The sequence below is a fragment of the Streptomyces sp. NPDC047061 genome, from assembly GCF_040643955.1.
Classification (GTDB): domain Bacteria; phylum Actinomycetota; class Actinomycetes; order Streptomycetales; family Streptomycetaceae; genus Streptomyces.
Genome location: NZ_JBEYVI010000030.1, coordinates 1 through 57,671, shown reverse-complemented (window position 1 = coordinate 57,671; position 57,671 = coordinate 1). Strand labels below are relative to the sequence as shown.

44 protein-coding genes, 1 tRNA gene and 1 pseudogene (1 of these 46 running past the window's edge) are annotated in these 57,671 nt (G+C 70.7%); 16 read left to right on the top strand and 30 right to left on the bottom strand.

Annotated features, from left to right (window positions below):
* The 5 genes from ABZ887_RS34135 to ABZ887_RS34115 form a co-directional block, all read right to left on the bottom strand.
* On the bottom strand, nucleotides 1-430 hold the beginning of the coding sequence (locus ABZ887_RS34135) for a substrate-binding domain-containing protein (RefSeq protein WP_361298046.1). It extends 830 nt beyond the left edge of the window; 430 of the gene's 1,260 nt are visible here — the first part of the coding sequence; its start codon is at nucleotides 428-430; its stop codon lies beyond the left edge, outside the window.
* Nucleotides 427-1,521 carry an ABC transporter permease gene (locus ABZ887_RS34130; protein ID WP_361298043.1) on the bottom strand — a complete coding sequence of 365 codons (1,095 nt, stop codon included), beginning with the start codon at nucleotides 1,519-1,521 and terminating at the stop codon, nucleotides 427-429. The genes ABZ887_RS34135 and ABZ887_RS34130 overlap by 4 nt, the downstream gene beginning before the upstream one ends.
* Nucleotides 1,518-3,083, bottom strand: coding sequence for a sugar ABC transporter ATP-binding protein (locus ABZ887_RS34125; RefSeq protein ID WP_361298040.1), 1,566 nt, complete (start codon nucleotides 3,081-3,083; stop codon nucleotides 1,518-1,520). Before ABZ887_RS34125 ends, ABZ887_RS34130 begins: the two co-directional genes overlap by 4 nt.
* 142 nt (nucleotides 3,084-3,225) lie before the next feature.
* Nucleotides 3,226-6,240, bottom strand: a complete 3,015-nt coding sequence (locus ABZ887_RS34120; RefSeq protein WP_361298037.1) for a SpoIIE family protein phosphatase — start codon at nucleotides 6,238-6,240, stop codon at nucleotides 3,226-3,228.
* A gap of 105 nt (nucleotides 6,241-6,345) precedes the next feature.
* The gene (locus ABZ887_RS34115; RefSeq protein WP_361298034.1) at nucleotides 6,346-7,314 is read right to left on the bottom strand and encodes a cyclase family protein; all 969 of its coding nucleotides are present in this window, start codon (nucleotides 7,312-7,314) and stop codon (nucleotides 6,346-6,348) included.
* Between the two features lie 270 nt (nucleotides 7,315-7,584).
* Between ABZ887_RS34115 and ABZ887_RS34110 the strand changes: the two genes are divergently transcribed.
* Nucleotides 7,585-8,835, top strand: a complete 1,251-nt coding sequence (locus ABZ887_RS34110; protein ID WP_361298031.1) for a SpoIIE family protein phosphatase — start codon at nucleotides 7,585-7,587, stop codon at nucleotides 8,833-8,835.
* Between the two features lie 71 nt (nucleotides 8,836-8,906).
* Here the strand turns inward: ABZ887_RS34110 and ABZ887_RS34105 are convergent, their stop codons facing one another.
* Complete coding sequence (locus ABZ887_RS34105; protein ID WP_361298028.1) at nucleotides 8,907-9,485, bottom strand: helix-turn-helix domain-containing protein; 579 nt, start codon at nucleotides 9,483-9,485, stop codon at nucleotides 8,907-8,909.
* A 223-nt stretch (nucleotides 9,486-9,708) separates the two neighbouring features.
* On the opposite strand from ABZ887_RS34105, the gene ABZ887_RS34100 reads away from it, so the two are divergent.
* Both ABZ887_RS34100 and ABZ887_RS34095 read left to right on the top strand, forming a co-directional pair.
* Nucleotides 9,709-11,136 (top strand): MFS transporter, encoded by a 1,428-nt coding sequence (locus ABZ887_RS34100; protein ID WP_361298025.1) that lies wholly within the window; start codon nucleotides 9,709-9,711, stop codon nucleotides 11,134-11,136.
* Between the two features lie 45 nt (nucleotides 11,137-11,181).
* A tRNA-Pro gene (locus ABZ887_RS34095) sits at nucleotides 11,182-11,255 on the top strand.
* Nucleotides 11,256-11,459: 204 nt separating this feature from the next.
* Here the strand turns inward: ABZ887_RS34095 and ABZ887_RS34090 are convergent.
* The 4 genes and pseudogenes from ABZ887_RS34090 to ABZ887_RS34075 all read right to left on the bottom strand — a co-directional run.
* Nucleotides 11,460-11,914 (bottom strand): annotated as a pseudogene (locus ABZ887_RS34090) (polysaccharide deacetylase family protein); the annotation flags it as partial.
* 9 nt (nucleotides 11,915-11,923) lie between these two features.
* Nucleotides 11,924-12,589: a nitroreductase gene (locus ABZ887_RS34085; protein WP_361298298.1), complete on the bottom strand. Its 666-nt coding sequence runs from the start codon at nucleotides 12,587-12,589 to the stop codon at nucleotides 11,924-11,926.
* A 315-nt stretch (nucleotides 12,590-12,904) separates the two neighbouring features.
* A complete protein-coding gene (locus ABZ887_RS34080; RefSeq protein ID WP_361298022.1) occupies nucleotides 12,905-13,303 on the bottom strand; it encodes a helix-turn-helix domain-containing protein in 399 nt (132 codons plus the stop codon).
* A 214-nt stretch (nucleotides 13,304-13,517) separates the two neighbouring features.
* Nucleotides 13,518-14,756 carry an ABC transporter permease gene (locus ABZ887_RS34075; RefSeq protein WP_361298019.1) on the bottom strand — a complete coding sequence of 413 codons (1,239 nt, stop codon included), beginning with the start codon at nucleotides 14,754-14,756 and terminating at the stop codon, nucleotides 13,518-13,520.
* A 162-nt stretch (nucleotides 14,757-14,918) separates the two neighbouring features.
* On the opposite strand from ABZ887_RS34075, the gene ABZ887_RS34070 reads away from it, so the two are divergent.
* Nucleotides 14,919-15,524, top strand: a complete 606-nt coding sequence (locus tag ABZ887_RS34070) for a TetR/AcrR family transcriptional regulator (RefSeq protein ID WP_361298016.1) — start codon at nucleotides 14,919-14,921, stop codon at nucleotides 15,522-15,524.
* Nucleotides 15,525-16,049: 525 nt separating this feature from the next.
* On the opposite strand, the gene ABZ887_RS34065 is transcribed toward ABZ887_RS34070, so the two are convergent.
* From ABZ887_RS34065 to ABZ887_RS34050, 4 genes are all read right to left on the bottom strand, one after another.
* On the bottom strand, nucleotides 16,050-16,451 hold the full coding sequence (locus ABZ887_RS34065; RefSeq protein ID WP_361298013.1) for a cupin domain-containing protein: 402 nt from the start codon (nucleotides 16,449-16,451) through the stop codon (nucleotides 16,050-16,052).
* A 414-nt stretch (nucleotides 16,452-16,865) separates the two neighbouring features.
* Complete coding sequence (locus tag ABZ887_RS34060) at nucleotides 16,866-17,339, bottom strand: carboxymuconolactone decarboxylase family protein (RefSeq protein ID WP_361298010.1); 474 nt, start codon at nucleotides 17,337-17,339, stop codon at nucleotides 16,866-16,868.
* 298 nt (nucleotides 17,340-17,637) lie between these two features.
* Nucleotides 17,638-18,819, bottom strand: a complete 1,182-nt coding sequence (locus tag ABZ887_RS34055; RefSeq protein WP_361298007.1) for an MBL fold metallo-hydrolase — start codon at nucleotides 18,817-18,819, stop codon at nucleotides 17,638-17,640.
* Between the two features lie 227 nt (nucleotides 18,820-19,046).
* Complete coding sequence (locus ABZ887_RS34050) at nucleotides 19,047-19,703, bottom strand: TetR/AcrR family transcriptional regulator (protein WP_361298004.1); 657 nt, start codon at nucleotides 19,701-19,703, stop codon at nucleotides 19,047-19,049.
* Between the two features lie 288 nt (nucleotides 19,704-19,991).
* On the opposite strand from ABZ887_RS34050, the gene ABZ887_RS34045 reads away from it, so the two are divergent.
* From ABZ887_RS34045 to ABZ887_RS34005, 9 genes are all read left to right on the top strand, one after another.
* Nucleotides 19,992-21,341, top strand: a complete 1,350-nt coding sequence (locus ABZ887_RS34045; protein ID WP_361298001.1) for an aminomethyl transferase family protein — start codon at nucleotides 19,992-19,994, stop codon at nucleotides 21,339-21,341.
* Between the two features lie 221 nt (nucleotides 21,342-21,562).
* Entirely contained in the window at nucleotides 21,563-22,474 is a 912-nt protein-coding gene (folP, locus tag ABZ887_RS34040; RefSeq protein ID WP_361297998.1) for a dihydropteroate synthase, read from the top strand.
* A gap of 132 nt (nucleotides 22,475-22,606) precedes the next feature.
* Nucleotides 22,607-23,950, top strand: a complete 1,344-nt coding sequence (locus ABZ887_RS34035; RefSeq protein ID WP_361297995.1) for an aminomethyl transferase family protein — start codon at nucleotides 22,607-22,609, stop codon at nucleotides 23,948-23,950.
* 31 nt (nucleotides 23,951-23,981) lie between these two features.
* Nucleotides 23,982-24,854, top strand: a complete 873-nt coding sequence (locus ABZ887_RS34030; RefSeq protein ID WP_361297992.1) for a methylenetetrahydrofolate reductase — start codon at nucleotides 23,982-23,984, stop codon at nucleotides 24,852-24,854.
* Complete coding sequence (gene purU / locus ABZ887_RS34025; protein WP_361297989.1) at nucleotides 24,851-25,756, top strand: formyltetrahydrofolate deformylase; 906 nt, start codon at nucleotides 24,851-24,853, stop codon at nucleotides 25,754-25,756. The genes ABZ887_RS34030 and purU overlap by 4 nt, the downstream gene beginning before the upstream one ends.
* 217 nt (nucleotides 25,757-25,973) lie before the next feature.
* Nucleotides 25,974-26,837 carry a bifunctional 5,10-methylenetetrahydrofolate dehydrogenase/5,10-methenyltetrahydrofolate cyclohydrolase gene (locus ABZ887_RS34020; RefSeq protein WP_361297986.1) on the top strand — a complete coding sequence of 288 codons (864 nt, stop codon included), beginning with the start codon at nucleotides 25,974-25,976 and terminating at the stop codon, nucleotides 26,835-26,837.
* Between the two features lie 169 nt (nucleotides 26,838-27,006).
* Entirely contained in the window at nucleotides 27,007-28,113 is a 1,107-nt protein-coding gene (locus tag ABZ887_RS34015) for a chorismate-binding protein (RefSeq protein WP_361297983.1), read from the top strand.
* 108 nt (nucleotides 28,114-28,221) lie between these two features.
* The gene (locus tag ABZ887_RS34010) at nucleotides 28,222-29,148 is read left to right on the top strand and encodes a LacI family DNA-binding transcriptional regulator (protein ID WP_361297980.1); all 927 of its coding nucleotides are present in this window, start codon (nucleotides 28,222-28,224) and stop codon (nucleotides 29,146-29,148) included.
* A gap of 371 nt (nucleotides 29,149-29,519) precedes the next feature.
* Nucleotides 29,520-30,881 (top strand): aminomethyl transferase family protein, encoded by a 1,362-nt coding sequence (locus ABZ887_RS34005; protein ID WP_361297977.1) that lies wholly within the window; start codon nucleotides 29,520-29,522, stop codon nucleotides 30,879-30,881.
* 140 nt (nucleotides 30,882-31,021) lie between these two features.
* Here ABZ887_RS34005 and ABZ887_RS34000 read toward each other — a convergent pair whose 3' ends face one another.
* The 11 genes from ABZ887_RS34000 to ABZ887_RS33950 form a co-directional block, all read right to left on the bottom strand.
* The gene (locus ABZ887_RS34000; RefSeq protein ID WP_361297974.1) at nucleotides 31,022-31,705 is read right to left on the bottom strand and encodes an alpha-ketoglutarate-dependent dioxygenase AlkB; all 684 of its coding nucleotides are present in this window, start codon (nucleotides 31,703-31,705) and stop codon (nucleotides 31,022-31,024) included.
* Nucleotides 31,702-32,271, bottom strand: coding sequence for a hypothetical protein (locus ABZ887_RS33995; RefSeq protein WP_361297971.1), 570 nt, complete (start codon nucleotides 32,269-32,271; stop codon nucleotides 31,702-31,704). Before ABZ887_RS33995 ends, ABZ887_RS34000 begins: the two co-directional genes overlap by 4 nt.
* Nucleotides 32,268-32,573, bottom strand: a complete 306-nt coding sequence (locus tag ABZ887_RS33990; RefSeq protein WP_361297968.1) for a metal-binding protein — start codon at nucleotides 32,571-32,573, stop codon at nucleotides 32,268-32,270. Before ABZ887_RS33990 ends, ABZ887_RS33995 begins: the two co-directional genes overlap by 4 nt.
* The gene (locus ABZ887_RS33985) at nucleotides 32,570-33,301 is read right to left on the bottom strand and encodes a 2OG-Fe(II) oxygenase (protein WP_361297965.1); all 732 of its coding nucleotides are present in this window, start codon (nucleotides 33,299-33,301) and stop codon (nucleotides 32,570-32,572) included. The genes ABZ887_RS33990 and ABZ887_RS33985 overlap by 4 nt, the downstream gene beginning before the upstream one ends.
* A 90-nt stretch (nucleotides 33,302-33,391) precedes the next feature.
* The gene (locus tag ABZ887_RS33980; RefSeq protein ID WP_361297963.1) at nucleotides 33,392-33,898 is read right to left on the bottom strand and encodes a methylated-DNA--[protein]-cysteine S-methyltransferase; all 507 of its coding nucleotides are present in this window, start codon (nucleotides 33,896-33,898) and stop codon (nucleotides 33,392-33,394) included.
* A gap of 177 nt (nucleotides 33,899-34,075) precedes the next feature.
* A complete protein-coding gene (locus ABZ887_RS33975; protein WP_361297960.1) occupies nucleotides 34,076-34,861 on the bottom strand; it encodes a 2OG-Fe(II) oxygenase in 786 nt (261 codons plus the stop codon).
* Nucleotides 34,862-35,313: 452 nt separating this feature from the next.
* Complete coding sequence (locus tag ABZ887_RS33970) at nucleotides 35,314-36,357, bottom strand: NAD(P)-dependent alcohol dehydrogenase (RefSeq protein WP_361297957.1); 1,044 nt, start codon at nucleotides 36,355-36,357, stop codon at nucleotides 35,314-35,316.
* A gap of 172 nt (nucleotides 36,358-36,529) precedes the next feature.
* Entirely contained in the window at nucleotides 36,530-38,278 is a 1,749-nt protein-coding gene (locus ABZ887_RS33965; protein WP_361297954.1) for a lipoxygenase family protein, read from the bottom strand.
* 72 nt (nucleotides 38,279-38,350) lie between these two features.
* Nucleotides 38,351-38,896: a hypothetical protein gene (locus ABZ887_RS33960; RefSeq protein ID WP_361297951.1), complete on the bottom strand. Its 546-nt coding sequence runs from the start codon at nucleotides 38,894-38,896 to the stop codon at nucleotides 38,351-38,353.
* Nucleotides 38,897-38,908: 12 nt separating this feature from the next.
* Entirely contained in the window at nucleotides 38,909-39,484 is a 576-nt protein-coding gene (locus ABZ887_RS33955) for a hypothetical protein (RefSeq protein WP_361297948.1), read from the bottom strand.
* A gap of 48 nt (nucleotides 39,485-39,532) precedes the next feature.
* Entirely contained in the window at nucleotides 39,533-40,405 is an 873-nt protein-coding gene (locus ABZ887_RS33950) for an alpha/beta hydrolase (protein ID WP_361297945.1), read from the bottom strand.
* Between the two features lie 632 nt (nucleotides 40,406-41,037).
* Between ABZ887_RS33950 and ABZ887_RS33945 the strand changes: the two genes are divergently transcribed.
* A complete protein-coding gene (locus ABZ887_RS33945) occupies nucleotides 41,038-42,696 on the top strand; it encodes a hypothetical protein (RefSeq protein WP_361297942.1) in 1,659 nt (552 codons plus the stop codon).
* Nucleotides 42,693-47,234 (top strand): SEFIR domain-containing protein, encoded by a 4,542-nt coding sequence (locus ABZ887_RS33940; RefSeq protein ID WP_361297939.1) that lies wholly within the window; start codon nucleotides 42,693-42,695, stop codon nucleotides 47,232-47,234. The genes ABZ887_RS33945 and ABZ887_RS33940 overlap by 4 nt, the downstream gene beginning before the upstream one ends.
* A 22-nt stretch (nucleotides 47,235-47,256) precedes the next feature.
* On the opposite strand, the gene ABZ887_RS33935 is transcribed toward ABZ887_RS33940, so the two are convergent.
* On the bottom strand, nucleotides 47,257-49,413 hold the full coding sequence (locus tag ABZ887_RS33935) for a tetratricopeptide repeat protein (protein WP_361297936.1): 2,157 nt from the start codon (nucleotides 49,411-49,413) through the stop codon (nucleotides 47,257-47,259).
* Between the two features lie 186 nt (nucleotides 49,414-49,599).
* On the opposite strand from ABZ887_RS33935, the gene ABZ887_RS33930 reads away from it, so the two are divergent.
* Nucleotides 49,600-50,535, top strand: coding sequence for a toll/interleukin-1 receptor domain-containing protein (locus tag ABZ887_RS33930; protein WP_361297933.1), 936 nt, complete (start codon nucleotides 49,600-49,602; stop codon nucleotides 50,533-50,535).
* 5 nt (nucleotides 50,536-50,540) lie between these two features.
* Here ABZ887_RS33930 and ABZ887_RS33925 read toward each other — a convergent pair whose 3' ends face one another.
* From ABZ887_RS33925 to ABZ887_RS33910, 4 genes are all read right to left on the bottom strand, one after another.
* Complete coding sequence (locus tag ABZ887_RS33925; protein WP_361298295.1) at nucleotides 50,541-51,002, bottom strand: hypothetical protein; 462 nt, start codon at nucleotides 51,000-51,002, stop codon at nucleotides 50,541-50,543.
* 131 nt (nucleotides 51,003-51,133) lie between these two features.
* Entirely contained in the window at nucleotides 51,134-54,007 is a 2,874-nt protein-coding gene (locus ABZ887_RS33920) for a toll/interleukin-1 receptor domain-containing protein (protein ID WP_361297930.1), read from the bottom strand.
* On the bottom strand, nucleotides 54,004-57,021 hold the full coding sequence (locus ABZ887_RS33915; protein WP_361297927.1) for a toll/interleukin-1 receptor domain-containing protein: 3,018 nt from the start codon (nucleotides 57,019-57,021) through the stop codon (nucleotides 54,004-54,006). Before ABZ887_RS33915 ends, ABZ887_RS33920 begins: the two co-directional genes overlap by 4 nt.
* Before the next feature lie 299 nt (nucleotides 57,022-57,320).
* Nucleotides 57,321-57,473, bottom strand: coding sequence for a hypothetical protein (locus ABZ887_RS33910; RefSeq protein WP_361297924.1), 153 nt, complete (start codon nucleotides 57,471-57,473; stop codon nucleotides 57,321-57,323).
* Nucleotides 57,474-57,671 lie beyond the last annotated feature (198 nt).

Here is a 57,671-nt window from a genome sequence, read left to right as displayed (position 1 = left end):
CGATGACGCGCGCGGCCTCCCGCAGGCCGTTCGCGACGCCCGCGACCCCGGGGTTGGTCATGGTCTGCGCCACGAAGACGATCGTCCTGCCGGACACCGCCGCGGGGCCGGTGGTCGGTCCGTTCCAGGCGGTGTCGGACCGCTCCGCCCGTGCGACGGCGGCCCGGGCCCCGGCCTGGACGACGGGACAGCCGCCCGGGCCGGTGGCGACGGGCGGGGGGTTGTCCGACGAGCCGCGCTGGCAGCCGGTCAGGGCCGTGACGCCCGCCGCCAGCAACGCGAGGCAGAGGGACCTGGCCCGGCCGGTCCGGGAGGCGGGGACCTCGCGGGCACGGCGCACGGCAGCCCCTCGCGGAGGCACGGGCGGCAGGGCGTGGCGGGGGCCGGAGCGGGGGGCGGTGCGGGGGGCGGAGCCGTCGGCGTGGGTCATGGCCCGGTGTCCGCGGTTCCGCCGCCGGACCCCGTAGGCGGCCGTGGCACGGCGGGCGGTGCGTCGCGGGCCGCGTCGGCCCCGGTGCGCAGTCGGCGGGCGGAGTAGCCGGCCAGACCGACGGCGAGCAGCAGTGTGCCGCCGTAGAACAGGGGGACCGTCCAGAACGCGGCGCCGAGCTGTCCGATGCCGGTGAGGCCGACGGCGAGCACGGCGACGGCGACGAGCGTGCCCAGGGCGTTGGGACGGCCCGGTCTGATCGCGGTGGAGCCGAGGAGGGCCCCGACGAACGCGGGCAGCAGATAGTCGAGGCCGACGCTGGGGTTGCCGATCTGCTGCTGGGCCGCCAGCAGCACCCCGGCAAAGCCGACGATCAGCCCCGACGCGGCGAACGCGTAGAGGGTGTACCTGCGGATCGGGATGCCGACCAGTTCGGCGGCGCGCGGATTGGCCCCGATGACGTAGAGGAACCGGCCGAGCGGCAGCCGCTCCAGTACCACCCAGAGGACGACGGCGAGCGCGAGGACGTAGAACGCGGGCAGTGGCAGGCCGAGGAGCGTGGCGTCGTAGAGGTCGGTGAAGGCGGCCGGCAGGCCCTGCGGGCCCGGGACGATCCTGCCGCCGCCGGTGACCCAGCCGGTCACGGCGTACAGCATGCTGCCGGTGCCGAGGGTGGCGATGAAGGAGTCGATCCGGCCGAACTCGACGACCACGCCGTTGAGGACGCCCACCACCCCGCCGCCCGCGATCACCACGAGGCAGGCCCAGGGCCAGGGCCATCCGGCGTGGACGACGAGCTGCAGCACCATGACGTGGGCCAGGCCGAGACCGTAGCCGAGGGAGAGATCGAAGGAGCCGGTCACGACGGGGACCATGGCGGCGAGCGCGAGAACGGCCGGGATCGACTGGTTGGACAGGATCGCGTCGACGGTGTCCCGGGTGGGGAACGTGCGCGGCAGCGTGAGGGAGAAGACCAGGACCAGCAGTGCGGTGAGGCCCAGCAGGCCGTAGGCGCCCGCGAGGTGCCCGGCCGCCGGACGCCGCCGCGGCGGCCGGGAACGGGGCGGGGCGGGCGGGGGCGCTGCCGTCATGATTCCGTGGTCGTTCCGGGGGCCGGCAGGGCCGACGCCGCCCGGGCGAGCGCCGTGACCGTGAGGTCCGCACCGCTCAGCTCGGCCGCCACCCGGCCGCGGACGAACACCAGGGCGCGCCGGCACACGCCCGCCACCTCCTCGAAGTCGGTCGAGACGAGCAGCACCGCGAGACCGCCGGCCAGCGCCTCGTCGAGCAGACGGTGGACCGCGGCCCTGGCGCCGACGTCCACGCTCGCGGTCGGCTCCTCCAGGATCAGCAGGCGCAGGTCCGCCCTGAGCCACCGGCCGATCAGGACCTTCTGCTGGTTGCCGCCGGACAGGGCGGCGAGGGGGGCCTCGCCGTCGCGGGGACGCACCGCGAACCGTTCGATCAGCTCCGCGGCCCGGGCCCGCTCGCGGCGCGGGCCGATCCAGCGCTGCGCGCGCGGACCGCCCGCCCGGGGATTGGCCAGCAGGTTCTCGCGCACGGTCAGCCCCATGGCACAGCCCTCCCGCTGTCTGTCCCCGGGTACGAGGCCGACCCCGGCGGCGACGGCGTCGGTGACCGTACGGGGCCGGTAGGGCCGGCCTGCCAGGAGGGCCCGGCCGCCGAGGAGGGGCCGGGCGCCGGCCAGCGCGCGGCCCAGCTCCAGGTGCCCGGCGCCCGAGAGACCGACCAGGCCCAGCGCCTCCCCGGCCCTCAGCTCCAGGGTGACCGGCGCCGTGCCGGCGGTCCGGATCCCGTCCAGTGCCAGGACGGCCGGGCCGCCCGCGGGGGCGGTCACGGGGAACGGGCGGCCCGGTGGTTCCGCGCCGACGATGTCATGGACCAGCAGGGCGGGGCTGTGGCCCGCCAGCGGGCCCTGGCTGACGAGCCTGCCGTCGCGCAGCACGGCGAAGGTGTCGGCCACCTGGTACACCTCGTCCATGCGGTGGGTGACATAGAGAATGCCGTGGCCCCGGTCGCGCAGGCTGTGCAGCACCCGGAAGAGCCGGGCGCAGTCCGCGGCGGGCAGGCGGGCGGTCGGCTCGTCGAGCACGAGGAGCCGCGCGTCGGCCGCGAGGGCCCGGCCGACGGCGACCAGCGAACGCTCGGCGGGACCGAGCCGGGCGACCGGCGTCTCCGGATGGAGGTGCGCGGCGACCGTCTCCAGGGCCGCGGCGCAGCGCTCCCGGGTCCGCCGCCAGGAGATCAGTCCCCCGCGGCGCGGATAACCGGCGGTCAGGGCGATGTTCTCGGCGACGGTCATCCACTCCACGAGCCCGAGGTCCTGGTGGATGAAGGACATGCTGCGGGCGGCGGCGTGACTGCCGAGCGGGTGCCCGGCCACCGTGACCGAGCCCGCGTCGGCGTGGTGGACCCCCGCGAGCACCTTGATGAGCGTCGACTTCCCGGCACCGTTGGGGCCGAGGAGGGCGAGGACGCTGCCCGCCCGGACGTCGAGGTCGACCCCGTCCAGCGCGCGGGTCCCGCCGAACCGCTTGGCGAGCCCGCGGATCCGTACCAAGGGGTCGGCTCCGAGGGTTCCGGAGGCCGTGACCACCTGCTCGGGGGTGTCGGGAGGGTCGTGCACGGACATCTCCGGGGGTCGGCCTGGCGGTTTCTTCCCGACTCTCGCCGCGATATTAGTGCGACAAGTCATCCCTTTTCGGATTCGACGCCCGCGCGACCACGGATTCGACGCCCGCGATGACACCAACGGGTCAGCCGTGTCCCCGGCCTCAGGCGGCGTCGGGCCCGCACTCGGCCCAGATGACCTTGCCCTGCCGGATGTAGCGGGTGCCCCAGCTCCGCGCCAGCTGGGCCACCAGGAACAGGCCGCGGCCGCCCTCGTCGGTGGTGGCCGCCCGGCGCAGGTGCGGGGCGGTGTTGCTGCAGTCGGAGACCTCGCAGATCAGGGTGCGGCCGTTCAGCAGTCGGACCCGGACGGGACCGGAGCCGTGCCGGATGGCGTTGGTGACCAGCTCGCTCAGCACCAGCTCCGCGGCGAACCCGGCCTCCTCCAGTCCCCAGTCGGCCAGCCGGCGCAGCGCCGACGAGCGGACCTCGCTGACGAGGGAGGGGTCGGCGGGCAGGTCCCAGGTGGCGATCCGATCCGGGGGCAGGGCGTGGGTACGGGCGACGAGCAGGGCGATGTCGTCACGGGGGTGCACCGGCGCCACGGTGTCCAGGACCGTCTCGCAGATCTCGTCGGGCGTCCGGCCCGGGTGGGCGAGGGCGGCGCGCAACCGGTCGAGGACCAGGTCGGCGTCACGGTTGCGGCTCTCGATGAGCCCGTCGGTGTAGAGGACCAGCCGGCTGTCCTCGGGGAGGTCGATGTCGACGGCTTCGAAGGGCAGGCCGCCGAGGCCCAGCGGGGGACCGGCGGGCAGGTCGGGGAAGGAGACCGCGCCGTCGGGGTGGACGAGCGCGGGCGGCGGATGGCCGGCGCGGGCCATGGTGCACTGCTGCGTGGTCGGGTCGTAGATGGCGTACAGGCAGGTCGCGCCGAAGATGCCCGCCTCGCTCGATGCGGGGGCCTCCCGGTCGAGGCGTCCCACCAGGTTGTCGAGGTGGGTGAGGACCTCGTCCGGGGAGAAGTCGAGTTCGGCGTAGCTGCGTGCGGCGGTGCGCAGCCGTCCCATGGTGGCGGCCGAGAGCATGCCGTGGCCCACGACGTCCCCGACCAGCAGGCCGACCCGGGTGCCGGAGAGCGGGATGACGTCGTACCAGTCCCCGGCCACGTCGGACTCCGCGGGCAGGTAGCGGTGCGCCACGTCGACGGCGTCCTGGTCCGGCAGCCCCTGCGGGAGCAGGCTGCGCTGCAGCGCCAGGACCATGCTGCGCTCCCGCGTGTAGCGCCGGGCGTTGTCGATGGACAGGGCCGCGCGGCCGGCGAGTTCCTGGACGAGTGAACGGTCGTCGTCGTCGAAGGGTGCGGGATGCCGCCCACGGTAGAACGCGGCCACGCCGAGGACGACGCCGCGGGCCACGAGGGGGACGGCGATGAGCGAGCGGACGTGGGTCAGCATCACGTCGGAGCGCTCCGGGTCGTGGGCGCGCCAGCCCACGGCGGTCCGCAGGTCCGGTTCCAGCACCGCCTGCCCGCTGGTCAGGCAGCGCAGGTGCGGGGTGGCCGGGTTGTAGTCGATACGTTTGCCGACCGGGTGGAACGGACAGTCGTCGTCGATGCCGTGGACCACCGTGCGGTACAGGTCGGAGAAGGGATCGGCGGCCTCCTCGCCCCGCAGTACGGCCTCGGGCAGGTCGATCGTGACGTAGTCGGCGAGCCGTGGCACCGCCGTCTCGGCGAGTTCCTCGGCGGTACGGCGCACGTCCAGGGTGGTCCCGATGCGGGTGCTGGCGTCGGTCAGCAGCTCCAGACGGCGGCGGGCCGCTAGGGCGTACCGCCCCACGTGCGGCTCTCCCACCAGCACCAGCCCCCTGGCCGGGGGCGGCGAACCGCGGCTGCCGCCGGTCGTGCTGCTGGTCGTGCCGCCGGGTCCGCCTCCCGTGCGGTCGCCCCGGCCCGGCACACCCCTCGGACCGCCCGCCGACGCGTCGGCACCGTGCGCGTCGGCTCGCAGGGGTACGAGGCCCGGCGCCGCGGTGCCGGGGAGCGGGCCGGGCACCGCGGTGAGGGGGAAGGCCGCGGTCGGCGGGACGGCGGGGACCGCGGGGAGGGGGGACGTCGCGTCGGCCTCGGGAGCGGCGGGTTCGACGGCCGCGGCGGGTTCGGCGGGCACGGTGGTGTCGCGGGTGGACTCGGCGAGCAGGAAGGTGGGGCGCGGCGGCTGCTCGGCAGGCTGTGGGACGAGGAGGGGCTCGTGCCGGGCGGGGCCGGACAGGATGGCCTCGGTGACGAAGCCCTCCACCCCGGTGGCGGTCGTCATCGGGCGGCTCACCAGCGTGACCCGCCGGCCGTCGGAGAGCTTCACGCGGACCGCGGCCCGCTGTGCGCAGGAGATCAGCTCCGCGGCCTTCTCCATCAGGATCGCCCGGTCGCCGGGGCGCATCCCGAGGGTCAGTTCGCCGACCCCGACGCTGTGGTGGGGCTCGGCGGTCTCGGCGCCGGTGTCGAGGTAGGCGCGGAGCAGGGCGCGCTCGCGTTCGGAGCTCTGTCCGAGCAGCCGCTTCTCGATGGCGTGGGCCGCCCGGCGTATCACGGTGGCCAGCGCCGGGTCCTCGGCGCTGCGCGGGTAGCCGAGGCACAGGACGCCCTCGATACGGCCGCTGATCGGGTCACGGACGGGCAGTGCCCGGCAGGCGTTGCCCTGCGCGCGCTCGGCGAAGTGCTCGGCGCCGTACACCTGGACGAGTTGCCGCTCCGCCAGGGCGAGCCCGATCCCGTTGGTGCCGGCGTACCGCTCGGCGAACACGAACCCGGGGACGCGCTGGAACGCCGGGAGGCTGCCGGCCAGCGACGTCTCCCCGAAACGGCGCAGCAGGACGGTCCCGTTCGCATCGGCCACGGAGATGTTCATCCTGCTGCCGGCGAACCAGGACTGCAGCCGGTCGAGCACCGGCACGGCCGCGCGGACGATCCGGGCGTCCCGCTCGAAGTCGTCCCGGAAGGGAAGTCCGGGCTGGTCGGGGGAGAGGCCCAGGGCCCGGCAGCGCTGCCACGAGTTCGAGATGGGGGCGCGCACGCCGGCTGCGACCGCCTCGCCCTGCAGGAAGCGCTCACGCGAGCGGGCGGGCCCTTTGCCGTCCGGCGCATGCCCCGTCGGTATCGCTTTCCCACCGCCCCGAACCACGCTTCGCCTCACTCGCGCCTGCAGAGTTCGTTTCTTCTAAGTCATTTCCCCCGAAATGGTGATACATATGCCAAATTCGTAACATTGAGCACTGGGCATCCGGGGTCACAGCACGGCGACCGGGTTGACCGGCGAGCCCGTGCCGCCCGGGATGTTCAGCGGCGCCACGACGAGCAGGAACTCGTGCCGCCCCGCCCGGGCCGTCGCGTCCGACAGGGCCTCCAGATCGAGGTTGTCCAGCAGCGGCACCCCCATCGCGGCCACGACCAGGGCGTGGACGGGTGAGTGCACACCGTCCACGGGGGAGGGCCGTACGTCACTGTCGCCGTCACCGCCGAGCAGCGCGATGCCGCGCTCGGCCAGCAGCGGTACGGCGTCCACGTGGAGGCCCGCGGAGGCCGTGCCCGGGTCCCAGGCACCGAGGTCCGCGCGGCGGCGGGGCTGCCCGGAGCGCAGGAGTACCGCGTCGCCGTCGCCGATCCGCACGCCGAGTGCCTCTTCCGCGGCGAGTACGTCCGCCGCGTGCACCGCCAGCCCCGGCTCCAGCCAGCGGATCCCCAGGACGGCGGGGAGGTCGAGGAGCACGCCCCGGGTGACGAGGGGGCCGAGCGCCGACACCGCTCCGAAGCGGGCCCCCGCGGCGCCGACGACGTCCTTCGCCGTCCGGCCGTCGTACAGCAGCCCCCGGTAGGAGACATGGCACAGGGCGTCGAGGTGGGTGACGGCCTTGCCGTGGTAGTCGGCGGCGATGAAGTCCTTGTGGGTGGCGGGCTCCGGGCGCTCCACGTCACCGAGATCGGTCATGTGGTGCAGGGCGGGCCGGGGGTTGTCGGGGCCGGGCACGGTGTTCCAGGGCAGGCCCAGCGGCACGACCCGACCGGACCGCACGGCGCCCGTGGCCCGTCGTACCCGCTCCGGGGTCACCCGGTTCCAGGCGCCGCGGTCGGCCGGGGTCCAGCGGCCCCAGGCGCGGACCGCCTCGAAGAGGGCGTCGAACTCCCGGCGGGAGACGGCGGGGCCGTTCCCGGCACCGGGCGGACCGGGATCCCGGCCGTCCGAGGGGCTCGCGCTCATCCGTACTCACCCGTTCCCAGCGTCGACTCACGGCCCCGGCGGCCGTCATCGCCTCGCGGTCCGCCCGGTGCCGGGAACGGCCCCGCCGGCCGGATTCCCAGCCTGGCACGGGCCGCGCCGGATCGCCGGATCGCGGGGTCCGCGAGGACCGCGGCGACCGCGCTCCGAGGACTGCGGCGACCGTGCTCCGCGACGCCGCACGCCGGGCAGAGCCGCAGGACCGACCGTAGATTGAGGAGGAAGCCGTTGAGGCGGGAAGGAGCGTCAGCGGTGGCATCGCGGGTTGATCACACGGCGCTGTTCGCCGCGACACCGAGCCCGTACCTGGTACTCGGTCCGGACCTGGTCATCGTCGATGTGAACCGGGCCTATCTGGCGGCCACCGGACGCACCCGGGAGGACCTCCTCGGGCGGCACATCTTCGTCGCGTTCCCGGACAACCCCGCCGACCCGGACGCCGACGGGGTCAAGAACCTCGGTGCCTCCCTGCACCGGGTCCTCGCCACCGGCCGGTCCGACACGATGGCGCTGCAGAAGTACGACATCCCCGTCATGGGCCGGCCGGGGGTCTTCGAAGAGCGCTGGTGGTCTCCGGTGAACACCCCCGTGCTCGGCGCGGCCGGGCAGGTGGACTACATCATCCACCGGGTGGAGGACGTCACCGCGTTCGTCAAGGAGTACCGGGCCTCCCACCCCGAGGGCGTCCGGGCGGCGGAGCGCCCGCAGGAGACCCAGGCCCTGGAGGCGGAGCTGTACGCACGGGCGCGGGAGCTGCAACGGCTGAACGAGGAACTGCGGCAGGCCCACACCCGCGAACGCGAGGTCGCCGTCATCCTCCAGGAAGCCATGCTCCACGTCCCCGACCTGGCCCACCACCGCGACATCGCGGTGCGCTACCTGCCCGCCACCGGCTCCCTCAACGTCTGCGGCGACTGGTACGACGTCGTGGACATCGCACCCGACCGGCTCGCCGTCGCGGTCGGCGACGTCATCGGCCACGGACTGGAGGCGGCGGCCGTCATGGGCATGCTCCGCAGCGCGCTGTCCGCCGCGATCCGGGCCCTGGAGCGCCCCGCCCAGGCGCTGGAGGTACTCGGTCTGTACGCCAGGTCCGTCGAGGGGGCGCTGGGCACCACCGCGGTCAAGGCGGTCGTCGACATGCGCAGCCGTCTGATCACCTACAGCAGTGCGGGCCATCCGCCGCCGATGCTCATCCACCCCGACGGCAGCTGCGAACTGCTGGACCAGGCGACCGACCCGCCGCTGGGCGCCCGTCCGCAGCACGTCCCGCGCCCGCAGGCGAGCCTGCCGTACAAGCCCGGCGACACCCTCGTCCTGTACACCGACGGGCTCATCGAGCGGCGGGACCAGGACATCGATGTCGGTCTGGGCCAACTGGCCGACGTCCTCGGCGAGTTCAACCACCTGGGCACCGAGGAGCTCGCCGACACCGTGCTGGCCCGGCTGGGCGTCGCCAGCGGCGGCCGGGACGACGTCGCGCTCATCGTCGTACGGCTCTGAGCCGCGGGACTCCGACGGGGGGCTCCGGCAGGGCGTTCCGGCGAGGGGCTCCGGCGGGGGACCGGCGCCCGCTAACGGCCGGTGCGCACCCCGTCCAGGGCGATGCCGAGGACGCGGTCGCGCTGGGCGTCGTCCTCGAACGCCGTCGCCGTGACACCGGAGACCAGGCGGAGCAGGTCGCCGATCTCCATGTCGGTGCGGACCACGCCCGCCTTCTGGGCCCGCTCCATCAGCGGGCCGCCGGCCGCGTACATCGAGTCACGGCAGGCCTGGAAGATCTCCGACTCGTCGTTCAGGGCCTCACGCACCGCCCGCTTGGTGACCATGTAGCCGGTGAAGCGGTCCAGCCACGACGTCAGCGCCTCCCACGGCTCCAGCTCGGCCAGCTCCACGGCGGCCCGGCACAGCGCGTTGACCTCGTCCGCGTAGACGCTCTCGAAGAGGTCGCGGCGGGTGGGGAAGTTCCGGTAGAGGGTGCCGATGCCGACACCCGCGCGGCGGGCGACGTCCTCCAGGGAGACGTCGGCGCCGCGCTCGGCGAACGCCTCGCGGGCGGCCGTCACCAGCGCGTCGTAGTTGCGGGCCGCGTCCTTACGGTGCGGTCTCCGGGACGCGACGATCTCACTGACGGGGAACGGGCTGTCCGTCACTGCTGCCTCCCGCGTGACAAGGGTGAACCGGAGGGTTTCCTCGACTTCGGTTGAAGCGGAGGGTTGCCTCCAGTAGAGTGGAGGGGTACCTCCACTTTAGCAGTGCGGAGCGGTATCGCCATGGTCGGACGCGGCCGGGTGTCCCCTTCCCGCACGCTCACGGATGTCTCCCTCAGCCTCACCCTTTCCCTTTCCCTCCGTTCCGATTTCGGAGAGGCCCTTCATGCCCCGGAAGTCCACCCGCCTCACCTTCGCGGTCCTCGCGACCGGTGCCGGCGTGTTCTCCATGCTCCAGTCGCTGGTCGCACCGGCCCTGCCGACCGTCCAGCACGCCCTGCACACCTCCCAGTCCACCGCGACCTGGGTGATGACGGCCTATCTGCTGTCCGCCTCGGTCTTCACCCCGATACTCGGCCGGGTCGGCGACCTGGTCGGCAGGAAGCGCACCCTCGTCGCCGTGCTGCTGGCCGTCCTGGCCGGCTGCCTGATCGCCGCGCTCGCGCCCAACATCGGCGTCCTGATCATCGCCCGGGTCGTCCAGGGCATCGGCGGCGCCCTGTTCCCGCTCTCCTTCGGCATCATCCGCGACGAGTTCACCCCGGCCGAGGTCAGCGGCAGCATCAGCAACCTGTCCGCGGTGATCGCGGCCGGCGGCGGCGTCGGCATCGTGGCCGCGGGACCGATCGTCTCGGCGCTCGACTACCGCTGGCTGTTCTGGATCCCGGTCGGCGTGGTCGCCGCGACCGTCCTGATCGCCGCCCGCTACGTTCCCGAGTCCCCCAAGCGGGCCGAGGGCGGCGTCAGCTGGCTCGGCGCCGGGCTGCTCTCCGCCTGGCTGGTGGCGCTGCTGCTGCCGCTGAGCCAGGCCGGGCAGTGGGGCTGGGGCTCGGCCAAGGTGCTCGGCCTGTTCGGTACGGCCGTCGTCCTGTTCGCCGTCTGGCTGCTCACCGAGTCCCGCTCCGCCACCCCGCTGATCGACCTGCGCGTGATGCGGCTGCCCGCCGTCTGGACCACCAACACGGCCGCCCTCCTCTTCGGCGCCGGCATGTACGCGATCTGGTCCTTCCTGCCCGGCTTCGTCCAGACCCCCGCCTCGGCCGGCTACGGCTTCGGCGCGACCGTCACCGAGTCCGGCCTGCTCATGCTGCCGATGCTCATCGCCATGTTCCTCTCGGGCGTCATCGGCGGCCGCCTGGAACCCCGCGTCGGCGCCAAGGTGCAGCTCACCGCGGGAGCCGCGCTCGGCGCGCTGGCCTGCGGCTTCCTCACCCTCTGGCACGACGAGCAGTGGCAGATCGGCGTCGTCGCGGGACTGTTCGGCCTCGGCATCGGCCTGGCCTTCGCCTCGATGGCCAACCTCATCGTCGGCAGCGTCCCGCCCGAGCAGACCGGCGCCGCGACCGGCATGAACGCCAACATCCGCACGATCGGCGGCTCCATCGGCGCCGCGCTCACCAGCGTCCTGGTCACCGGCCGGCTCCAGCCCTCCGGACTGCCGTACGCCTCCGGCTACACCCACGCCTGGGCCCTGCTCGCACTGTTCTGCCTGACCGCCGCCGGGGCCGCCCTGCTCGTCCCGGTCCGCCGCGCGACCCGCGCAGCGGACCCGGTCACGGAGCGGTCGGCCGCAGCACCCGTACGCGTGCGGTAGTGTTGACCTGCGTGATCACGCGGAAACCACCGCGTGACTCCGCAGCGGGACGTGGCGCAGCTTGGTAGCGCACTTGACTGGGGGTCAAGGGGTCGCAGGTTCAAATCCTGTCGTCCCGACGCAGCGAAGGGTCTTCGCGGGCGAAAGCCTGCGGGGGCCCTTTTCGCGTGGGGGCCGGCTTCGAGGTTGAGTGAGCCACCCATTGGCACCTTTGTTCGATGCCGGCGAAGATGTCGCTCTCGGATTCGAACAAGGCTGCTGTGGGGCTGTCGAGCACGGCGGCCGGAATCCGGACGGCACCGCGGGTGAGCGAGCGAGCCGACTCAGGGCCGGTAGACCATCCCGGGCTGGGGCTCGGCGGGGGCGAGCAGTTGCGACACGGTGACGATGGTGTAGCCCCGCTGTTCGAGTGCCTTGAGGATCCCGGGGACGGCGGGCACGGTTCCCTTGTGCAGGTCGTGCAGGAGGATGACGCCGTCGCGGTGGGTCTGGCTCCACAGCGCCTGCGCCAGCCCCGACTCCCGGCAGATCTTGGCAACTTCGCGGTTGGTGCGACCCTCCGGCGGTCGCATCAGGACGGGCCTGGCGCCGGTGGTCCGCTCGATGGCGTCCTGTGTCCGGGCCAGCTCCTGACGGGCGTCTTCCTCGTCGAGGTCGGTCAGCTTCCTGTCGTTCCAGGTGTGATTGCCGATCTCGTGCCCCTCGACCGCGATGCGGCGCAGGAGCCGGGGTACTTCGAGATGTGACCCTTGCCCTGCACGAAGTACGTGGCGTGCAGTACCGCCAGCTAGTCGTCGACGAACGTGACCGTCTCGTCGAGCGAAGCTCGGCCCGTACGGGCGTACGGTACTGCGGTGTCCTCGAATCCGATCGACATGCCGCAGAAGAGGATGAGGTCGTCCGGGGGCGACAGGACCTCCGCGACGGACTTGCGGTAGACGGACCACGCCATCTGCGGGCAGCTGTGCAGGCCTTCGGCGCGGAGCAGCAGCATCACGGTCTGCAGATACATGCCCACGTCGGACCACTGGGGCCGGCCCAGGTCCCGGTCGATGTAGCAGAACAGGGCGGCGGGCGCGCCGAAGCACTGCCAGTTGGCGGAGGCGGCTCTCTGCCGGGCCTCCCAGTCCTCGTGCGCGATACCGAGTGAGCTGTAGCGCTCCGCGCCGAAGGCGGACCGGCGCTCGCGGTACGGGGACTTCAGTGTCTGCGGGTACATCTCGTACTCCCGCTCGTCCCAGGGGTCGCTCGCGGTCACGCGCCCGCCCGCGAGCTCCTTGAGCTTGCCCAGCGCTCGGCCGGTCAGCACGTACACGCGCCAGGGCTGGAGGTTCGACCCGGACGGCGCCCAGGCCGCACCGGAGAGTACCCGCTCGAGGACCTCCCTGGGGACGGGCCGGTCGATGAATCCGCGTACGGCTCGTCGGCTCGTGACTGCCTCGTAGACGTCCAAGATCACCAGTCTCCCTCATCCGCTCCACACGCCTTCCCTCCTTAGGCGGTTGGAGGTTCCAGAAAGTAACGATATGTGTAAAACGGCATAAAAGGCGCTGGTGTCGGCGCGCGTCCGCACAGCCGACGACGGGGGCGCCCGGTGCGACGCTCCGATCGTCGCGAGGTCGGCTCCCGCTCACCCGGCGAAGGGAGACGTGGCGGTGGCGGCGACGCGGGAACGTCATGACGGAGTCCAGGCCGGCCACACGGTGGCGTTCGGAAGTCGTTGTGCGCCTGCGAACCCGGCAGCCGACAACTGACCGGGAAAGAGCGGTCAGTGACCTGGCGTGGCCGGTTGATCCGAGGGTGAGCCGCTCGCTGGAAGGTGGTCTTCCGCCCACAGGAAGAGAACGGCGAGGGGGACGAGGAAGGCTTTGCCGTGCGGAGAGAGCGTGTAGCGGGTCCGCGGGGACTGCCCCGGCCGGACGTCCTGGGCGACCAGATCGATCGCGGTCAGTTCCTGGAGCCGCTGGGTGAGCATGCGGTTGCTGATGCCGGGGACGCGCTCCCGGATCTGTGCGAAGCCGGCCGGGCCTTTGGCCAGTGCCATGAGGATCAGGCCGTTCCAGCGTCTGCTGAGCAGGGTGAAGGCTCCAGCGATGGCTGGAGAGGCATCGGCCGACTGCGGATGGGCGGTCCGGCCGAGCGGCCTGGGCTGTTGTGGGGCAGGCATGGTGGGTATCCGTTCCGGTACGGCGTGAGCCGACGCGGCTCAGTACCTGGTGTGCTACTCGGTGGTCCTACTGGTGCCGGGAGCCGGCCCTTGGCCCTGTCGGGCCGCGCCCTCGATGTGTCGCAGGCGCGCGTAGACGGCCAGGACCGCGACCTGCCCCGGCCTGAACTTGCCGCCCGGCCAGGGCCTGATCGCGCTCAGGAAGCACTCCGCATCAGCCGTCGCCGTCATGGCGACGTGCGTGAGCGTGTGCGTGACGCCGAACCGGCAAACCCGTGCCGGACCCCGGCAAGGCCGGCAGCAACTCCCCGGAGGGCGGCGCATCGGTCTGCGCGCCGCGACCGTCCCTGATGGCCCAGTGGCCGTACATGACTGCTGCGAGTCCGCAGACGCTCCACAGGGCGAGCACGGCCAGATGTCCGGCGTCGGCGTTTCCGTCGAAGTACGTGGTGTCGCGAAGCAGACTGGCTCCGGCGCCCGGGGGCAGCCACTGGCCGACATGGTCCACGCCCTTGGGAAGCATCTCCGGAGCGGAGGTGGCGCCCGAGAAGGCGTTTCCGACGAAGACCATGAGCGCGGCGCTGAGCCCGAGGCCCGTCGGCCCGAGGAGCCGGATCACGCCGGCGGCGGTGGCGCTGATGGAGAGCAGGACGAGCGACAGGATCGCCCACGTGGCCACGTGGTTGTGGGGCAGCGCCCCGAGGAATCCCTGAGCCACCAGATAGACACCGAGGGCGGCGACGCCGCAGGAGACGAGAAGCGTCATCACCCGGTGCCGCGGGCGTGCCAGGCCGCGAGCCATTGTGACGAACGCCCCGATCAGGATGCCGCAGATCGTGAGCGGGAAGACCGACGAGCTGAACACCACGCCCCGCGGGTCCTCTGTGGCGACGGGCACCACGTCGACGGCCTTCACCAGGACCTGCACCGAGGAACCAGAACCGGCGGCGGCTTCCTGCCCGGCGGCCTTCGACTGGGCGGCGTCCTGCTGGCCGGCTGTCTGTTCGTGGACCTTCTTCCTGGATTTCGCATCGCCGGCCTTCTGCGCCGCGGCCTCAGCCTTCTGCGCGGCGGCCTCGGCCTTCTGTGCGGCGGCTTTCTGCCGGGCGGCCAGCTCCTGGGTGGCCCTCTGGGCCACCTGCTGTCCGACATCGGTCAGCAACTGGGCCACGGAGGGGCTGGCCGCGGTGGCCTTCAGAACGGTGATGCGGTGGCCGGAGATGGCGAAGGCGCCGTAGACGTCCCGGTTCTTGATCGCCGCCCGCGCGGCCTGCTGGTCGGGGTAGAGGCGGAAGTCGAACGCGCCGGGCTTCTCGCGGGTCAGCCCCTCCACCGCGTGCTGGCTGGCGGGCCCCGTGCCCACGATCCCGACCGGGACGTCGCGCGGTGAGATCCGCCCCGCCGGCCAGGCGAACGCCATCACCGCCAGAGTGATCGCTATGGGCAGCCCCACGGCCGCAATGGCCACTTCCCGCCATGCCCGGTGTCCTGACAAGGGGTTTCTCACAGCCTGGCCTCTCAAAAAAGAATGGTCGTTTTTCTTGAGCCCCTAGTTTGGCTCTGCGGCTTGGAGTACGTCAACACGAATGTTCGTTTTTGTTGTTAGGCTGGCCTCATGCCCAAGGTCACCCAGCAGTACATGGACGCCCGTCGCGAGCAGATCCTGGACGCCGCGCGTCGTTGCTTCCTTCGTGACGGGTTCCATTCCACGTCCATGCAGGACCTGTTCGCGGAGTCGGGACTGTCCGCGGGCGCGGTGTATCGGCACTTCACCAGCAAGGACGAGATGATCCTCGCGATCGCCGAGGAGAACATGCGTGATGTCCTCGACATCACGCTCGCCGTCGCCACGGACCGGCAGGGCCAGTCCATGGGGGCGTTCCTGGCGGAACTGCTCGACGTGATTCGCGTCAAGTCCGTCGAGGAAGACGTGGCCGGCCTCGCGGTGCTGGTCTGGGGAGAGGCCATGCGCAACCCCTCTCTGGCGCGCAAGCTCGACCAACTCATGGGCCGCATACGCACCAATCTGATCGCCTTGGTCCGTGACCACCAGGAAAGCGGCTGCCTGCCTGCGAACGCGACGGCCGAGGGGATCGCATCGACGATGCTCTCCGTCCTCCCCGGTTACATCCTCCAAGTGGCTCTGCTCGATCGGGCTGTTGTGGCCGAGGTCCCTGACGCGGTGCGGGCGCTGTGGCCGGGGCCGGTCGATGAGCGCTGAGCCGTCCCGCCGCTGACTGAGTGCCGGGGTGCTGAGCGCTTCTGCGGCGATCGGGCAGAACACGTCGACCGGCCGCCTCGTTCTGCACAGCCGCCGCCCTCCGTCGCGGTGGGGACTGGCGCCCGCTGCCTCTCGACGCGCAGGTGCCCAGTGACGCTCACGCGTGCGTGCGCAGGCTCAACGCCCCGCTGACCCTCACGGTCGTGGTGTAGATCGGGGCGAAGGTCTCTCCGATGAAGTCCTTGTCGTGGACAGATCGGGCAACCGGGTTGGTTCGGTCATGGCATGGCCCCGTCGGTGTTGTCGTAGGCGGCCGGGTGCTGAGCTGAATTCGACGGGGGAGCGGGGCCGGTCGCGCGCTGTGCGGCGCGCCGCGTCCGCCGTGGTCCCGCCGGCCGGGGACCGCGGTTTCATGGCAGTGTCGCCATGGCCAGGGCCATGGCGGCACTGCGGGAGACGGCCGACTCGGCCGCGCCATCGGGGTTCCCGTGACGCGACAGCCGGCCGCGGTGTGCAGGCGGGAGGTCAGGCGGTGGGGCGCGGGGCGCGCAGGTGGGCGCGCTTCTCCAGTTCCTCGTCGTCGACCAGGGTGAGCATCGGCTGACCCGGGGCGCACATCATGAACACGATGTACTTGGCAGGCGCATCCGACGAGGCGTTGCCGTTCTGGTAGTGGATCACCTCACCGCCCGGCTCCCAGAACGTCTCACCTGCCTTGATCACGTGCTCCGGCTCGCCCTCGAGCTCCCACCGGACCGCTCCTTCGAGGACGTAGCCGAAACACGGCCCCGAGTGGCGGTGCGGGGGAGTCCCGGGGTCACCGGGAGCCCACTCGACGAGCACGGTCATCCCCGAGGCACCCTCGGGGATGAACGGCGGCTTGACGTCCGCAAGCATCTTGGGTCCGAAGCCGTCCTCTGAGTGCATACCGTGCATTTCGTGCATGGTGTCAAACCTCCGTGGATCGAGCCCGGAACGGGCGAACTGGCGTCGGCGGTTCCGGGCTCACGACAACTTGCTCTACAACGAAGACAAAGCGCGGCTCACACCTGTGACACGCCGTGAGAACGCCGTGAGGTGCCTGCTGTGCGTGCAACGAGTCGGCGGCCGCCACCCTTGGGCCGGCTGCACAGGCGAGAGCGTCGCCTGGTGTCCTGCGGCAAGCACGGCCGAACGTCGTCATGTCGCTTGCCTGGGCGACATCCCTTTGATGCGTGTCGACACGCGTCCACGCCGTACCGGGCCCCGGGGAGGAAGCCGGCTCGGCAGACCGCCGGATGGAACCCGATCGGCCGGCGTCTGAAAGCCGTTCCCTCCCCGCGCCGAAGGCTCGGCCCCGACTCAGCCGAACATGCCGACCTTGTAGCTGCCGGCCGGCTGCTGAGTGATGATGTTGATGCGGTTGTAGGCGTTGATGATGCCGATGAGGGTCGTCAGCGCGGCGAGTTGGTCCTCGTCGAAGTGCTTGGCGGCGTTCGCCCAGGCTTCATCGGTGACACCACCGGCCGCGTCCGCGACGCGGGTGCCCTGTTCGGCCAGCTCCAGCGCGGCGCGCTCGGCCTCGTCGAAGACGGTCGCCTCCCGCCAGGCGGCGATCAGATTGAGCCGCACCGAGGTCTCCCCGGCGTGGGTGGCCTCCTTGGTGTGCATGTCGGTGCAGAAGCCGCAGCCGTTGATCTGGCTGGCGCGGACCTCCACCAGATACTGAATGGTGGCCGGCAGTGTCGAGTCCGACAGTGCCTTGCTGGCCGAGAAGAGGTGCTTGAGCACCTTTCCCGCGAAGGGATTGCCGTAGTAGTTGAGGCGTGCGTTCATTGGTCCTCCTGGCGGAATCGCTCGTACGCACTACTGACCGGGCAGCCCGGCAAGGTGTGACACCAAAACGGAGCGTGATGTAGGTCTCAGTGATCAAGGTATTGCCTTGCGGCCCTGTCTGCGCGCCGTGCCCGGAAGGGCTGCGGTCGTCTCGGGGCGGACGTACCAGGTACAGCGAGGGCGGCTGGGCGGGCAATACGACAATGGGAACCTTGCAGGCCGGTTCTGCCCTGCTCGAACGACCTCGCGCGGGGGCGGCCCCATCGCTCCCGCCCGGCCCGGCCGGGAAGAACCGGCGTCACAACCGACCCGATCCGCCGGACAACCCCTGACCCCGGCGCGCCCTCCCCCTGCCGATCGGGACGTGGAGCAGGTCTGTCCCCAGGACCACACGGCCGCCGTAGCGGGCGCGGTCGGCGCTGTCGTGGAGCAGGCGTCGCCAGGTCGCGTCGGACACGGCGGCCGGGTTTCCCGGGCCGAGGTGGGTGGCGACCAGGGCGCCGACACCGGACTCGGAGGCGATCCGGCCGAGTTCGGCCACGTCGGTGTGCGTGGCCAGGATGTGGTCGATGAGGGACTGCGGCAGGCCAAGAGCCGCGAGGCCGGCGGGGTACAGGGCCTCGTGGACCAGTACGTCCGCTCCCCGGGCCAGCGTGACGATGTTGGGGGTGAGCGCGGTGTCGCCGGAGAAGACGACGCTGCCGTGGTCGGTGTCGAAGCGGTAGGCGTAGGCGGGGAACACCGCGCCGTGCGGCACGAGGACCGCGCTGACCTTGACGTCGTCGTTCTCCATGACGGTGAACGGCCGCATGACGGGCGCGGTGTTCGTGGCCGAGGCGCCCGCCGCGGACGGCGGCAGGACGTCACGGACGTCCAGCAGGGTGGCCGGGTCGATGCCGATGTGCTCGGTCATGAAGAAGGTGGGAGCGGCGGCGTACGCCTGACCGGCCAGCCTCGTCATCTCGACGGTGCCCGGCACGGGGCCGGGGGCGCCGGCCACCGTGGACGGGACTCCGGCGGGGCCGGGGCCGTACACGGACACGGGTGTCCGGAACCCCTGCGCGCCCGACGCCCCGGCGGCCAGCAGGGGGAAGGCGTAGTAGTCGACGATGTGGTCGGCGTGCAGGTGGGTGAGGAAGATCCCGGTCAGGGAGGGCATGGACAGTCCCGCGCGCAGGTACTGGCTCACCGCTCCGCGGCCGCAGTCGACGACATACGTCCTGCCGTTGACGACAAGGGCCGACGAGATGCCGTACCGGTCCGCGAGGGGCGGTGGTCCGCTGTTGGTGCCGAGCAGTACGAGCGACAGGGGAGCGGCGGATGCGGATGCGGCAGCGGCGGGTGCCGCGGTGAGCAGCGGGGCGGCGGCGACGGCCGAGGCGGCCACTGCGCCCAGCAGCGTTCTGCGGGACGTCTGCCGCGTCTCGTCGGACGGCGGGTTGCTTGCCTGGTCCTGTGTCGGCTGGTGGTTCTGGCACATGGCGGGCGGCTCCTCCGTGCTGTGCTGGGCTGGGCAGGACGCGGTGGGGGCGGCCGGAGGAGGACACGCGGGACCCGACCCACCCGTCGTCCTGGCGCGGCGCGCGGCGACCGCGATCACTGGACGGGATGCTGGTCCGATTCCAGCCGGAGGGGGGAGAGCGCGTAGCGCAACCTAAGGTGACGATCGGTCTCCTTGCGTACGAGCCGTCCACGGCCCGGGCGCCCTCACGTCCGGATCGCCGGGACGGGGTCCTCCGTGTCGCCGGCGGCGGGCGCCGTGGCCGTGCCGTGCAGGAACACGCGTACCGCGACGGCGATGCTCTCCCGGACCTCCGCGTCGTCCGGCTTGTGCGGGGAGTTGGTCAGCAGGCGCATCTGGGCGTCGCCCAGCATCGCCTGGTAGAGCTGCGCCGCGGCACGGACGGGGTCGGTGGCGAGCTCGATCTCGCCGGCGTCGCGCGCCTGCCGCAGGTACTTGGCCAGCACGGCCTGGCCGGCCGACGGACCGTGCTCGAAGAAGGCCCGGCCCACCTCCGGCATGCGCTCCGCCTCCGAGGTGACCAGCCGGTGCAGGGCGATGGCCTCAGGCGTGAGGACCAGGGCGGCGAAGTGTCCCCCCAGGGCCGTCAGGGTCTCGGTGAGGTCGGTGCCGGGGGGAGTGAAGGTGTGCACCGGCTTCGACCACTCGTCGCACAGGGCTTCCACCGAGGCCTGGAACAGCGCGGCCTTGTCCGCGAAGTGCCGGTAGAGCGTCCCCTTGGAGCCGCCTACCTCCGTCAGGACGTCCTCCATCGTGACGCGTGAGTAGCCCTTGGCGATGAACAGCTCGCCGGCTGCGCGCAGGATCAGGTTTCGGCGCTCCGCGGATCTCGTTCTCGGCACGGTCGCCATCGTAGGGGCCGCCGCCGGGGCCCCCTGCTCTGCTTGCCTTGTTGTTCCTCTTACCTGTTGACGACTCATAACGGTACCGTACAGTACGGTATCGTCGTCGATCGGGGCCGCTCCCGCTCGACGCCCCCGCGGTACGCGGAGCCGAAGGCGTTCACCGCGCGCACTCGCCCGGCCGTACCGGCGACATCCCTCCCCTGATTTCGCGTTCCCCTCTCCCGCTCACCGGCGCGGCATCCGTATCCGCATCCGCAGCCGCACAGGCACGACATGGAGGAAGCAATGGCACAACTCGAGGACCAGATAGGCGAGGCCGGCGGCCCGCTGGCGCTGCTGCGCGGCGGCCGGTCGGGGGCGTACCCCTTCCCGATCCGCGCCGAGTTCACCAACTGGCGTGACGAGCAGGAGAGCTGGCGCAACAGCGCGGCGCTGATGGACCTCTCCCACCACATGACCGACCTCACGGTGGAGGGCCCCGACTGCTACCGCCTGCTGGCCGCGCTCGGCGCGAACAGCTTCGAGGGCTTCGGCCCCATGCAGGCCAAGCAGTTCATCGCGGTCAACCACGACGGCTACCAGATCGGCGACTGCATCCTCTTCTGCCTCGCCGACCACGTGGTCCGGCTCGTCGGCCGGCCGCCGGCCCTCAACTGGGTCCAGTTCCACGGCGAGACCGGCGGCTACGACGTCACCCTGCGCCGCGACGAGCGCACCGCGCAGAACCCGAACGGCCGCGAGTTCTACCGCCTCCAGCTGCAGGGCCCGCACGCCGCCCGCATCTTCGAGGAGGTCAACGGCGGCCCCATGCCGGGCATCCCCTTCTTCACCATGGGCCGCTTCCACATCGGCAAGTACGAGACCACCGCCCTCAACCACCGCATGAGCGGCTTCCCCGGCCTGGAGTTCTTCGGCCCCTACGCCGACCTCGACGGCATCCGCGACACGATCCTGGAGGCGGGCGAGCCGTACGGGATCCGCCAGGTCGGCGGCCGGGCCTACGCCTCCGTGGCCACCGAGTCCGGCTGGATCGCCTCCACCGTGCCCGCGGTCTACTCGGGCGAGAGCATGCGGCCGTTCCGCGAGTGGCTCGGCGCGCGCTCCTTCGAGGCGAACCTCTCCACCGGTGGCAGCTACACCCCGGACAAGGTGGAGGACTACTACGTCACTCCCTACGACCTTGGCTACGGCCACATCCTCAAGTTCGACCACGACTTCGTCGGCCGCGAGGCCCTGGAGCGGATGCGCGGGCGCAAGCACCGCAGGAAGGTGTGGCTGTCCTGGCACCGTGACGACGTCGCCCGCGTCTTCGCCAGCATGTACGAGCAGGGCGACCGGCGGTTCAAGTACATCGAGATGCCCGCCGCGTTCTACTCGGCCTCGCACTTCGACCGTATCGAGAGCGTCGACGGCAACCTGATCGGCCTGTCCACGCTGTGCAGTTACTCGTCCAACGTCCGCGGCTGGATCTCCGTCTGCATGATCGACGCGGACGAGATCGGCTACGGCCGCGAGGTCAACGTGGTGTGGGGCGAACCGGACGGCGGCTCCGCCAACCCGACGGTCGAACGGCACTCCCAGACCACGATCCGCGCCACCATCTCCCGCAGGCCCTTCGCGAGCGACAAGCACTGACCTGCCCCGACCCGTCTCGATCTGTCCGTAACGCCGAAGGGCCCCGAGAGCCCGTACCCAGGGGCCCGACGGTCGTCCCCGTGCCGCCGAAGGCGACGACACTCAAGGACTAGAACGATTAAGCATCTCTCCTGTACTGTCGGCTACCTAATCGATTTAGTTCTCCTGTTCCTCTCCCGCGGCGGGACGCGGGACCAAGGGGGTTGCCACTGATGTCAACCATGGAACGAACCGCCCCGGTCGGGCGGTCCGGAAGGGTGTCCGAGGTGAAGGGGCTGCCGGGTCCGGGCCGATGTCTGGTCATGGGCATCCTCAACGTCACGCCGGACTCCTTCTCCGACGGCGGCCTGTACGCGGACAGCCGGCGCGCGATCGACCGGGGTCTTGAACTCGCCGCCCAGGGTGCGGACATCGTGGACGTGGGCGGTGAGTCCACCCGGCCCGGAGCACGGCCCGTGGGCCTGGACGAGGAACTGGCCCGGACCGTGCCGGTGGTGCGGGAACTCGCCCGCGCCGGCGTCCGTCCGAGCGTCGACACGATGCACGCCCCCGTCGCCAGGGCCGCGGTCGAGGCGGGGGCGTGCCTGGTCAACGACGTCAGCGGTGGCCTGGCCGACCCGGCCATGGCGCGAACCGTCGCCGCGGCGGGCGTGCCGTACGTCGCCATGCACTGGCGGGCGCCGAGCCGGGACATGGACCGCCACGCGGACTACCGCGATGTCGTCTCCGAGGTCACCGCCGAACTCGCCCAGCGGCTTTGGCGGTTGGCGGAGCAGGGTCTCGACCCGGACCGCGTCGTCCTCGATCCCGGCCTGGGCTTCGCCAAGCGTCCCGAGCACGACTGGGCGCTGCTGGCCGGCCTGGGGTCGCTGTGCCGGCTCGGGCGTCCCGTGCTCGTCGGTGCTTCGAGAAAGAGGTTCATCGGTGCCGCTCTCGCGAGCGGGGGCGCCGGTGAAGTGCCGCCCGCGGAACGGGACATGGCCACGGCCGTCGTGTCCGGGCTGGCCGCCGTGGCGGGCGCGTACTGCGTACGGGTCCACGATGTCCGCGCGGGCCTCGACGCGGTGCGCGTGGCGTCCGCCTACCTGGACCACGGGCGAAGGTGCTCCGTGGCTTTCGCCAGATCGTCTTAGTGTCACAACTCGCCTTAGGGGTCCTTGAGTTGATGGCCCCTATGGTCCACTAGATCGATTTAGTACTCGCGGGACAGATCACCGACATCACCGCCACAGGCAACCACCACCACAAGCAACGAAGGAGCCGCAATGGCAGTCCCCTCCCTCCAGGACGGCATCGACAAGGCCGGATCCCCCGTCGAGCTGCTGTGGCAGCCGGACGCAGAACCGTGGACCCCCGAGGTCGTCGCGCGCGAGTACTCCGGCTGGCGGCAGGAGCAGGCCGCCTGGCACGAGGGCGTGGCCCTCCTCAACCTCTCGCACCACATGTACGACATGTGGATCGAAGGCCCGGACGCCACACGGGTGCTGGCCGACCACGGCGTCAACAACTTCGAGAAGTTCGCGATCGGCCAGGCCAAGCAGTACGTGCCGGTGACCCGCGACGGACGCATCGTCACCGACGGCATCCTCGCCCGGCATGCCGAGAACAAGTACCTGCTCAGCGGTATCCCCGCGGCCCAGCACTGGGTGCGGTACCACGCGGAGAAAGGCGGCTACGACGTCGCCTTCGAGACCGACGCGTCCTCCGCCTTCCGCCCGGGCGGCGGCGACCCGAAGCTGTTCCGCTACCAGATCCAGGGCCCCCTGGCGATCGAGCTGATCGAGAAGGTCTTCGGCGGCCCGCTGCCGGAGACGAAGTTCTTCCACGCCACCCCCGTCACCCTCGAAGGCCGATCCTTCGAGGCTCTGCGCCACGGCATGGCAGGACAGGCCGGCTACGAGTTCATCGGCCCGTGGGAGCACGCGGCCCACGTCCACGAGGCGTTCCTGAAGGCGGGCGAGCCGCTGGGTCTGGTCCAGGTCGGCGCGCTGGCGTACGCCACGCCGAGCGTGGAGAGCGGCTGGATCCCCTCGCCGGTGCCCGGCATCTACACCGATGCCGGCCTCGCTGAGTACCGTGCCTGGCTCCCGCTGTTCGGCATCGAGGGCAAGCGCCCCCTCAACGGCAGCTACTTCTCGCGGGACATCGAGGACTACTACGTCTCCCCGTACGAGCTCGGCTACGGAAAGCTGATCCACTTCAGCCACGACTTCCTCGGCCGGGACGCCCTGCTGAAGGCGAAGGACGGCCCGCTGCGCAGCAAGGTCACCCTCGTCCTCGACCCGGACGACGTGCGTACCGTCCTGGGCGGCGGCGAGGATCCCGGCTTCGTGCTCTCCTACGCGCGCCACCGGGTGGAGACGGACGCGGGCCTGGCCGGCATGACCATGCAGAGCGCGTCGATCGACCCGGTCGGGACCGTGCTGGCGCAGACCCTGGTCGACGCCGAGCACGCCGTACCGGGCACCCGGGTCGAGGTGGTCTGGGGCGAGCACCCCGGCGCCGGCACCGACCCCGAGGCCGACCTGGGCTTCCCCCGGATCAGGGCCACCGTCCAGCCCTCCCCGTTCGACGAGCACGCGCGGACCCTCTACCGCCGCGACCGCTGACGACGGCCGTACGACGAGCGAGGCGAAAGAGATGAATCCCGTGAGCACGGTACGCGCGGCGGCCAGAACGTCGCTGCTCGACGACTTCTCCCTGGAGATGACCGGGAAGGACGTCCCGAAACTGGAGGAGGCCCGCGACACCATTCCGCAGGGCACCCGGATCAACGTCACCTTCCTCGGCAACGAGGACCTGGAGCTGCGGCTGGCGGCCGCCCGCGCGGTCAAGCGGCTCGGCTTCGTGCCCGTACCGCACATATCCGCCCGCCGCCTCGGATCGCGCGGCGACTTCGAGCGGTTCCTGGCCGGACTCAGGGCCGACGGCACCTCGGACAGCGTGTTCCTCGTCGGCGGCGACCCCGCCGTCCCCGAGGGGCCCTACGCCGACTCCCTCTCCCTGATCGACACGGGCCTGCTGCAGGAGTACGGCGTCCAGGACGTCGGCATCACCGGCTACCCGGAGGGCCACCCGGCCATCGACGCCGGCGCGCTCTGGTCGGCGCTGCGGGACAAGCACACCGCCCTCGCCGCCCAGCCCCTCCAGGGCGGCATCATCACCCAGTTCGGCTTCGACGTCGACCCGGTGCTGGCCTGGGTGGAAGAGGTACGGAGCCAGGGCGTCGCGCTGCCGATCAGGATCGGGGTGCCCGGACCGGCGGGCATCAAGCGGCTGATGACGTACGCCTCCCGGTTCGGCGTCGGGACCAGCGCCTCCGTGGTCAGGAAGTACGGGTTCTCGCTCACCAACCTCATGGGCACGGCGGGTCCCGACCGCTTCCTGCGTGCTCTCGACGCGGCCCACGACCCGGACCGGCACGGCGAGTTGAAGATCCACTTCTATACGTTCGGCGGGCTAAGCGCCACTTCCGAGTGGGCCGCCCGGTTCCGGAAGGACAGTGCGGCATGACCCTCACGCAGGACGCCCCGGCCCGCACCACCACGAGCGGGACCGCCGCCCAGCAGGCCGCGCTGATCGTGCAGGGCGCCGACGCCACCGGCATCGTCGCCGCCGTGGCGTCGGTCCTCAGCGGGCACGGCGCGAACATCGTCTCCCTCGACCAGTACTCCGACAATCCGCAGGGCGGTGCCTTCTTCCAGCGCACCGTCTTCGGACTGGACGGCCTGCAGGCCGCGCTGCCCGCCCTGCGGGCGGACCTGGACGAACGGCTGGTGAACGGCTTCGGACTGACGTACACGCTCCGCGACCTCTCCGTGCCCAAACGGGTCGCGATCTTCGCCTCGAAGTCCGACCACTGTCTGCTCGACCTGCTCTGGCGGCACCGTCAGGGACAACTCCCCGTCACCGTCGCCATGGTGATCTCCAACCACCCCGATGTGGCGGAGGAGGTGCGGTCGTTCGGCATCCCCTTCTTCCACGTGCCGTGCCAGGGTGCGGACAAGTCGGCGGCGGAGGCCGAACACCTGCGGCTCCTCCAGGGCAATGTCGACTTCGTCGTCCTGGCCCGCTACATGCAGATCATCTCCGGCGACTTCATCGAGCGGGTCGGGGTGCCGATCATCAACATCCACCACTCCTTCCTGCCCGCGTTCATCGGTGCGGGACCGTACGCCAAGGCCAAGAGCCGCGGGGTGAAGCTGGTGGGGGCCACCGCGCACTACGTCACCGAGGACCTCGACGAGGGCCCGATCATCGAACAGGACGTCGTCCGCGTCACCCATGCCCACACCGCCGCCGACCTCACCCGCCGCGGCGCCGACGTGGAGCGGGCGGTGCTGTCACGGGCAGTGCTGTGGCACGCCGAGGACCGGGTCGTCCGCGACGGCAACCACACCATCGTCTTCGCCTGACGAGACGGAACAACAGCTCGCGGCACAACTACCGCCCGGTGCAGGGAAAGGCGGTCTTGTCGTGCGCCATCCCCTGTGACCCGGCCGGCCACCTGTGACGACCGGCGGCCGGCCGGGCCACGGCGCCGTACAGCCGCGGTCACACCGACCGCACGCAGCACCACACCCCTCTCACCCGGGCGAATCGTTCCTCACGAACAGAAAGCGGTTCGCCACCATGACAACCACGATCGACGGCAGCGGAATCGCCCGGCGCATCCGGGCCGAAGTCGCCGAGGAGGTCGCCGCGGCGGCCGGTCCGGGACCGGTCCCCGGGCTCGCGACCATCCTGGTCGGCGACGACCCGGCCAGCGCGGTGTACGTCGCCGCGAAACGACGTGCCATCAGGGAGGTCGGCATGCGCGACTTCCACCGACAGCTGCCCGCACACGCCACCCACGACCACGTGGCCACCGTCATCGACGAACTGGCCGCCACACCGGAGGTCTCCGGCATCCTCCTCCAACTTCCGCTCCCCGCACACCTGGACGCGGCCGCACTGATCGACCGTATCCCCGTCACCAAGGACGTCGACGGTCTCACCACCGCCAGCCTCGGGCGCCTTGCCCGAGGGGAGCGCGGGCTGCGCCCCTGCACCCCCAGTGGTGTCATCGAGCTCCTCGACACCGAGGGCATCGCCCTCCAGGGCGTCCGGGTCGCGGTCGTCGGCTGGGGCGAACTCGTCGGCAGACCCCTGACCCAGCTACTGCTGCGGCGCGGGGCGACCGTGTCCGTCGCCCACGAGCACACCACCGACCTTGCGGCCGTCACCCGGCCCGCCGACATCGTGGTGGTCGCCACCGGTGTCCGCGGACTCGTCGGCCCCGAACACGTCCGGCCCGGCGCCGTCGTCGTCGACGTCGGCATCCACCGCACACCCGCCGGCCTGACCGGCGACGTCCGCTCCGCCGAACTCGACGGCATCGCAGGCCGCATCACCCCCGTCCCCGGCGGCGTGGGCCCCATGACCATCGCCATGCTGCTGGTCAACACACTGCGCGCCGCCCGGTGGGGCGCCGAACGCGAGACCGTCGCGGCGTGAGCGCTTCCTCAGGGGCGCGATGGGTCGTTGTGCGACTGCGGGCTGTGCGGGCCGTGCGGGCCGATGGGGGCCGGTCGCGCAGTTCCTCCCCCAGTCTTCGGCCGGGGGCACCGCCAGTGGCCCTGAAGGGCGCTGCCGCGCCGTCCCCGCAGCAGGCAGGAGGCGTTTCATGACTCGTTTCCCTCCCCTCGCCCTCCTCGGCGGACACCTCGCCACCGGGCTCGTCGACGTCACCAGTGATCCCTCGGCCCTGGACTCCGCGGGGTTCTGGGCCGTCGTCGCCGACTTCGAGGGGCGCCTGACCTGCGCCCGTTTTCGCGACGTACGGCGGATCGACCACCGACGTGTCGTCCCCGCGACACCGTGGTGCGGACCCCGTCCCGACGCCTGGGCCACCTCGCTCGACCGGGACGCCTACACGAAGGGAGTGACCCGCGTCCGTGAGCACATCGCCGCCGGCGAGGTCTACCAGGCCAACCTCTGCCGGGTGCTGTCCGCGCCGGTGGCGCCGGACGCGGACACCGTGGGGCTGGCGGGGCTGCTGAGCCGGCACAACCCCGCACCGTACGCGGGCGTCGTCCGCCTCCCGCGGCACGGGGTGGAGGTGGCCACCGCCTCCCCGGAACTCTTCCTGCGCCGCGTCGGCCGGGAGGTGGCGTCGGGCCCCATCAAGGGCACCGGCCGCACCGAGGCCGACCTGCAGGAGAAGGACCACGCCGAGAACGTGATGATCGTCGACCTGGTCCGCAACGACCTCGGCCGGGTCTGCGTCCCCGGCTCCGTCACCGTGGCCGCCCTGTGCGCCGTGGAGAGGCATCCGGGGCTGGTCCACCTCGTCTCCACGGTGCGCGGGCGCCTGCGCGACGGCGTGGGCTGGCCCGGGCTGCTCGCGGCGAGCTTCCCGCCCGGCTCGGTCACGGGGGCGCCCAAGGAACGCGCCCTGCGGATCATCGAGGCGTTGGAGACCTCGCCACGTGGCCCGTACTGCGGTGGCATCGGCTGGGTCGACGCCGACCGCGGCCGCGGCGAACTGGCCGTCGGTATCCGCACCTTCTGGTTCGACCGCGCCCAAGGGCTCCTCAGGTTCGGCACCGGCGCGGGCATCACCTGGGGGTCGGAACCCGAACGGGAATGGCAGGAGACCGAGTTGAAGGCACGCCGACTGCTGGCCATCGCCTCGGGCACCGACCGGCCCGGCTCGGAGCACGACAGGTCGGCCGGCCCGGCGTACGGCGGTCCGGAGACAACGCTGAAACGATCTAGTGGCGTAGAGTAGCGCCGGATGCTTAATCGTTCTAGAGCCCGGACGCGTTCTTTCGCCGAGGCAGCCGGCCGAAGAGGTCGACCGGGGACGACTCCGTCGACCGAGAGGGAGAGTGCCGGCATGGGGCGTTCGGGCCGGGTGACGCTGACCGACGTGGCGAAGGCGTCCGGGGTGTCGCGGGCGACCGTGAGCTTCGTGCTGAACGACGATCCCCGGCAGACGATCTCCACCGCGACCCGGGAGCGGGTCATGGAGGCCGCCCGGGACCTGGGCTACGTCCCGCACGGCATCGCCCGCGCCCTGCGCGAGGGGTCCTCGCGCATCGTCGTGCTCAACGTCGACTGGGGCATGGAGGGCAACTTCTCCCGCAGCTACGTCCGGGGCCTGGACGAGGAGCTGGCCGAGCACGACCACATCCTCCTGGTCCGGCACGGCCACGCGATCCCGGAGGCCACGCAGAAGGTCCTGGACACCATCGCGCCGCGCGCGGTGCTGCGGCTCGGCGAGGCCTACATGCGGGGACACGGGCCCGTGGAGGAGGACTGGGAGAGCGGTTTCGCCTTCAACGCGGCCCTGCAGATCGGCTACCTCGCCGAACGCGGTCACACCCGGATCGCGATGGCCCTGCCCGACCACGACTTCCCGCTGACGGAGGCCCGGCTCGGATTCGCCCGGGAGGCCGCCCGGCGGCTCGGCCTGCCGCCCCTGGAGCGTTTCGTCGTGCCGCGGCCCCGGGAGGCGGGCGCGATCGCCGTCCGGTCGTTCCTGGCGGTCCACTCCGAGGTCACCGCCCTGGCCGCCTTCGACGACGACATCGCGCTGCGGGCGCTGACCGCCCTGCGCGACCTCGACCTGCGGGTGCCCGAGCACGTGGCCGTGATCGGCTTCGACGAGATCGAGTACGGTGCCCTGTCCACGCCCGCGCTCACCACCGTCCACATCGACGCCGAGATCCTGGGCCGGATCGCCGCCCGCAACGCCCTGGGCATCGACGCCGGGGGGCTGGCACCCGTGCCGGGCCGGATCGTGGTCCGCGGGTCGGTGTGATCACGCGGCGGCGTGACCGGCCTCGCCGTGATCGCGCCCGCCGCGCCTGCCGCCGCCCGACCTGCCGCGGCCCCCGAAACGATGTACGTCACCACCGTCCCCGGAGCCGCGATCGTCTGCTAGCGTGCAACTTAAACGATCTAGTTGCGTGATCCGGGTGCCTGGTCCGGTCACGCGGTCCGGTCTCGTGACCCGGACGCCTCCTCGTCACCGGACGACCGAACGAACGCCTTCACGATTCAGCTGCTCCGGACGTTCCGCCCCTCGCCGAGGCGGTCGTGTCCGGCACCCGCCCGCGCGCCACGCCCGTACCGCCCCCGTGGCGTACCCGGAGCAGCCGAGAGCCCATGAGCATGAGCAGGAGGATCACCGTGGACACTGCCGAGACCCAACGCGCCACCTACGAAGAGGTGCTGCGACTGAAGGACGCCCCCTTCGTCGCCCAGCGGCCGGCGTACTTCAGCCCGGCCGCCGCAGCCCAGGACGAGAGCAACGCCCTCGGCTCCTTCGGTCACTTCGCCCAGACCCTGCTGCCCCTCGAATACACCGACTGGGTCGAGGAGTGCGGCGCGCACGTCACCTCCTGCTACCTCGGCGACTGGTCCAGCCTCCACAAGGTCGTGGTCCGCGGGAGCCAGGCGCTGGACTTCCTGGCCCGGCTCGGCATGAGGGACCTGACCCGCTTCGAGAAGGGGCAGATCAAGCATCACGTCCAGCTCGACGAGCACGGCTGGGTGGCGTCGGAGGGAATCCTGTGCCGTCTGGCCGAGGAGGAGTTCCTCTATACGGCCGGCAGCGGCGACTGGCTGATCTGGCAACTGAGTCAGGGGAGTTGGGACGCGGAGGCCGAGGACGTCAGCCCCGGGCGCTTCATCTTCGGCGTCCAGGGTCCCGCCTCCCTGGACACGCTGGAGAAGCTGACGGGGGAGAGCCTGCGCGACATCGCCTTCAGCCGCAGCCGGACGGCCGCGGTCGCCGGAGTCCCGGTACGGGTGCTGCGGACGGGCATCTCGGGCGAGCTCGGCTACGAACTCCACGGACCCGCCGGGCACGCCAACGAGATCTGGTCGGCCACCGTCGCCGCCGGAGGGCAGTTCGGGATCCGCCAACTGGGCCTGCGCTCACAGCCGGTGCAGCACATCGAGGCGGGCATCGCCACGAACGGCCTGGACTACCTCCCTGCCTCGATACTTACGCCTGGCACACCGCGTCAGTTCCGCAGGGGAAGGCCCGGCGGCAGCTTCGTACCGGACAACGGCATCACGGACTACTTCCGCAAGCCCGGCGAACTCGGCTGGGGCTTTCGCAAGGGCGTTCCCGACCGCGACTTCCTGGGCCGGGACGCCCTGGCGGCCGACGCCGCCAAGGGGGAGCCGCAGCGCACCCTCATGGGCCTGCGCTGGAACACCGAGGACGTCGCCGCCATCCTCGCCTCGCCGCTCGGTGCCGGCGACCTTCCCGACCCGATGGAAGTCCCGCGCGGCCGCGGTCCGGTCTTCGACCAGGTCCTCGCCGCCGGCCGACGCGTGGGTGTCTCCACCGGCAGGACGGTCAGCGTGAACCTGCGGTCGACCATCTCCCTCGCCGTGCTCGACCGGACCCATGCGGCCCCCGGCACGGACGTGGTGGTCCTGTGGGGAAGGCCGGGGACCGCGCAGCGGGAGATCAGGGCGACGGTGACCGCGCTCCCCTTCAAACAGGACAGGCGGCGAACGGACGTCTCGGCGCGGTAGGAGGCTGCGACCGGCTGCTGTTCTTCCGACCGTGGCACCTGCGCTTCGCTGTCACGACGGCATCCCGTCGGGGGAGGGCAGCAGGTTGTCGGGTCACTGCTCCCTGAAGGGCGACCTGCGTCCTTGACCGGGGTCGGCGGTCACGGCGGGCACCGCGTCTCGCCGGCATCGGTGAGGCCGGTGACTCGCATCGTGATGTTCAGGCGGCCGGAGTCCAGGCCGCAGGCGGGGTCGGCGGTGCCTGCGTGGACCCTGGGGACGCCGTGGTGGACGTAGCGGGAGGGGCCGCCGAAGACGAACAGGTCTCCGGAGGCGAGTTCGATGTCGGTGTACGGCCTGGTGCGGGTCCGCGTGTTGCCGACGCGGAAGACGCACGTGTCGCCGATGGACAGGGACACGACGGGTGCGGAGGAGCGCTCGTCCTTGTCCTGGTGCATGCCGAGGCGGGCCTGCCCGTCGTAGAAGTTGATCAGCGCGGTGTCCGGGGTGTAGCCGTCCGCCGTGCGCTGGTCGCCGTACGCCTCGCGCAGGGCGCGGCGTCCGAGCAGCACCATCCAGTCGGGGAAGGGGGCGACCTGTTCACCGTTCACGTCGTCGGCGGTGCGGGTGTAGCGGTAGGGCTGCCAGTGCCAGCCGATGCACACCGTCTGCACGGACATGACGCCGCCGCGCGGCAGCCGGGTGCGCCGGATGGGGACCGGGCCGCCGGCCCAGGCGCGGCAGGCGGCGACAAGCTCTCGCTGCTCGTCGAGGGCGAGCCAGCCCGGCACGTGCACCGCGCCGGGCGCGATCTCCATGGCGGGCCGGGGAATCAGCGCGCTCACGCGGTCACCCCCGACGGCGGGTAGGAGGTGACCCACGCCCCGCGTACCTCCCAGACGCCGCCGTCGGCGCTCGCCCCGCGCAGCCCGCTCAGGGTGTCGGGGCCGGCGAGCGCGGTCAGGAGGGGGGTGTTCGGCGAGGAGAACGCGACGGTGCGGGCCGGGTCGAAGTCCGTGGACCGGCGCAGGCGGCGCGCGAGCTGCGCGAAGCCCAGCACAGCGGCGGCGATCACCCACGCGTCCGGGGTTTCGGCGGTCAGGCGCCTCGCCGGGCGCAGCCAGGAGGCGGCCGTCTCCGGCCAGTCGACCACCGTGAGCACCTGTCCGCCCCGGGCCGTCCACGCGCGCGCGAACGCCCGGGCCGCGGCGCGGGAGGCGTCGTCGCGGCCGTGCCCGATCGCGACCGTCTCGATCTGCGACTTCGGCCCGGTCAACAGTCGGATGAGCGTGGCGAGTTCGGCTTCGGTGTGCGGCTGGGGCGCGGGCAGCCGGCCTGCGTACGCGGCGAGGTCGGCCGCATCGATCAGGAGTGAACGGGGACTGTCGTGCTGCTCGGTGGGGGAGTTCATGAGGTGGTGATGCCTTCTCGGTTCGCTTTCCAGCGGGCGTACTCGGCAGGGAGGCACACGGCGCAGGGCCGGTATCCGGCGGCGATCGCGGTGGTCTCGTCGGCGAAGAACACCCGGTGCCCGACGTAGTGGCCGCGGGCGATGGCCCGCAGCGCGGACGGGCAGTCCAGTCGCCCGTACAGGCGTCCGCGGCGGTGTTCTCCGAGAGTTCCCGGTGTCGGGCTCGGGTAGGGCCGTCCGTCCGGGCCGAGCAGGGTGTATGTGCGTCCGGGCTCGTCGGCGACGGGGCGGGCGGGGGTCATGCCGCGTCGTGGAAGACGATGCCGAGGGTGCGGCGGCGCCCGGAGCGGACGGTGCTCACACCGTGCCGCATCGGCCCGTTGGACCAGCCGCGCCTGGTCGCCACCGGCCGGTCGCGGGTGGTGAAGACCAGGCCGTGGCCCTGCGGCAGGGTCGTGGCCGAGCCGCGCGACTGCGCGCGCGGCCGCTGCTCGGTCATCAGGAACTCCCCGCCGGTGAAGTCCGTACCGGGGGCGTCCAGGCCGATGACGACCTGGAGGGGGAAGACCATGTCGCCGAACACGTCGCGGTGCAGGGCGTTCCAGTCGCCGGGACCGTAACGCAGCAGGATCTGCGCGGACTTGGCCTGGCCCGCCTCGTGGCACAGCTGAAGCCACTCCGCCAGGCTGTCGGGCCAGGGGGCCGGCTTGCCGAGCCTGGCCGCCCAGTCCCGGGCGACGGGCAGCAGACGCGGGTAGAACGCCTCGCGCAACTCCCGCACCAGGTCGGGCAGATCGTGGGTGAAGTAGCGGTACTGGCCGGAGCCGAAGCGGTGGCGGGCCATGTCCACGGTGGTGCGGAAACGGGCCGGCTCGTCGTAGAGGGCGGCGATCTCGTTGCACTCGGCGGGTGTGAGGATCTGCCCGGTCAGGGCGTTGCCGTGCCCGTCGAGTTCGTCGGTCAGCGCCGCCCAGTCACTGCGGGCGACCCGGTCGGCGACCGGGTCCGCGAGCCGGGTGGTCTCGGTCATCGGGATTCCTTGCGTCGAGGGTGGGGCCACCCCGGTTCCGCCGTCGGGAGGAGGACGGTGCGCAGCAGGGGGTGACGGTGTGACGGTTCCTCAGGCGGCCTGGTGGACGTTTTCGAGGTCCAGGAGCTGCTGCTTGCGCTCCAGGCCGCCGGCGTAGCCGGTCAGCGTGCCACCGGTGCCGATCACGCGGTGGCAGGGACGGACGACCAGCAGCGGGTTGGCTCCGATCGCGGTGCCCACGGCTCGCACCGAGGCCTTCGGGGCGCCGATCCTGTCGGCGATGTCGCCGTAGGTGAGGGTGGTGCCGTACGGGATGGCTTCCAGGGCCGTCCACACCCGCTGCCGGAAGTCCGAGCCGCTCGTGACGTACTCGATGTCGAAGCGGGTCAGCCTGCCGTCGAAGTAGGAGTGCAGCTGGGCGACGATCTCGGTGAACGCCTCCGGCTTGCTGGTCCAGCCGTCCTGGACGACGGCGCCGTTCTTCTGGCCGGGCACGGACAGCGAGGCCAGTGCGGTGCCGCCCGCGGCGGTGGCCGATTCCTCGCCCACCAGCAGCAGTTCACCCAGCGGGCTGTCCATGGTCGTGTAGACGGTCATCGGTCCGGTGTCCTTTCCTGAAGACTGTGCAGTGCCGTTCATGTCATCCACTTTGCGGCTTGTGCGGTGTCTTGTCCGGCGGAATTCGGACACCGTTCTGCGGGACGCAGGGCGCTCTCGTGGGTACGGAATGCCGGTGGGCCCGCCCGCACAGGGACGGGCGCGGGGCTCCGCGGTTCAGCGGGCGTTGTGGAAGATGAGGCCGAGAGTCGTGCGCCGGCCGGTCTCGACGGCGTTGGTGCCGTGGCGCATCGGGTGGCGGCGGAAGCCGTTCTTCCCGCGGATCGGGCGGTGGCGCACGGGGAAGATCATCCCCTGGCCGAGCCGGGGTTTGACGACCGTCGCGCGGGACTGGAACCGGGGCCGTTGTTCGACGAAGACGTTCTCGCCGCCGGTGAAGTCCTCGCCGGGCTGGTTGAGCATGATCGCGATCTGCAGCGGGAAGACGATGTCGCCGTAGATGTCCTGGTGCAGGCATGCGTAGTCGCCGGGGCCGTACTGGAGGATCAGCGGGGTGGAGCGGTGCTGGCCGTTGTCCGCGCACTCGGCCAGCAGCTCCTCCAGCGAGTGGGGGAAGGTGCGTTCGTTCAGCTGCGGTGCCCACTGGTTGGCCATCCACGCCATCGGCGGATACAGCCGCTCGCGCAGGGTCTGGACGAGCGGGACGGTCGCCGGGTCGGCGTAGTACTTGTAGGTGCCGCGGCCGAACTGGTAGCGCTGCATGACGACCGTGGAACGGAACAGGCCGGGCTCGTCGAAGGTGTCGATGATCTCCTGGCACTGCGCGCGGGACAGCAACGGCGGGGTGAGGGCCACGCCCTCCTCGTTCAACTGGGCATACAGCTGTGCCCAGTCGAGTGCGCCGAGCGCGGGCAGACCGGTCGTCGCGGGTACGTGCGGTGCCTGGCCGACCGGTGCGGCAGAGGGGAACAGGGTGTCGGCGGCGGGGGTGGACTGGTTCATGAAGGGTCTTTCGTAGCTCTGTGGCACCGGAGCGGGCCTGCGGGCCACGCCGAGATGCGCGCGGGCGGGCGCTGCGCCGTCGACGATCATCGCGCCGGAGCCGTCCGGTCGCTGGCGGCATTCGGACGTGACGTTTGCGTGCCGGCCTCCGGTGCTCATCGGGGCCCGGCGCCGCCGTGCCCCAGGGACGACGCGCCCGAGCCCCGACCACCGGGCGGCCCCGGCCGGAGGCCGCCGTGACCCGCGCCGGGTCCCTCACCTGCTGCGTGAACACGACGAGCGGACGGCCGCGCTGGAACCCCCGCGCCGACGGGGGGCGACGTCGGTCTTGCACCCGGTCCTCCCGCAGACGCCGGGGTGAAAATAGGCGACCGCACGCGGGCCGGAGGCGCGGGCGGCGCGGCTCGGTCCGAGGTGCGGTCGAGGTCTGGTGCTTATGTCTCCGCGCTTGGTCAGTCCTGCGCGGGTACGAGTACCGCGCGGCCGACCAGCCGTCCGTTCTTGAAGTCGTCGTACGCCTGCTGCGCCTCGCTGAGCGGATAGCGGTCCACCAGGATCTTGAGCCGGCCCAGGGCCGCCAGGCCGACCACTTCCTGCAGGGCGACGCTGCCGCCGTTCAAGCTGGTCGCCAGCTGGGTGCCCGGCGGAATCTTGAAGAAGTCGAAGGGAACCGAGCCGCCGCCGGCCCCGACCATGGTGAGGCTGCCCCGCCAGGAGAGGAGGGCCACCCCGAGGGCGAGCGTCGCGTCCACCCCCACGCAGTCCAGCACGAAGGTCGCGCCGAGCCCGCCGGTGAGCTCGCGGATCTGCTTCACGGCTTCGGGGCCGCTGACGAAGACCTCGTCGGCCCCCAGTTCGCGCGCGAGCTTCAGCCGGGCCTCGGACGAGTCGACCGCGACCACGCGGGCGCCGGTCAGCAGGCGCAGGAACTGGACCGCGTAGAGACCCAGGCCGCCGGCGCCGATGACGACCGCGGTGCTGCCCGGCCAGATCTTCGCAAGGGCGGGCTTGATCGCGGCGTACGTCGTGATACCCGCATCGGTGAGCGGCGCCGCCTGGACCGGGTCCAGGTCACCGATCGGAACCAGGAACCGCGCGTCCGGGACGAGGATGTACGGCGCGTGTCCGCCGTCGAAACCGACACCGGGAGCGCGTATGCCCTTCTGGTAGAGGCAGTGGTTCTCCTCGCCGGACCGGCACAGGTGGCAGTGCCCGCAGCTCGCCCAGCCCGGGTCGATCGCGACGGCGTCGCCCGGGCGGAAGTTCGTCACACCGCTGCCCACCTCCTCCACCCAGCCGGCGACCTCGTGCCCGAGGGTGAAGGGCGGCGGACTGTCCAGCCAGTAGGACGCGTCGCGGCCGATGACGGTGAAGTCCGTGTGGCAGAGGCCGGAACCGGCGACCTTGACGACCACCTGGCCCGGTCCCGGGTGCGGGTCGGGCACCTCCTCGAACTCCGGTTGCTTCTGCGCCTGCAGAAGTCGGTAGGCAAGCATCGTTCTCTCCTCTTGAAAGGGGTTACACGCAGCCGAACTTCAGGCGCAGGCGACAGCGGCCGGCGGACCGCGGGCTCGGGGCGTACAGGCCCGGGGGTGTGCGGGCCCGGGGGTGTGCGGGTGGTCACGCGTGACGACTGTTCGTGTCAGCCGCTCGCGTCAGCCGCTCGTGTCAGATGTTCGTGCTGTTCGGGATCAGCGACGGCCGCAGATAGTCGTAGGCGTGCGGGCGGTGACGGTTGCGTCCGACGATCTCGTCCTCGGCGGCGGAGAGGTTCTGCTGGAATGCGTGCAGCCGGTCCGCGACCGGGGTGTGCTTGAAGTCGTCCTCGTAGTGGCCCAGCTTCGTCTCGTGGATGACGCCGAGGAAACGCATGGTGCAGAGCTGTTGGACGGCCACGTCGAGCGGCGGCAGATTGGCGAGCCAGTCCTGCAGGGTGTGGTCGCGGCCGCGCGGCTCCTGGGTGAAGCCCGCGATCGGGTTGGCCGGCAGATAGCTCAGGTGTTCCTCCTGGGTGAAGTTGACCGCGGCGTGCTGCGGGCCGGCCGTCCAGATCACCATGGTGAGGATCTCGGCGAGGTCGGTGCGGTCGGCGATCGTCCCCGCACCGGCACCGAAGTCGCGGATGGCGCCGTACTCGGGTGAAGCCACCTCGGCCGCCCAGGCCTGGAGTTCGTGGTCTTCGCGGACCTCGGCGTCGGACCGGTAGTACGCGTCGACGAACTCGTCGGTCCACCGCCGTATCGCCGTCCACACGAGCAGGCCGTCGTCGCGGTACGGGTGGTGGGGCAGGCCGCTGAGGCTGTCGGTGCCCGAACGGGCGAGTTTCGCCGGGAGGTAGTTGCCGGTGAACGAGAAGTTCTTCCGGTGCTCGGCAATGAACGGGTAGGTGCTCTTGAGGTCCGAGCCGATCACGTACTCGACGGCCCGGCCCGGCTGGATCAGCACCTCGACCGCGAGCTTGTTGATCGACATGGTGCCCTCGAAGTGGCGCCGCAGCAGCACCGCGACCGGGTGCACCGCCGCGAGGTTGCGCACCGCGGCCAGCAGCACGGCCTCGCTGATCAGATGCGTGAAGGCGAGATGACTCAACACCCCGTGGTACGTGTTGTGCGCGGCCAGCACACAGTTTTTGGCCAGCTTCCAGGAGTAGCCGTCGGCGGGCGTGTAGATCTCGCGCCCGGCCGGGTCCTGTCCGCACTGGATGGCGAAGGGCCGGAGCGCGCCGCCCGTACGCGGAACCGCGAAGGCCACCATCGGGCTGTATATGTACTTGGGGTCCTGGTAGTGATGTCCGTTGTCCAGAACGGACATCGGCTCGTGGTCCACCCAGTAGACCCGGCCGGCGGCCAGGGCGGACTCCAGCGTCTCGTGCGCCAACTCGGGCACGCTGTGCAGGTGTTCGCTGGTGATCGGGAACTTGCCGGGCACCGTGTCCAGCCGGGTCAGCCGCGTCGGGTCCGGCCCGGCGACCATCATCTCGGCGAAGTACTCGTCGGTCTCGCACCAGCTCACGACGCCGGGCGGCTTGACGACCGTGAAGATCTCCTGGAACTGCTCCAGCGTGTTGGCCGTGTCGGCGTCCGTGCGCGGGCCGGGCGTGGGCATGAAGTAGTCCAGGAGCCCGGCCACGTCGTAGTCGTGCACCATCGCGGCCAGCTTGCGGGGCGCCAGCGGCTGGAGTTCGTTGACGAAGTCCCACTTGCCCCGGCGCCTGAGGTTCAGCAGGTTGAGCCGGATCCGCTCCTGCTCCTCGACGGCCTTGAGCTGCCAGGCCGTGCTCGGACCGTTGCCGTCGTCGGCCCCCGCGGCCACCGGGAATCCGTACGCCTTGTCGTAGGTGTGCGCGGCCTTGACCGCGGCCATCTGCTCGGGTCGCTCCCGGCGTGGGTCATTCTGGGAGATGAGGTATTCCGGCATTACCCTTCCTTTCCATCCTTTTCATGCGCCCGCGCGCATCCCGCGTCGATGACGAAATCGGTGATCAGTGCGTCATTCCCGGCCCGGCAGTGACAGCACTTCGTCCGCGCTGACGGGCTCGCGCTGCGGCTGGTTATTGATCTCCCGGCGAATCCTGGCCGACTCCGAATAGACGCGTCGCACGTCCATGATCTCGCCCAAGGGCCGGTGGTCGGACGTGCCGCGCCATTGGTTGAACGCCAGGGCGTCGGCCTGCTCGGGATTGGCCGTGGTGATGTCCTGACGCGGGAGATGCACCCGTCCGACCGTGACGAAGGGCGACAGTTTCTCCGGCCATTCCACCGTCGTGTCGTTGACCGGCATCGCCTTGAAGTCCGTGCACAACTGCACCTGGAGGTCGAAATCGAAGGCACGTGCGCGCAGTTCGTCCACCAGGACCGGACCGAACACGTCCGGCCCGTTGCCGAGGTCGAGCTTCCGATGGATCACGTGCTCGGCGTTCTCGGCCACCGCGGCGACCCGGACCTTGGCGAGATAGTCGCCGTGGCGTACCGACGCCATCGTCCAGTACGTACTCTGCAACGGATTGCGCACCGGCGTCTCGGCTGCCGTCTTCACGAAGGCGAACAGCTACTCCCACGCCCAGCCCGACTGTTCCAACGTGCCTTTGCCCGTGAGGTAGTCCGTCAGGAGCTGGTGGAAACCGGCCCGCCCCTGCGCCAGGTAGTCACCGACCCGGTCGCCGATGTCCTCGATGAACAGATAGTGCTTCGCCGTGTTCGCGATGAAAGTCGGACTGTTCTTCAGTACGAGGTCGAACGTGGTCGCGTCCGGCTCGTCATCCACCAGCTTGGTCCCGTCGACGTCGAACATCTTCATCGCGAAACCCACGACCGGTCCGAGCTGTGCGTCCGGCCCCAGGCGGTTCGAGGAACTGGAGAACCGGATCAACGCGTCGTGCCGGCCGGGCTTCGCGTAGATGCCCTGCGCATAGGCCGCGGGGACCTCGCTCAGGATCTCCACCTCGGCCCTGACGACTCCGAATGTCTTCGCATGGGCGCCGCGCACGGCCCGCCCGCCGCCCTCCTTTTCCGGTGATTCACCGACCTTCTTCACCCAGTAGTCGATAATTTCGGTGAGATGCTCGTTGAGCATCGGATCGAAGGTCTCGATCTCCGGCGAATAGCGGACGAAATCCGATGACATGGTGAACTCTTCTTTCTGAGTCGGGTGACACCGAAGCTCCTGGACCCGTCAGCGGGTGGCGGCGTCCGCCCGCTCGATGAGACGGGTCGTGATGCCCGGGCGGCTGATGAAGACGACGTGGGAGGCGCCGGGGACCTCCACCACGGCCTTGGCGCCGGCCCGCTCGTACTCGTAACGCTGGAGGGCCGGCGGGATCGCCTTGTCGGCGCCGGCGACGAGACCGAAGGACGGGATGTCGTGCCAGGCGGCGGCTGTGGTCGGCTCGTCGAATCCCGCCGCGGTGAACGGGCGCTGCTCGGCCTGCATCAGACGGGTGGTGGACTCGGGCAGGTCACCGGCGAAGGCGCTGCGGAACTTGTCGGGCTTCAGGTACAGGTCGGTTCCGGTGGTTCCGTCGGCGGTCGAGTACGGCACCGGGTTGAGCGCGTCCGGGATCTCGCTGCCGGGGAACTTGTTGAGCAGGTCGCCCTGCAGCTCTCCCTTGTCGGGGACGAACGCCGCGATGTAGACGAGGGCCTTGACGTTCGTGTTGCCGGCCGCGGCGTTGGTGATGACGGTGCCGCCGTAGGAGTGCCCGACCAGGATGATCGGGCCCGTGATCGACTTCAGCACGCTGGAGATGTAGGCCGAGTCGTTGGCCACGCCGCGCAGCGGGTTGGCCGGGGCGATGACCGGATACCCGTCGTGCTGCAGACGCTTGGCGACTCCGTTCCAGCCGGATCCGTCCGCCCAGGCGCCGTGTACGAGAACGACGGTCGGCTTGACGGCGGAGCCGGAAGACGATCTCTGCTGCGAGGCCGAGGTCGAGGCCGGCCCCGAGACCGAGGCAGAGGCGGACGGGGTCAGAACCGCGGCGCCGAGGACGGCAGCGCCGGCGGCGACGGCGGACTTGCTGCGGAGGGTGAACCGGGAGACTCGCATTACTTCCTCCATGCTGGACTTACGATGCGGGGCGCGGCGCATCCGGGTCGTGGACCAGGAGGCGGTGGCAGCCCGCTTGATCAGGTCGACCACCGCGTCGGGCGGTGAGACGTGGACGGAGTGGCCGCCCGGGACTTGGACGACCGCGGCACGACGCGCTCGGCCGTGAACTGCGCTCGGGCCCCCTGCAGTTCACCGGCGAAGGAGGCGCGGAACCTCCCGCGGCCGAGGAGGACGCCGCTGTTCTGGGACAGCAGGGTCGGCGGGACGGGCGCGCCGGGCCGCCCGGATTCCGGATCGGAGATCAGTGTGTCGGCCGGCTCGCCCTTGTCCCGGGCGACTGGACGCCCCGCCGACCGGATCCGTCCACCGACTCGCCGTCCACGAGAACCACGTTCCGCACGTCAATTGGCATGGTGATGCCACTCCCTTGATCAAGGAATGGTGATGCTGTTCGGACGCGCTCAACGTATGCGTCTGCCAGGAGCGCCACTTCGGTCAGATGACCTGGATCCGCGACCCGGCACCACAGAGGCCACTCCAAGACTGCATCTGCCGCTACCGTGCACCCGGCGCCGCACCGTCTCACTAAGCTTGGACCATTGCCTTGGTCGGCCGAGGGGGGGAGCATCGTGCTGGATTCCGTGGTTTTCCCCTGCGCGAGAGACGGGCTGGTCGCGACGCTACGGAGCGGGCTCCTGGGGGGCTACGACGGTGCCGGTGCTTGGTTGCTGGCCCTGGACAATCTCCGCGACGGCGATGAGCAGCTCATGGTGGAGACGCACGAGGGGCTGCATCACGAACTCCAGGCGTCCACCGGATACGGGCTCGTCTCGGCGATGGCGCTGCTGCTGTCCAAACGCGGATTCAGGCCACTGGTGCTCCCGGAGTTGTTCGACGTGATGGTGGAGGGCTCGCGTCAGACGCACGAGGTGTTCGCCACCACCCTGTCGGCGTCGCTGGCAGGTCTCCAGCAGACCCGTTCCATGCTGGATGGCAATACCACCTACCTGGGGTACCTGGAGCGAGGTCTGGGCCTGACCGGCACCGGTGTGATCCCGTGGCATTTCCGGGAGACCGCATCGGCTGCCGTGCTGCGTTGCTCGATGGCGCCGATGCACGTCTTCGACCTCCTTGAGACGGGGTTCGCCCGGATGAGGAGGACCCATCTCGTCGAGGCCGCCCAGCCCGACCGGCGGCTGAAGGCGTTCGAGGCCGTCGGCGGCCCGGACGGCTGGGGTGCTGTCCTGTCGGAGCTGGCCTCCGATCACCCCGAGCGCGGTGTCCATCGCGGAGATGCCGATCGCCGGAGCCTTCCCGACGACGAGGAGCTGGACAGTCTGCGCCGGTTCGAGGAGGAGGTCGTACTCCGCAGGTGTTACGAGTACGTGAGCGAAGTCCTCGCCAACGCCGGAATGCCCTCGGTGGCCTGGGAGGACCAGGCCCGTGTCGCCCATGCGCTGAAGGCGGCGGTGGCAGAGGTGGACGGTGAACTGTCGGAACGCCTCAACGTGGTCACGGAACGGCGACCTGTGCTCGACGACGGGCTGGAGTACGACCGGCAGAAAATCGTGCTGCGGGACCGGCTGCCTGTCGAGATGGTCGACATCACGCACACTCCGGGACTTCTCGACGCCTTCACGGTGGGTGACTTGGACGATCACAGGCATGTCTGCGGCGTCTGGCTGAGCCGCGAGGTCGCGCGCAAGCAGTTCTCCTTCCCCGAGGGGGCGGAGTTACCGGAAGTGATCGTGGCGTTGCTGGCCGCCGCACAGAGGGCGGACGGCCGGCCGGTCGTACGTCTGGGGCTGCTGCCGTCGACGACCACTCCACGGCAGTGTCAGACCCTCCTGGGCGAAACACCGTTGCTGGTGCTGACGTCACACCTGACGCTGACCCACCCGTCGGCGGTCGACGTGCTGCAGCACGTGGAGCCGGTCTTCGTCCTCATGGACCTGCCGGTCGCATGGCATGTGGCCGACTGGTGCAGGCAGGGTGCCCAGGTGCGGATGGGGCTGGTACCCCTGGAGGGGCTCGCAGCGGGAGACCTGTTGATGGCGGCGTTCACTCTTGACCGGCAGCCGGCGTTCCGGTTCATCTGTATCGGTGGAAAGGTCGGGGTGTCCGTGCTTACGGAGCAGTTGCGTCAGCGGCACGGCGCGAGTGGCGACCACGGCGGACACGTCGAGGTGGACGGAACCTTCCTTCGGGACGACGCCGCGACATTCAACCTGATTCTCAACCATGTCTTCGGCGCCTGGCACGTCCTCGACCAGGACGCGGTGTCGTGACCGACACGGACAGCCGACTATGGCCGGCGGGTTTCGACGCACTGTTCCCCGAAGCCACGGAGGACCGCCTCAGCCTGGACGCGGCCGTACTGGAGCGGTTGGCGGCCCTGCTCGACATGGAGCCCGGGGAGGTGTCGGTCACTGTCCGCTCCCTGGTGCGCGAGCACGGCGGTGACGTGTCGGCGTTCGAGATGCGCACCAACACGTGGCGCATCGATCTGCCTGTGGCGATCGCGAAATCCGTACTCGTGGGAGTGGTCGCCACGAGCGTGCTCCAGCTGCTGGGTGCCGATGCGCTCCCCGTCGCGGTGGCAGGCATGGTGGCGCCGCTGGTGTTCGAGATCAGGAGAGTCGAACTCCGGCCGTCCGACGCCGTGATCCACGCGCGGCTCAGCCTGATCGCCGCCGACGACTCCTACCAGCTGGACGATCTGTACGGCATGCTGCCGGCGGACGTCCGTACGGAGCTGAGTCTCACGGAGTTCGCCGATGTGATCGAACGTCTGCTGCGGGCCCGCCTCGCTGTCGTGGGACCTGACGGTCTGCGCGTCCGCACCCGCGATACCGGACGCGGATTCCGCCTGCTGCTCTCGGACCCGCAGCTGACACCGGGACTGCTGTTCAGACCGGGTGACGTCGAGGTTACGGCCGAGCCGCCGGCCGCTCTCCCCGAACAGCCTGCGCCGACACCCGTGGATCGAGCCACGTCCGCCCGGGCGCCACAGGTTTTCGTCTCGTACGCCCATGATTCGCCGGAGCACAAGGAGAAGGTACGCGCGTTCTGCGAGTTCCTCATCAGGTCGGGCATCGACGCACGGGGGGACCAGTGGGATCTCCACGAGAGACGTGACTGGCACTTGTGGGCCATCCGTGAGATTCGGGAGGCCGATTTCGTCATCGTGGTGGCGTCACCCGAGTGCAGACGGGTGGGCGACGGAGAGGTCGGGCCGCATGAACGTCGGGGGCTGCAGGCCGAGATGCGCGTGCTTCGCGAACTCCTCAGCCGCGATGTCGCAGTCTGGACGGGCAAGATTCTCCCGGTGGCGCTTCCTGGCTGCTCCACCGGCGACATTCCGCTGTTTCTCCAGCCCGGTGACAGCAATCATTACCGTGTCACCGACTTCACCATCCGGGGTGCGGAAGATCTTCTGCGGACGCTGAGAGGCCGACCTCCCTACGTACGCCCCGCGCTGGGGACGCCCCCCGAACTGCCGCCGTACCCGCCCGCGACACCGAGCGGGCAGGACACGGACGGCCCACCTGCAGCGCTCGATGCCTCTCGGCAGATGTGCGCGGACGCCAGGCGCAAGGCCGCGACGGCCATCGTTCCCCGAGCCGCCCTGGAAGAGCGTCACCTGCCGCGTATCCGTCGTCGTATCGCCTCCTCCCACGTTCTTCCGGTCCCCCTGCTGGGGGAGGCGGGCATCGGCAAGTCGGTGTTGAGCGCCCAGATCTTCCAGGCACTCGACGAGGACCAGGACGTCACCGCCCTGCTGGTCAACTGCGAGCACGTGGCGGCGGCCATCCACAGCCGGACCGATCTCGACCGGGCCCTCGGTGGGCTGCTCGCCCCTGCCTCGACCGAGCCCGTGGCGCTGACCGCGGTCGCCGCGGCGTGCGTCGGCCGCTGGAACCGCCAGGTCGTGCTGGTCCTGGACACCGTGGACTACCTGCTCAACGCCGAGACGGCCCTCTCGGTCCTGGGATTGCTCCATACCCTCTACGCCCAGGGCGTCCTGGTCGTCTTCACGTGCAGACAGCACGACTTCGACACCTGGCTGGCGCCGGGGTTCGCCCGCCTGGTGGCGGCACGCACGGAAGACATGGGGGTGCCGCCGCTCACCAGGAAGGAAGTCGTCCTCGTCGTACAGGGCTACCTCGAATGCCACGACCTCCAGGACACGAGGCGGGACTTCGTGGGGCGGATCACCGCGGCGTACGACGATCCGGACCAGAGTGCCCTGAGGGAGCTGATCGCCAACCCCCTGCATCTGTTCATGTTCTGCGAGCTCTTCGCCGGGGCCGACAGTTTCCCGCCGGATCTCAGTGCCACCCGCCTCATGCGCCGGTACTTTCGGGAGAAAGTCACCGCCAGCCGGCGCTATCCGCGCACCACCGAGGAGTCCTTCGCCAAGCAGCGGCTGGTCTCCACCCTCTCGGGCCTGCTGTGGGCAGCCTCGCGGGACACCCCCTCGCTGTGGACTCCGGAGAGCTCGCTGCCGCTGGACGGCATCGGATTACCGGCGTACCAGGATCTGCTCAGCGAGACGGTCCTGCTGCGGCAGGAGACTCTCGCCGGTGAGAAGGTCGGTTTCCGCCACCAGGCGTTGACCGAGTACTTCATGGCGATGTACCTGCATCAGTCCCGCACCGAACGCGACGCGCTGCTGCAAGAACTGCGTGAGCGTCCGCACGAACGGTGGTTCGCCTGGCAGCTGGTCCGTCACCTGGTGGCGATGGCGGATGCCGAGGAAGTCGGGGATCTCCTCGGCCGACTGGACCTGGACGAGATCGTCGCCTTCCGGGCCGTTGTCTTCGGAGCCGTCGAGGAGCATCGTGAGGGCTTGCTCCTGACCCTGGCCGAGCACGTGCCCCAGGCCGGTGAGGTCTTCGCCAAGCAGTTGATCGCGGCCCTGCCGTCGGTACCGGACCGCGGACTGGAGGAGGCGGTGCAGACCGCTGCCCGCCTCCTTCAGGACGTCCCTCCGGACCAGGTGTGCGCCGTCGCGCGGTCGGCGGCCAGACTGGTGGTGCGTGGCGGCGAGGAGACCGGCGCCTGGCTCGTCACCCTGCTGGAACGGCTGCGGAGCCGGATGTCCGATCCGTCCCCGAAGCTGAAGCACACGCTCGTCGGCGACGCGGTGAAGCACCTCCTGGCCCCGTTCGTCGATCGCGGCCGTGCGCTGCCCTCCGAAACGCTGATCGTGGTCCGGGACATGCTTCGGCCACGGGAGATCGGAGCGCCCGCGGTACGTGAACTGGCCCGCGCTTTCCTCGTTCCGGGCGTGGCCCACGACGAGCGGGTACGCGCGCTCGTCTCTCTTCTGGCCCGCGGTTCCTATCAGGATCTGCGTCCGGTGGACGAGGAACTGGTGCTGCAGGTCGTCCCGTGGGCGCACGGCGAGACGACCGGCCGGCCGAACCTCGACGATCCACTGGTCTTCTTGACCACAGGCCGCGAACAGAGCACCTCCGTGAGGTACGCGGCCCTGGCCCGAGCCGCCAACGAGAATCGGGACATCGCGGCCCTGCTGATCGGCACCTTTCTCACCACGGACGACAACGCCGCAGCCCGCCATATGCTGCAGTGCCTTCAAGAAGCCGTGCGTACCGACGGTGCCGCATGGGTGGCCGAGGCGTTGCTGGCAGCCTCGATGCCGGAGCGCTCGGCGGGAATCCGACAGGTCTGCGGAGTGCTCAACGCGTTCGCCGAGTCACCGCGCTCGATCCGGATTCCGCTGGCCGAGTGGTTGGCGGAGCAGATCAGCGACTGGTCCGGCACAGCCGTGGACGCGTACCTCCGGCTGGTGCACGACGATCCCGGGCTGCTGTCCAGGGCTCTCGGCAAGCTGACCGAGCTGTCGGCGAGTGAGCAGGAAAGCGCGATCGCCAATCTGGCGCGGGAAGGTGAAGGAATCGCCGAGGACATCGTCCTGACGATCCTAGGCGCCCTCCGGACAGACGCGGGTGGTCTCGCTCTGCGGTTGTCTCCCGTGGTCGAGGCCCGCTTGTACGGTCTGGTCGCCGACAGTGAACCGAACGCGCGCGAGCGTCTCGTGGATCTCGCCGCGGGAAACTCACGCAAGGCCGCCGACCAGGCGCTGCACCAGTTGGACGGCGCGGCGAAGAACAGCAAGGCATGGCTCTACGCAGAGCTGCTGACCCCGTTGGCCTCTCATCGGGATCCGCTGATCCGACACAGAGCCCTGGGCATCGTCGTTCCCCTTGTCCGCACACGTCGGCGACAGGCCGCCGACGTGGTGCTCACCTGGCTGGACGAAGCCGCCCGCCGGGCTGCCGAGGGAATCAGGAATACCGACGAACTCAGGCTGCTGCTGCAACTGGCGCACAACTTCTGCCGCGACGACGCCGCCTCGGTCGGGGCGGCCGAGGCGGCGATCAGTGATCTCCTGGACCGGACGACGCAGGATGCCGCGTCTGCCGGTACGCCGGTCGTCCGCCAACTGGTCGCCCTGCTCAAGACGTTGTGCACCCTTGACGGCCATCGGCTCCGGCTTCCGGCGGCCGGATGGCTGTTCCGCACCCTGAGCCAGGTCGATGTGCATGTGCACAAGGACGCGGGAGCGTGGGCGCGGGAGGCGCTCGGTCGCCTGGTCGAGGCAGATGTGCTCGACCTTGGAGAGGTGATCGACGAATGCGCCGGGTGGGTACCGGACAACGAGCTCGTCACCGTGGAGCTGATCATCAGCCATGACGTGCGCCGGGCTGCGTCCCCGTACCTCGACACCCTCTTGCAGCGCGGGTGTTCACCCGCGGTCGCCGAGAAGATCGCGTCCTACCGTCACCCGGCCGACTGACTGACCGGTCGGTCACCCCGGCTCAGTTTCGTGCGCTGTTCGCCTCCGGCGACGACAGTCCCAGTGCGGCCAGACGGGAGCGCACCTGCTCGGCCTTCGGGGAGCGCAGGGTCTGGTACTGGGACAGCGCACGCTTCCAATGATGCGCGGCGCGCCGAGGATCAGTGGCTTCCAGCAGGGCCGCGAGACCCTCGCGTGCCCGGGCCTCCTCGAAGAGGCTGCCGCAGGCCCGGCTTCGCCGCAGGGCCCGCAGGAAGTGGCGCCGGGCCGGTTCCGCCTGGCCGGCTCTGGCATGCGCCTCGCCCAGACCGTTCAGCGCCATGGCGGAATCGAGGTCCAGCCCGAGTTCCAGGAAGACCTCCAGTGCCTGTGTCAGATGTGCCGTGGCGTCCTCGTACCGACCTAGTTCCGTCTCGGCCAGCGCCATGCCCCGTTGGACGATCGCCGTGTTGCGCCGGGCACCGAGGCCGCGGTAGACGTCGAGCGCCTGTTGGTGATCGGCCAGGGCCGCGAGGTGGTCTCCGGCGTATTGGTGTACCCAGGCACGGTTTTCCACCGCGGTCGCCACCCCGTGCGCGTCGCCCACCGACTCGAACCCGGACCTCGCCTCCTCGTAATGGCGCGCCGCGTCCTGGGAGCGGTCCTGTTCGATGAGAGCGACTCCCATGCTGTTGTGCAGGACGCTCTGTACGCGGACTTCACCGGCGTCCGTGGCCGCGTCGAGCGCGACCTGGAGAGTCTCCAGCCAGGTGTCCCAGGCCTTGGTGTGAAAGAAGAAGCCGCGCATCGCGTCGGCCAGGATCCAGCACCGCGAGGGATCCGAGGTGGTGGCCGCCGCTCTGAGGAGGGCGGCCAGTTGGGGCATCTCCTCGGCGAACCAGGCCAGTGCGGCGTCCCGTTCGTCGACGTCGGGGATGCTGTGCGGCGGGTGGTCCACGGTGTGGGGCAGGCGGTAGCGCCCTGGTGCCACGGCGGAGTCCGCGCGGTCTGCGGTGTACAGGTAGCAGTCGATCAACCTGTCCATGGCCGCTCTGGTTCCCGCCTCGGGCACGTCCTCGTGTGCCCGTTCCCGGGCGTAGACGTGGAGTAGATCGTGCAGCTTGTAGTGGCCGGCGCCGTCCGTCTCGACCAGGTGGGCGTTACGCAGCGTCTGCATCCGGCGCCGCACGTCGCGCAGCGGCAGGTCGGCCAGGGCGGCGACGGCATGGACGCCCACGCGCGGTCCGGGGTGCAGACCGCACAGTGCGAACAGCAGTCGCTCACCGTCGTCGAGGCTGTCGTAGGAGGCCCGGAACGAAGCGGTGACGGTGCGCTCGCCGTCGTCCAGTTCCACGAGTCTTTTCCGTTCGTCGTCCAGCCATGTCGCGAGTTCGGCGAGGTGGTCGGCTGTCTCTCCCCGTACTCGTGCGGCCGCGACCCGAAGCGCGAGGGGAAGTCCGCCGCAGTTGGTGGCGATTCGTCGCGAGTGAGCGCGGGTCGCGGCTCCTTCGGCGTCCGTCCCGGTGTGGGGCTCGGCCGCCACGAGGAACAGTTCGCAGGACTCATCGGGCGAAAGAGCGGAGAGCGGGAACCGGCGGGCGTCGTCCAGCGCGGGCAGCCGGTTGCGGCTGGAGATCAGAGCCGCACAGCCGTGCGGCGGCAGCAGGGGGTGGACCTGTGCGCTGTCGCGGGTGTTGTCGAGGAGTACGAGCACCGAGCGGTCCCTGAGGCACTCGCGGTACACAGCGGCCCGGTCCTCCGCATGCTCCGGGATCGCGTCCAGCGGCAGCCCGAGCCGGTGCAGCAGGCGGCCCAGGGCGGCTGCCGGCGTGAGCGGTGCCAGGCCCGACGCGTACCCCTGGAGGTCGATCGAGAGCACCCCGCCGGGGAACCAGCCGCGGCCGACGGCACCATGGGCGACCTGCAGCAGCAATTCGCTCTTGCCGATCCCCGCGGGGCCGGTCACCAGCGCGACGCGAGGGCGCGGTCCGTTCCCGCCGTCCGGGGTGAGGACCTCCAGCAGTGCCCGCACCTGGTGGTCGCGGCCCACGAAGACGGAGGAGGGCACGGGAAGAATCCCGAGGGGAGGGGCGGGAGTCGGCGGAAGGTTCATGGTGACACTGCCGGCCTGGACCACCGGGCCGTAGTACGTTCCCCCGCTGATGCTGTTGTCGGTGCGGGACGCACGGCGCTCGGTCATGCGGTCCCCGCACGGGGAAGGGACGGCGCCGGACGGTCGGGAGGCATGCCGGTCACCCTCGCTCTCCTCTCACCGGTCGCGCTCGGACTGCGGACGCCGGGCCGGAACAGGGCGCCCGGCGGAGTGTTCCTCCCCGTCCTGGACACACACCACACGTCCGTCGCGTGCGCGCCCTAAGCTCCCCTCATGGGAGAGCCGAACCAGGTCCACGATCTCGCTGTCTCGTTCGCCGGCGAACAGCGGCCCTACGTCGAACAAGTCGTCGAGGCATGCAAGGAGTCCGGCCTGTCCGTGCTCTACGACCGTGATCTCAGCGTCGAGTTGTGGGGCCGCAATCTCATCATGGGATTCCGGGAAGTCTACGGCGGCAAAAGGGCACGTTACGTCGCGCCCTTCCTGTCGCGCGAGTACCTCGCGACGCCCTATCCGATGGACGAACTTCGGGCCATGCTGGTGCCCGCACTGGACAACCCTGACGACTACATCCTCCCGGTGCTGGTCGGGGATGTGAGCGTCCCCGCGGAACTCCTCAGTCCCGCCGTCGGTTTTCTCCGGATGGAGGACTACACGCCTCAGGACCTGGCCCGCGCGTTCCGCCGACGCATCCCCGACTCCGGCTCCGCGCCCCTGGCGGGAACTCCGCCGCGGAGCAAGAACACCGCGGGGGTGCTGCGGATTCCCATCGTGACGCCTGAGAGCTTCAGCAGATACGCGGAGCTGGAGTCCTCGTTCCGTTACCTCACAGAGCAGTTCAAGAAAGCTGCCCCGCTGATGTCCGAGTCCGGCCTCGTCTGCACGGTCCGCAACTCCGACGCGGAACTGCGGGTGCGCGTCGAGCGGCGCGGCCGGACCCTGTACGGGATCGACATCCACCTGGGCGGCATGGGACGGGACGACGTGCTCAACTTCGTCGTCGGGGCGCGTCTGCACGGCGGCAACAGGAGCAACGGCACCGCCACACCGGTGTTCGACCGCGCTACCGGAACTCCCCGGCTGGACATGCACGATCTGTCGGTGTTCGGGAGCGTGCCTACCTCCAGGTCCCTTTCGAAGGAGCAGCTCTTCGAGGAGCTGTGGAATCGCATCGTGGACCAGGTGCAGCAGCTCGTGGACGGCTTCTGACGGGTTCAGCCTGCCGTACCGTCCTGCCCGCCGCGGTCGGAGCCGCCCGGCCTGTCCGACCGCGGAGCGGCCAAGGTGAACGTGAGGTTGGAGAAGTCCCGCCCCTGCAACACCGGACCATGCTGGGTACCGCCGCTGACGGTGTTGTGCACGGCACGGTCGTCGAGGGGAATCCGCTGCACCTGGTCCTGCCAGGCGGCGAGCAGGGCGCGGAACTCCGCGTCCAGGGCGGCCCGTACCGCCAGCGTCGTGCTGAGTGCCTGTGCGGTGCCCTGGTCGGCGGGGTTCTGGGCGAGCCGTGCCAGTTCCGCCTCCCCCGAACCGGCTGCCGGGCCGTCTTCGCCGGCGCCGCCGCGGCGGAACGGTCGTCGCACCAGTGCGGAGAGTGCCGCCCACGCGTCTCGTCCGAGCTCGCCTCCGGCCCCGCCGGCCAGCGCGACCAGTAATCCCACCGACACCGGATCCATGCCCCCACCCATCCATGTCATCGACATCATCAAGAACGCGGTCATCAGGAGCGCGCTTTTTGCAGCAGAAGAAACGATCCGGCAGAGCCGACGGCCCCCTGCTGCCAGGGGTCTACCCTGCCAGGCGGCGTTTATGGGGTTTCGTCGGTGTGGGGTCGGTCATTGGCCAGCCGATCGACCACCCGCCACACGGCACCCGGCAGGACGCCCAGGGCCGTCGCCGCCACGCTCTGCGCGTACAGGTCGTTCTTGCGTCCCATGGCCGACGGCGCGGTACGGCGCACGGCCGACAGCATGCGAAGGCCCGTGCGATGCGATCCGGTGAGTACGAGTGCCACGCCAAGATCGTACTGGGCGTGGAGGGTGTCGGGGTGGCAGGGGCCAAGTGCGGCCAGCAGCTCCGTGTAGGCCTGCCCACTCAGCTCCTTCGCCGTCTCGTACTCGCGCAGTTGGGCGTATGAGCGGGCCAGCAGCAGCCGGGCGCGCAGCGTCATCGGGTGCTGCACGCCGTAACGCCGATCAAGCAATGAGATCGTCTCCGTCAGGTGTTTCCGGGCCGCCGTAGGACGGCCGAGGCACAGGAGGGCGTTGCCGTACTCCACATCGGTGCTCAACGTCCGGTCGTTCATCGGCCCGTGACTCCTGCGCAGCTGCTCTCGCTGCTGCCCCAGCGTCTCGGCGGCCTCGCGCCAGTTCGCCGGGTCCGGGCGGAGTTCCAGCAGGTGCAGGGTCAGCCAGGCCCGCGCGAGGACGGTTTGTGCCGTCACGGCGTTCATGTGGTCGGGCAACCCGTGTTCGTGGTACCAGCGTTGGACGGACTCGGCCGTCTGCCGTGCCTCGCGCTGGGCGTTCGTGGAGAGCTGGAGGATGGCCAGTTCGATCCGCGCGGCCTGGAGGTGGTGCCCTGCGAGTTCGGGCGGCTCATGGGCGAGGAGGTCCACGAGCGCGTTGGCGTGGGCCAGGGCGGCGCGCATGTCACCGCGGAGCCGGCGGCTCTTCAAGTAGCCCAGCCGCAGCTCGATCCGGGCCTGGTCGAGGTCCGATCCGTTGCCCGGCGTCCCGGCCCCGGTGCCGGGTGATGACGCAAAAGCGGCCTGCACGGTCGCCCAGTGGGGATTCGCCGCCTCGGGGCGACCGAGCGCGTCGATCGCCTGGGCCATCAGGCAAGCGGCGGACATCCCGTTCGGGTCGCCTGGCTCCGCGGCTTCCCACGCGCGCGAGGCGTACTCCTCGGCCTGCTCGTACTGGCCTGCGTCCAGGTGGGCTCGGGCGCCGCGCAGCAGATCGGCTACCGCCGGGACGCCGGACGCGAGAGCCCGATCCCAGTACCGGGCGGCTTCGACCGGCTCACCACGGTCTTGGTGGAAATCACCCAGTATGCGGTGCAGCGCCTGACAGACGTCCGGAGGGACGAGCGGATGACGGGCGACTGCGGCGGCGAACGGCATGAGCCGGTCGGACTCCGTGCCGTGTTCTCCACCCTGTTCCAGCAGCCTCTCCGCGACGATCCGGGCGAGTTCGGCTTCGGGAACCGCTGGGTCCAGGTAGCGCTGCGCGGCTTCCCGGACAATGGCATGGACCTCCCAGCGGTCCTCGATCCGGGTCGCCAGCATGAGTTCACGCAGGCCCGACAGTGCGTCGCCCAGGTCACCCTCGCGGGGGTGCAACGCAGTCACCACATCGGCGAGGAACCCGGCGGGTACAGGGGCGCCCGCACCCATCGTGGCGAGCTGGAGGATCAGCCGCTGTTGTGCGGAGAGCGGGTCGAGACCGGTGCGCACCAGTCCGATGGCGACGTCGAGGACCGTCGGATCCTCGACGAGCCGGCGCACATGGTCGCTGACGGAGCAGAGTCCCTGACGGTCGCGCAGCCGACGACCAGCCAGTTGCAGGCTGAGGGGGTGGCCGCCCAGCCGCTCGGCCAGGGTACCGAGGGCCAGCCGCTCGTCGTCGCTGCTCACCGGGCGGTGTTCGCCCAGCAGAAGACAGGCGTCCTCGGAACTCATGGGGCCGAGTTCCACGACGGGCATCAACTCGGCCAGGGGGCCGTGTCGGCTGATCAGGACGGTGTGCACGAACGGTCCGGCGGGCAGCAGCAGACGTCCGACCTCCTCGGGGTCCAGGTCGGTCGGCAGGTCGTCGACCACCCACAGGGCGGGCTGGGCGGCGGTGAAGAGGCGATCGGACACGGCGGCACTCAGTTCTGCCGCATCGGCCCGGCCGACGGCAGGACCAATACGGAGGCTGCGGGCGACCCGGTGCAGTTCCTGGGCGTAGCGGGTAGGCACATCGGACGCCGCTGCGCCGCTCAGGTCCAGCCAGTGGACTCCGCCCGGGTACACCGCGCCGAACTGCCAGGCGTAGGCGGCGGCGAGGGCGGACTTGCCGGCGCCGGCCATGCCGAGCAGCGCCACCGCCGGACCGGCCATCACGTGTCTGACGATCGGGTAGGTACCCTGACGAAGCTGCGAGTGCAACCGCCATTGTTCGCGGTACCGGCCGACGAAGCCGTGCGCGCCGGCCACGCGATCGGCGATCCAGCGCGGTCGTTCGGTGAACCGGGGGTCGCCCAGAGTGCCCCGCACCGAGCCGAGACGCCGTCGGATCGCGTCTTCGAGGTCGGTGAGAGCGGCCTTGTCGCCGTACCTGGGTGCACGGGCGAACGAGGCGTCGGCCAGTTCCACGGGGAACAGGTGCTCCTCGCTCGGCTCCGGGTTGATCACGACGACACGGCCGGTGGGGTCGCCCTCCCGCTGCCCGGCCAGGAGCGCCGCCGTCAGCTCGAACTGGCACGCGTAACGACTCGGGTAACCCGCCGAGTAGTACACGAGCAGCAGCCGGGACATGGCCAGCGCCCGCTCGATGGTCTCGGTGACACGCTGGCCGGTGCGGATGTCCTCATCGAGGAAGACGTTCAGCCCTCTGCCGCGCAGCGCCTGGGCGATCCGCTCGGCCTGGGCCCTGTCATGGCCGCCGAAGGAGAGGAAGACATCGTGTACGGTCACCGACTGCCCGCCTCGGTCGCCTCCCGGCCGGATCCGAGACCGGCTATCCAGGTGCGCACCTCGTCGGCCGTGACCGTGGCGGCGTCGCCCGTGCCCAGGGTCAGTTCCAAGCCGGTGGTGGCGTCGTCGATGAGCACCCAGGCCTCCTCGTACTGGCCGTCGAACTGGTCCAACGCCGCATGGGCATGAGCCAGGTGGCCGACAGCGATCATTGTCGCGACATCGTCCGGGCCGAGGGCGGCCAGCCGGACGTCGTAGACGCGCATCGCCGCTTCCAGCACCGCGATCCGTTCGTCCATGTGCTCGTCGTCGAGGCGGATCTGCCCCGGCGCCAGACCGGCTGGAAGGGTCTCGGCCACCTCGGTCGTCGCGAACCTCGCCGGGACGGTCTCGGGTTCGCCGTGCCGGCGGGGTTGAAGGGGAGAAGTCTGCTCGCCGTCCCGTTCGAGCAGCACGGCGAGGAGGTGGTGCAGGGTGCGCAGAGTCGAGGGATGCGGCGGCCCCTGGACGTGCAAGCGGATGCGGTAGGCCTCGGTGAGCAGATCGGCGGCCTCGTCCGGGTCTTCCACAACGGAGGCCAGGTTCTCCGCCGAGTCCGCGGTGTGCGGAAGCGGCCCGAGCAGACGCTGCCGTGTCCGGTGCACCGTGCGCAGCATCCCCCGGGCACCGGTACGGTCCGAGAGCTGCAGTGTCGTGGCGGCCAGATTGTTCAGCGCGTCGAGGGTACGGGCATGGGCCTCGCCGTACAGGGAGCGGAACGTCCGATACAGGGCGGTCTTGAGCTCGTGCGCCTCGGTATGGTCCCCGCACCGGCCCACGTGGATGGCGTAGTTGGTGAGGGCGTCCAGAGTGTCGGGATGCTGCGGTCCGAGCAGCCGGACGCGGAGCTCGTGCACCGAGCGGAATATGTCTCTGGCGTACTCGTGATCACCCGCGGCGCCGCACACCACGGCGAGATCGTTCCACGCGGTGAGGGTGTCGGGGTGTTGTGCACCGAGCCGTTGGCACAGCGCTGTGTGCGTCGCCGCCAGCAGACTCCGGGCCGTCCCGTGATCTCCGTGCAGACCGTGGGCGACCCCCAGCCCGAGCTGGAAGGCGAGCGTGGTGAGGTGATCGTCCCCCAGCCGAGACCGGCACAGCGCGTGGAGCCTTCCGTACAGGCCGAGTGCGGCCCGGCTGTCGCCGAGTTCGGCGTGCAGCCGTCCGGCCTCGTTCAGGAGGTGCCACTCGTCGATGTCCAGCATGTCGGCGGCCAGTCGCTCGATATGCGAAAGCTGGCCGGACAGGATCGGATACCGCTGGCTGTCGCGGGCGTCGTCCATCTCGCGGGTGAAGGCGGCCACGGCGGCCAGGCGCAGTTCCTGACGGCGGTGTGAGGAGCGTTGCGACTGGCGGACAGCCTGGTTGACCAGCGGGTGGATGCTCCACGACAGCCCCGCTGCGGTGTTGGGACCACTGGTCGCCGTGCCGTACCGTCGGCTGAGGTAGCCCGCTTCGGTCTGGCGGAGACCTTCCTGGGCCCTGTCGTCCGCCTCCGCACGGGACAGCCCGTCGGCCTCGGCCAGAACCAGGGAGACCAGCGCTGCGGGAAGCGGCGCCGTGCCGAGGACGCTGGACAGCAGCAGCACATCGAGGCCTTCGCTCGACAGCGCGGTGATGCTGCGTGACAGGGTGGCGGCGACCCCCGTGATGTGATCGGTGGGCAGTTTGGGGCGTAATTGCTCAGCCAGCGCCAACGCGTCACGGTTGGGGTCGGTGACCAGTTTCTCCAGGGCTGTGAAGTCGGCGATCCCGGTGGCCTCCGGTGAGCCGGTCAGGCTGGCCGCGAGGGCGAGTGCCAGCGGGTGCGCACCGAGCGCGTCCACAGTGCGGCGAACGGCGGCGTACTGGTGGCGTGCACCGCGTAGGTCTTCCAGACGGCGTGCCAACGGCTTGGGACTGCCGTCCGGCCACTGGCTCGTCAGCAGGGCCACGGACGCGCCACGTTCCAGGGGCGGGAGCACCAGGTGACGGTCCGGGTGGACCCAGCCGCGCAGGTGGTACCCGGCCGTCATGAGGGTACGGCCGTTGCTCGTCGGAGCCAGCAGCGACTTGAACCCGGCGCGGCTGATGCCCTCCGGTACGTCGTCCACGATCCACAGGTACGGCCCGAGCTCGGCCAGGCGGTGGTGCAACCAGCGGACGGTGTCTTCGAAGGGCACCGAGCGCGGCCTGCTTTCGCCGGCAGGCAGTCGGTCGGCGACGTGTGTCAGGTGGGACTCCATCACCCGCCGCACCGCCGTGTCCCTGCCCCCTCCTCCCGTCCCGTGCCCCTCGAAGCCGTGCAGGGCGAACACTCCCGCCGGAAAATCGGCGGCGAAGGTCCGGGCGTAGTGCCGAACGAGTTGCGTCTTGCCCTGGCCGCCGACGCCGGTGACGGCCACGACCTGGCCGCCATGATGTGGAGTGTCGTCGGGGAAGAAGGCGTCATGGATGCGCCAAAGGTCCAGTTCCCGCCCGTACGTCTCCAGGACGTCCGGCATCGGCTCCGAGTACCACCACTTCGGTGCCGGCGGATTCGGCGCGTCCCCCAGTCGACGCCGGTCCTGCTCGCCGAGCCACCGCACCTGAGCCGCGACGGACGCGGCCAAGCGGTCGAACGACTGGTTGAGTGCCGGCAGTCGCCAGTGCTTCAGCCTTGTCGGCCGGATCTGCTCGATGTCGAGGTGCTGACTGAGGGCGAGGACCCGCGCCCGGCTGCGATGCAGGTGATAGGAGCTCAGGAGCGCGAAGTGCAACTCCTGCCGACAGTACTCACTGGCCAGAAAGGCAGGCGAGTAGAGGGCCAGAAGGACATGGCTTCCACGGAGCGCGGCATCGATGCGATCGGGAATGCAGTCGTAATCCCGCATACCGTCGTGGTCCTGGAATACACGCAGGCCCAACACGGTCAACGCGGTGCGCAGGGCGTCCGCCTGGACCTTGTCTTCCCATGCGTAGCAGAGGAAGACATCATGCCCTTCGGGCTTCACCACGACCAAGACACACCGCCCCCCGAGCGCGATCGGACACACCGCATCCGCGACTCGACACCGCTAGGCACCTGCCGGCCGTGGCCAACCCCGGCCCTTCATCGTGGACACACCCGATCAACGAGCGACTACGTGCACGCGTTCCGGACAACCTCGTCGACCTTCTCTTCAAGCTCCTTCGAAAGCGTCCTCAAGAGCCGCGCACCGGGCCACACTCCGTTGGTGCGGCACGCGCGCGGCGGCAGTCGGCAGGGACAGGACACCGGCGGCAAGATCGTGCCGGAACGGGTCACGGACATCGGCTACTTCCGCATCGGGCAAGCCTGTCCCCCCTCGCCCTCGCCGACGGCCTGCCTGAGCAGTTCCTCGAACAGCACCAGCTCGGTCGAGTCGTACCGACGGGGGTGGCGGTCGAAGGACGCCGACCAGTTCTCGTACGGGTGCCGCAGCGCCATGAGAGCGCGGTCCCGGTCCGTCCTCGAAGCCCTCGGGCTCTGCTCCGCCGAGATGATGAAGGACGGGCCGCGGTGTGGTGGCAGGTGATCGACGACCGTCGCCCTAGAAGGTCGATGAAGATCTTGGTGAGGGGCTGTCCGGCCGTCAGGCCGGACAGCCCCTGCGGTCATGTACCGGCGGGTGCGAGGTGCCAGGTG

What these genes read in the sequence shown, in the direction of transcription:
- ABZ887_RS34125 (WP_361298040.1), bottom strand. Translation starts at nt 3,083, where the DNA reads ATGTCCGTGCACGACCCTCCCGACACCCCCGAGCAGGTGGTCACGGCC.
- ABZ887_RS33950 (WP_361297945.1), bottom strand. Translation starts at nt 40,405, where the DNA reads ATGCGAGTCTCCCGGTTCACCCTCCGCAGCAAGTCCGCCGTCGCCGCC.
- ABZ887_RS33975 (WP_361297960.1), bottom strand. Translation starts at nt 34,861, where the DNA reads ATGAACCAGTCCACCCCCGCCGCCGACACCCTGTTCCCCTCTGCCGCA.
- ABZ887_RS33935 (WP_361297936.1), bottom strand. Translation starts at nt 49,413, where the DNA reads ATGACCGAGCGCCGTGCGTCCCGCACCGACAACAGCATCAGCGGGGGA.
- ABZ887_RS34080 (WP_361298022.1), bottom strand. Translation starts at nt 13,303, where the DNA reads ATGCCTGCCCCACAACAGCCCAGGCCGCTCGGCCGGACCGCCCATCCG.
- ABZ887_RS33910 (WP_361297924.1), bottom strand. Translation starts at nt 57,473, where the DNA reads ATGGCGCTGCGGCACCCGTACGAGAACTGGTCGGCGTCCTTCGACCGC.
- ABZ887_RS33955 (WP_361297948.1), bottom strand. Translation starts at nt 39,484, where the DNA reads ATGTCATCGGATTTCGTCCGCTATTCGCCGGAGATCGAGACCTTCGAT.
- ABZ887_RS33970 (WP_361297957.1), bottom strand. Translation starts at nt 36,357, where the DNA reads ATGCTTGCCTACCGACTTCTGCAGGCGCAGAAGCAACCGGAGTTCGAG.
- ABZ887_RS34010 (WP_361297980.1), top strand. Translation starts at nt 28,222, where the DNA reads ATGGGGCGTTCGGGCCGGGTGACGCTGACCGACGTGGCGAAGGCGTCC.
- ABZ887_RS33930 (WP_361297933.1), top strand. Translation starts at nt 49,600, where the DNA reads ATGGGAGAGCCGAACCAGGTCCACGATCTCGCTGTCTCGTTCGCCGGC.
- ABZ887_RS34045 (WP_361298001.1), top strand. Translation starts at nt 19,992, where the DNA reads ATGGCACAACTCGAGGACCAGATAGGCGAGGCCGGCGGCCCGCTGGCG.
- ABZ887_RS34020 (WP_361297986.1), top strand. Translation starts at nt 25,974, where the DNA reads ATGACAACCACGATCGACGGCAGCGGAATCGCCCGGCGCATCCGGGCC.
- ABZ887_RS34065 (WP_361298013.1), bottom strand. Translation starts at nt 16,451, where the DNA reads ATGCACTCAGAGGACGGCTTCGGACCCAAGATGCTTGCGGACGTCAAG.
- purU (WP_361297989.1), top strand. Translation starts at nt 24,851, where the DNA reads ATGACCCTCACGCAGGACGCCCCGGCCCGCACCACCACGAGCGGGACC.
- ABZ887_RS34055 (WP_361298007.1), bottom strand. Translation starts at nt 18,819, where the DNA reads ATGTGCCAGAACCACCAGCCGACACAGGACCAGGCAAGCAACCCGCCG.
- ABZ887_RS34015 (WP_361297983.1), top strand. Translation starts at nt 27,007, where the DNA reads ATGACTCGTTTCCCTCCCCTCGCCCTCCTCGGCGGACACCTCGCCACC.
- ABZ887_RS33925 (WP_361298295.1), bottom strand. Translation starts at nt 51,002, where the DNA reads ATGGATCCGGTGTCGGTGGGATTACTGGTCGCGCTGGCCGGCGGGGCC.
- ABZ887_RS34100 (WP_361298025.1), top strand. Translation starts at nt 9,709, where the DNA reads ATGCCCCGGAAGTCCACCCGCCTCACCTTCGCGGTCCTCGCGACCGGT.
- ABZ887_RS33995 (WP_361297971.1), bottom strand. Translation starts at nt 32,271, where the DNA reads ATGAACTCCCCCACCGAGCAGCACGACAGTCCCCGTTCACTCCTGATC.
- ABZ887_RS34070 (WP_361298016.1), top strand. Translation starts at nt 14,919, where the DNA reads ATGCCCAAGGTCACCCAGCAGTACATGGACGCCCGTCGCGAGCAGATC.
- ABZ887_RS33990 (WP_361297968.1), bottom strand. Translation starts at nt 32,573, where the DNA reads ATGACCCCCGCCCGCCCCGTCGCCGACGAGCCCGGACGCACATACACC.
- ABZ887_RS33985 (WP_361297965.1), bottom strand. Translation starts at nt 33,301, where the DNA reads ATGACCGAGACCACCCGGCTCGCGGACCCGGTCGCCGACCGGGTCGCC.
- ABZ887_RS34130 (WP_361298043.1), bottom strand. Translation starts at nt 1,521, where the DNA reads ATGACGGCAGCGCCCCCGCCCGCCCCGCCCCGTTCCCGGCCGCCGCGG.
- folP (WP_361297998.1), top strand. Translation starts at nt 21,563, where the DNA reads ATGGAACGAACCGCCCCGGTCGGGCGGTCCGGAAGGGTGTCCGAGGTG.
- ABZ887_RS34035 (WP_361297995.1), top strand. Translation starts at nt 22,607, where the DNA reads ATGGCAGTCCCCTCCCTCCAGGACGGCATCGACAAGGCCGGATCCCCC.
- ABZ887_RS34115 (WP_361298034.1), bottom strand. Translation starts at nt 7,314, where the DNA reads ATGAGCGCGAGCCCCTCGGACGGCCGGGATCCCGGTCCGCCCGGTGCC.
- ABZ887_RS33980 (WP_361297963.1), bottom strand. Translation starts at nt 33,898, where the DNA reads ATGACCGTCTACACGACCATGGACAGCCCGCTGGGTGAACTGCTGCTG.
- ABZ887_RS33965 (WP_361297954.1), bottom strand. Translation starts at nt 38,278, where the DNA reads ATGCCGGAATACCTCATCTCCCAGAATGACCCACGCCGGGAGCGACCC.
- ABZ887_RS34030 (WP_361297992.1), top strand. Translation starts at nt 23,982, where the DNA reads ATGAATCCCGTGAGCACGGTACGCGCGGCGGCCAGAACGTCGCTGCTC.
- ABZ887_RS34060 (WP_361298010.1), bottom strand. Translation starts at nt 17,339, where the DNA reads ATGAACGCACGCCTCAACTACTACGGCAATCCCTTCGCGGGAAAGGTG.